Below are 57,671 nucleotides of genomic sequence, written 5' to 3'. Positions count from 1 at the left end.
GACGTTGATTATGTGCTGAAAGGATCTGCGGCACGGGCCTCAGCCGAGCTGATCCGTCACCGCAACCAGCAGTCTGTGCACATGCGCGAGGACCGCATTGTGCGGATCCTGTCAGGTTCGGCGGAAGCCGCGGCCAGTGCTCACAGCGAGAAGATCTCCGCTGAGCGCCCGGCCGCATTGATCCTGATCGGAATGCCCGATTCCGAAGCCCAAGCCGACGACGCAGCACTGAAACACGGCGAACTCGCTAACCTGGCGTCCATCCACGCGGCCGCCTACAAAGCGTCTGCCGTCGTGGGCCAGTTCAAAGGCGACACCGCCGTAATTGTCCCTGGCCTGCAATCAACCTCCGCGGAACCCGGGTTGCGGAGCCTGGCCGAGTCCATCGTCCGGGATGCCGGCAAGCACCTCGGCATCAGCCCGTTCGCAGCCGTCGGTCCAGTAGCCCCGGATCTTCTGTCCCTACACACAACCACCGGTATCACCGAAGCCCTGTTGAGGTGTGTGGGATCGTCTCCAGTCAGGGGCGTTGCCACGGTGGACGACTTCGAGGGAGAGATCCTCTTCCGCGAGGCGTTCCAGAATTTCACGTCCTCCACGTTCCGCCACCGCAGTCTTTCCGCCCTACTCCGGCAGGACGCAGAACTCGCGGAAACCCTGCACGCGTACTTCGAAGCGTCGCTCGATGCCGCCGAGTGCGCCAGCAGGATGGGGCTGCACAAGAACACCGTCTACTACCGGATCAGCAAGGCCTCCCGGGTGACCGGCCTGAACTTCGGCAACCCGCGAGACTCGCTGGTGGTCCTGCTCCACATCCAAGAATGGGCAAGCACACCTAAAGAACAACTGGGCAGGAAATGACCACAGCACTCAAAGCACCGCCGTTGGACGCAGTACTGGACGACATCGTCCGCAGCCACAGGCCACAGCGGGAAACCGGTTCTGTCCCGGCCAACATTCCCCTCCTGGCAGCGGTACCCTTCGACAGGTTCGGGATCGCCGTCGCCACCACTTCCGGTGAGATGTTCAGCTCCGGCGACGCCGACGTCCCGTTTTCAATCCAGAGCATCTCCAAGGTGTTCACGCTGGCAATGGCCCTTCAAGGCGACAGCTCCGGAACGCTGTGGTCCCGCGTGCTGCGCGAACCGTCCGGCACCTCGTTTAACTCCCTGGTTCAGCTGGAACTGGAGCACGGCATCCCGCGGAACCCCTTCATCAACGCCGGCGCCCTGGTGGTCACCGATCACCTAATGGAAGAAACGTTCGACGCCGCCACCCAGGTGTTGCGGTTCCTCACCGCCCAGGCGGCCAGCACCGGGCCCTTCATCGATGAGGCCGCCGCAGCCAGCGAGCTCGCGAGCAGCAGCCGCAACCTGGCCCTGGCGCACTTCCTGAAGGACTTCGGCAACCTGAAGCATCCCGCGGAATCAGTGGTGGAAAACTACGTCCGCCAATGCTCCATCATGATGTCCTGCGTGGAACTCGCCAAAGCCGGACTTTTCCTCGCCATGGACGGCCACGGATCGCTCGGAACCGTGGTGTCCCGCAGCGACGCGAAACGCATCGGCTCCATCATGTTGACCTGCGGGATGTACGACGCCGCCGGTGAGTTCGCCTACCGTGTGGGCCTTCCCGGAAAAAGCGGCGTGGGCGGCGGGATCCTGGTCATCGTTCCAGGTGAATGTGCCATTTGCGTCTGGAGCCCGCGGCTTGACGCCAAAGGAAACTCCCTTGCCGGCACCGCGGCTCTCGCCGACCTTTCCGACCGCACCGGCTGGTCCGTTTTCTGACCTGCCCGAGCTGCAAACCCCACAACTTCTTCCCAACCCAGCAGGATCTTCTCCGTATCGAAAGGATCAACCATGCCCATCAACCCCAATGACGAGGTTGTAGTGAACCAGGCCGATGGCGGCCACGCGCACGCCTCTGAATCGGCATTGCACGCGGAGGACAAGGGCTACCACAAGAACCTCAAACCGCGGCAGATCCAGATGATTGCCATCGGCGGCGCGATCGGCACCGGCCTGTTCCTCGGAGCCGGCGGCCGCCTCAACGCCGCCGGCCCGTCGCTGGTCATCGCCTACGCCGTCTGCGGCTTCTTCGCATTCCTCATCCTCCGGGCCCTGGGCGAACTGGTGCTGCACCGGCCCTCCTCGGGCTCGTTCGTCTCCTACGCCCGTGAATTCTTCGGCGAGAAAGCCGCGTTCGTCTCCGGCTGGTTCTACTGGATCAACTGGGCCACCACCACCATCGTGGACATCACCGCCGCCGCCCTGTACATGAACTTCTTCGGCCACTACATCCCCTGGATGGCAGCGGTCCCGCAGTGGGCCTGGGCCCTGACTGCCCTCCTCGTGGTCCTCGCCCTGAACCTCGTCTCGGTCAAGGTCTTCGGCGAACTCGAATTCTGGTTCGCCATCATCAAAGTGGCCGCGCTGGTGGTCTTCCTCGTGGTGGGCACCTACTTCGTCATCTTCGGCACCCCGGTGGACGGCCAGTCGGTGGGCCTGAGCCTGCTCTCGGACAACGGCGGCGTGTTCCCCAACGGCCTGCTCCCCATGATCATCCTGATGCAGGGCGTCCTGTTCGCCTACGCCTCCATCGAACTCGTGGGCACCGCCGCCGGCGAAACCGAAAACCCCGAAAAAATCATGCCCAAGGCCATCAACTCCGTGGTCTTCCGCATCGCCGTGTTCTACGTCGGCTCCGTCATCCTCCTCGCCCTGCTGCTGCCGTACACGTCCTACGAGAAGGGCGTGAGCCCGTTCGTGACGTTCTTCGGCTCCATCGGCATCCAGGGCGTGGACGTCATCATGAACCTCGTCGTCCTCACCGCCGCCCTCTCCTCCCTCAACGCCGGTCTCTACTCCACCGGACGCATCCTCCGCTCCATGTCAGTCAACGGCTCCGCCCCCAAATTCGCAGGCCGCATGAACAAAGCCGGCGTCCCCTACGGCGGCATCGCCATCACCGCCGGCGTCTCCCTTCTCGGCGTCCCCCTGAACTACCTCGTACCCGCCCAGGCCTTCGAAATCGTGCTCAACGTGGCATCCGTCGGCATCGTCATGACCTGGGCAACCATCGTCCTCTGCCAGATCCAGCTCCAACGCTGGGCCACCAAAGGCTGGCTCAAACGCCCCTCCTTCCGCATGTTCGGCGCCCCCTACACCGGCTACCTCTCCCTGCTCTTCCTCGCCGGCGTCCTGGTCATGGTCTTCATCGACTCACCCCTGACCATGCTCGTCACCGCCATCGCCTCCGTCCTCATGGTCTTCGGCTGGTACGCCTGCCGCCAGCGAATCCGAGAAATCGCCGAAACCCGCGAAGGCTTCACCGGAACCGCCCCCGTCGTCGCCAACCCGCCGGTGGAATCCTTCAGATAAACCCGCACCATCCGCTACGAACGCCAAACCAGTCCAAACAGCCAAAGAAAGCCCATGACAACGGAAACCGAAGCAATCCTGACCGCATCCCACACCCAGCCCGCCGCCGTCGGGAATTCCGAGCAAGACGCCCGGCAGGCAAGCCGTTCGGAGGTGCCCCATGCCGGGGCCGGCCAGGCACTAAAATCAGCCGGGCACGTGATAGTTGATTCGCTGGTGGCCCATGGTGTGGAGCGCACCTATGTGGTTCCCGGCGAGAGCTTCCTGGACGTCCTGGACGGGCTCCACAATTCAGGTATTGAAACCATCGTCTGCCGGCACGAGGGCGGCGCCGCCTACATGGCCGAGGCCGACGGCAAGATGCACCAGCGCCCGGGCATAGCGATGGTGACCCGGGGGCCCGGCGCGGCCAACGCACATGTGGGCCTGCACACCGCATGGCAGGACTCCACCCCCATGCTGCTGTTCGTCGGCCTGATCCCCTTCGCGCACCGGGACCGCGAGGCGTTCCAGGAGTTCGATATCAAGGCCTGGTTTGATACGGGGGCGAAACGGGTCATGGTCCTTGACCATGCCGAGCGGGCGTCCGAGATCGTGGCCGAGGCGATGTTTGCGGCCATGAGCGGGCGGCCAGGCCCGGTGGTGGTGGGCCTGCCGGAGGACATCATCCGGCAGCAGATTGACCCGGCGCTGCACCCCGCCATTCCGGTGGCGGCAGGCGGCTTAAGCGGCACCGACGCCGCCGCCCTGGAGGCTGCGCTGGCAGAATCCAGCAAGCCGCTCTTCGTCACCGGCGGCAACGACTGGACGCAGGCAGCAGCTGACCAGCTGACCGAATGGCTGGAACGGCACCATATCCCGGCTGCCGCTGAATGGCGGACGCAGGGAACGGTCTCCTTCGATTCCCCGTCCTACGTGGGCCCGATTGGCTACGGCCGCCCCCGCCCCACTTACGACCTGCTGGAGGAAACCGACCTGCTGGTGTTTGTGGGGACGGTGCCGGGCGACGTGATTACGGACGGATTCGTCTGCCGGCAGGATTGGAACAAAGAGAACTTCCTGGTCACAGCCGACCCCTCGCTCCGTGGCCGGTCGGGACCCGTTTCACGGCAGATCCTGGCCAAGCCCGAGGCCTTTGTCCGCGATCTTGTGGGGATCGACCTGCCGGCGAAGGAAGAGTGGAAAGTGTGGACGGACCGGATGCGGGGCGAGCAGGAGCGGTTCGCCGCACTGCCCGCCGCCGCACCGGCAGCTGGGCAGGCGAGGATGGACACGTTGATGGCAAACCTGGTGCCCAGGCTGCCGGAGGATGCACTGGTGACGTTCGGAGCGGGGGAGCACACCAACTGGGCCCACCGCTACTTCCCTACCCGCCGCTACGCCTCCATGATCAGTGCCCGCAACGGTTCCATGGGGTACTCGGTCCCTTCGGCCATCGCGGCATCGCTGGCCGAACCCCGGCGCCGCGTGGTCACCATCGCCGGGGACGGGGAGTTCCTCATGAACGGCCAGGAGCTGGCCACCGCGGCCCAGTACGGGGCCACGCCGCTGGTGATCGTTATGGACAACCAGGAATACGGCACCATCCGCACCCACCAGGAGCGGCACTACCCCGCACGCGTGTCCGGGACCCAGTTGAAGAATCCGGACTTCGGCCTGATGGCCCGGGCCTTCGGCGGTTTTGGGATCACTGTCACCGAGGACAAGGACGTTCCGGCCGCACTGGACGCCGCCCTGGCGGCCATCGACGAGGACTGCGTCTTCGCCCTGATCCATCTCATTGTGGAACAGCGCGTTAAGGCTTACTGAGCCAGGAGCTGACGGGACGCGGACGACGGCGGAACATCCCGCCGTCGTCCGCTGCTCTCTGACGCGGGCTGCCACGCCGAAATCGTAATGGTGGGGCACCTGCCCCGCTCCGGCACGGTCAGCAGCCGCAGGACCGGCGAATAAGGAGCTATGCGGGGAGAAGTTGGACCTTGCCATCTGGATGGTTGTCAGAGAGCGCTGCCTCGAACGCTGCTTCGGCACTCTGGTGATGGGCTGCCGGACAGTCGTGAGCTGAGGCCAGCTGAACTCCGATTCAGAGGTTCCGTCGAACGAGAGGACGGCAAGGGGCGGGCAGGTTTCTCTTGACAGCATTATTGACTAAACTCATAATTGAGGTTAGTCAGTAATTGCAGCACCATCAGGAGGGAGTCGGAGCCATGAGAGCGTTCGTCGTCAAAAAGTACAAAGGCCCGCTGCAGGAATGGAATGTTCCTGAGCCCACAGTGGGGGAGCAGGATGTGCTGGTGCAGGTGCAGGCCGCGGGCCTCAACATGCTCGACGAGAAGATCCGGGCCGGCCAGCTCAAGCAGATCCTGCCGTACCGACTTCCTTTGATCGCCGGAAACGATGTCGCGGGTACCGTCATCCGTGTCGGTTCCAGGGTGCGCGCGTTCAAGCCTGGCGATGAGGTTTACGCACGCCCCGGCCAGGACCGCATCGGCACGTTCGCCGAGCGAATCGCCATTGCCGAGGCCGATCTGGCGCTGAAACCGGCTTCAATCAGCATGGAGGAGGCGGCCTCGCTTCCCTTGGTCGCACTGACCGCGTGGCAGGCGCTTGTTGAGCGCGGCAACGTGGGGCCCGGCCAGAAGGTCCTCATCCACGCCGGCGCCGGGGGAGTCGGATCGATCGCCATCCAACTCGCCAAGCACCTCGGGGCGACCGTGGCGACCACAGCAAGTGCCTCCAACCTGGACTTCGTGCGCGAGCTCGGCGCAGACACCGTCATTGACTACCGCAGCCAAGACTTCGAACAGCTCCTGAGTGGCTGTGACCTGGTGCTGGACAGCCTCGGCGGCGAAAATCTAGAGAAGTCGCTGCGCGTGCTCAAGCCCGGCGGCAAAGCGATCGGCATTGCAGGGCCTCCGGACCCGGCATTTGCCCGCGAAGCCGGCCTGAATCCGGTGCTCCGCCTGGCCATCAGCGGCCTCAGCGCAGGTATACGCCGGCAGGCCCGGAAGATAGGCGTCAGTTACGAATTCCTGTTCATGCGCGCCAGTGGCGACCAGCTGCGCCAGATCACCGCACTGATCGACGACGGCGTGCTCCGCCCCGTCGTCGGCCGCGTTTTCCCTTTCGGCCGGACCATCGAGGCCCTCGAGGGCCTGGAAAAGGGCGGCATCCGTGGCAAGGCCGTCATCAGCCACCCCTGACCAGCCAACTTCACAGGAGAACCGTCATGAACGCGCACGAGTCCTTAGACGAACCCGTAGCTACGTCCTACGCCAAAGCGCCGTCCCGCCGGTTCAGCGCCGGCGGCGTCAGCTACGCCTACCGGGAGCTTGGCCCTAAGGGCGGCATCCCCGTCATCTTCTTCGTCCACCTCGCAGCCACCCTGGACAACTGGGATCCACGCATCATCGACGCCATCGCGAAGAACCACCATGTCATCACGTTCGACAACCAGGGTGTGGGCGCCGCGACCGGCCAGGTGCCCGACAGCATCGAGGCGATGGCCGACGACGCCTACGACTTCATCAAGGCGCTCGGATTCGGGAAAATCGACATCTTCTCCTTCTCCCTCGGCGGGATGGTCGCCCAGGCCCTGGTCCTTAAGCACCCAGGCCTCGTCCGCAAGCTCGTCCTCACCGGTACCGGACCCAAGGGCGGCAAGGGTATGGATAAGGTTGCCAGGACCACCTACTACGACATGCTCCGGGCCACCCTTACCAGGTCCGACCCCAAGGAATTCCTGTTCTTCAACCGCGACACCGCGGGCAAGCAAGCCGGTAAAGCATTCGTGAAGCGACTCGAGGAGCGAACCGCCGACCGCGACGCGCCGATCAGGGTCAAAGCGTTCCAGACCCAGCTGAAAGCGATCAAGAAGTGGGGGCGCGGGACGCCGGCTGACCTGTCGAAGATCACCCAGCCCACCCTGATCGCCAACGGGGACAACGATCGGATGGTGCCCTCGATCCTCTCCGAGGATCTGCACCGCCGCATCAGCGGCTCCGAACTGATCATCTACCCAGGCTCCGGCCACGGAGGTATCTTTCAGTTCCACGACAAGTTCGCCCCCATCGCGGCAGAGTTCCTCTCCCGCTGACGGAAAGAGTACCGGCAGCTCCATCTCGCCGAGACAAATCCGGGCTTCTGGCCGGCGGCCGTCGGCATCGAAACTGACATCCCCGTCGATCGGAAGATCGACGGCGTCGCGGAAGTCACCAGCACTTTCACGCCTCACTGATCCTCGGCTTCGCAGACAAGTCAGCCCGGGCGGCATTCTTCTAAAAGTGTCGAGGATACCCGCCCTCGTTTAATCGGGGATTGGTGGCGCCGCGGTCATGAGATCGTGTCATGACCACGGCGCCACGGGTGTTTTAGGCGTTCTTGGCGGTCAGCTGTGGGTATACGGCCTCGATGGGGGTGCTGAGTCCGGCCTTGAGCTGCACGGACGTGTCGTCGGCGAGGACCTCGTACTCACCGGCTTCGACCGCGTCCAATACGGTACGCACGAGATCGGCCGGGTCCGTCTTCGGCTCTGCGGTGTGTGCCGCCATCGCGGTGTCGACATAGCCGACGTGCACACCGACGACGTGGACGCCTGCGGGGGCGAGCTCGAGGCGCAGTGAGTTGGTGGCCGACCAGAGGGCGGCCTTGGTGGCGCTGTAGATACCGGCGACGGCGTACCAGCTCAGGGCGGAGTGGATGTTGATGATCGCAGACTCTTCCCTCGCTGACAGGATCGGAGCGAATGCCCGGGTGAGGAACAGTGGGCCGAGGAAGTTCGTCTCGACGTTGGTTCGGATTTCTTCAGTGGTGTGGGTGAGGATGCCGCTGCTGGCCACGGAGGCTCCGGCGTTGTTGATCAGTACCGTGACGTCCCCGGCGGCCTGGACTGCTGCCTGGATGGAGTCGGGGTCGGTGACATCGAGGGTGAGCGGGACGATGCGCTCGTCCTCCCAGGTGCGGGGGGTTCGGGCGCTGGCGTAGACCTTGCTGGCGCCGCGTGCGAGGGCGTCTTTGACGAAGTGGGTTCCGATGCCGCCGTTTGCTCCGGTGACGAGGACGACTGCTCCATTGAGTGAGGGCATTTTCATGGACTTTCTTCTGGTGAGGTTATCCGTACCGGATGGTGCGGATGGTTTGAGTGCGCCGACCTTCGGCTGGCCCGGGAGCGGCCGGGGCTGGCGTGTCTCGGGCACTACATCAGGCGTGTGCCATGGCCGGGTAGTCGGTGTAGCCGGCCGCGCCGCCGCCGTAGATGGTGGCCGGATCCAGTTCGTTCAGCGGGACGTTTGCGCGCAGCCGCTCGACGATATCGGGGTTGGCCAGCGCGAAACGGCCCAGCGGGGCAATGTCAGCAAGGCCCGCGTCGATATCCCCGGCGATCTGCTCGCGGGTTCGTCCGTAGCGGACCACGAGCACCGCCGTCGGCCATGCGTCCCTGAAAGAGCGCAGCAGCTCGTCGTCGCCGACGTGGTGCAGGTGCAGGTATGCCAGGTTCAGCGTGGCGAGCTCACCGACCAGATGCCGGTACTGGGCCCGCACGCTCTCGGTGTCGCCCTCGTTGATGCCGCCCAACGGCATGGCAGGGGAGAGGCGGATACCAACACGGTCCGCCCCGATCTCATCGGCGACGGCCCTGGCGACCTCGATCACGAACCGGGACCGATTTTCCACGGAGCCGCCGTAGGAGTCGTTGCGGTGGTTGGCGTTGGGGGAGAGGAACTGGTGCAGCAGGTATCCGTTCGCGCCGTGGATTTCGACTCCGTCGGCGCCGGCGGCGATGGCGGAAGCCGCGGCGTGCCGGAACTCGGCGATGGTGGCCCGGATGTCATTGACGCTCAGCTCGCGCGGGACCGGGGTCTTCTGCGGTCCGGTGGGGGTGAGCATGTCCTGGTCGGCGGAGATCGCCGAGGGTGCCACGGGCAGGCGGTGGTGCGGCGTGTTGTCGGGGTGGGACATCCGGCCCGCGTGCATCAGCTGGATGAACACGGCCCCACCACCGGCGTGCACCGCCTCGGTGACCTTTCGCCAGCCTTCGACGTGCTCGGGCGTGTAGATCCCCGGAGTGTTCATGTAGCCCTGTCCATCCTCCGACGGCTGCACCCCCTCCGTGATGATCAATCCAAGGGAGGCGCGCTGCGCGTAGTACTCGGCGGCGAGGTCGTTCAGCGTGCCATCCTGGTTGGCCCTCGTACGGGTCATTGGTGCCAGTGCGAGTCGGTGAGGGAGTTCCACCCGGCCGAGGGTGAACGGCTGCCAGAGAGAAGACAAGGTCATGGGAAAGGTTGTTCCTTTGATCGATCGGTCGTGGATATCACCGCTGCGCCGGCCCGAAGTGCATAGGCCGTGAGAGAATGAGCGAAGGCACTTTTGAGCCGCAAACAGTAGCGACTATGCTCATAACTGAGCGTAGTCAGATTCTATTCCCGAAGGAACACTCAATGTCAGTCGCCCCTCAGTCCGTCGGACGGCGCGAGCGGAACAAGCAGGACAAGCTCGACCGCATTACGGCCGCCGCGCGGGAGCTCTTCTCCGAGCATGGTGTCGATGACGTCACCACCCAGCAGATCGCAGATAAGGCTGACATCGGTACGGGGACTCTATTCCTGTACGCCAAAACCAAAGCCGAGTTGCTCCTGCTCGTGCAGAACTCCAGCTACAGCGACGCGCTCGTGGAGGGCAAAACGGCCGCCGAGGCAGTCCCCGATGTGTTCGAGGCAGTGATGGCGATCGTTCGCCCGGTCGTGGAGTGCAACCGCAAGCAGATTGACAACGGCCGAACCTACCTTCGAGAGATCGTGTTCGGCGACCCTGAGGAGCCCCACCACCGCGATGCCCTCGCCCTAACCGTTCAAACCGAGGAAGCGATTGCCGACGTCTTGCGGCGTGACCCGCGCATCGAGCCCAGGGACGCTGCAACGCTCGCACACATGGTCTCCGCGATCATGTTCCTCAGCATGGCGGCCACGATCAAGATCGCCAGCTCCGTTGACGAAATCCTCTCCGAGATCTCAGAGCAGGTCGCCGTTCTCTTGCAGACACGGGGAACGCTCCCAACAACGCAGTGAAGCTGCACCGATCCATGATGGCCGCTGGTGATCACCGGCCAACCCTGACATCCCTGAAATTCCGGGTGGCTTTTGGCATAGCTTGCCTGGCAGCCCGGTCCGGAACCTCCCCGGCCCCTGTTCAAACGTCGATAAAGCTAGCTGCCCGAGGCAACTCTTGGTCCAGGTTGCACAGGTCCACCTTGGGCGGCGCCGGAAGCAATGCGCCGTGCCGCGAAGCCCGTCAGGACCGCTACGGTGGCCGCCATGAGCAGCCCGGCCAGCAGGTAGACGCCGAACAGGGCCGACGCCGGGGTGGTTTCGTCAATGAACGGCGACGGGCAAGTGTCCACAGGATTCCCGCGGCCCAGGCGCCCGCGTTGACGGGAATCCAGAAGGCGGTCCGCACTCCTTGGCGCCGCAGGACCAACCATTGGAGTGCCGGGATGGAGAGCAGAAGCACAAAGCCGAGCACCACCGTTAGGACAATCACCCAGGGTGAGCCAAAGTCGATCCCGCCAGGCTGCTTGGGAGCATCCCAATGGACCAGGCTGCGGCTGCTCCTGCCGCGGTCGCGAGGATCCAGGGTGTCCTGGGTATTGCGTGCCCTAACCCGATGGACTGGCCGAATCCCAGCAAAACGCCTTCACACGCGCCGGCCAGAACCATGGCCGGATAGACCACACCAGCCGGCGCGGCAAGGAGGCTCAGGATGCCGCCCACCATCGCGGGAAGGGCAACCCTGCGGCTTCCGCCAGCGTCACCGACACAATCCAGCGGCGGAGGAACCGGTCCCTGACCACGATCAGCCCTCGCCGGCTGCCGCGGCGTCCAGCGGGAAACCTGATACCACGCTGATGTTCATGAGGGCACCTACGCCCATCCCCGGCATCGGATAGCCGCGCTAGCTGATGGCGGTGTCTGACCTGTGCAGAAGGCGGCCGATGAGCCAGCCAAGTAGGCGAACGCGCCCAGCAGGACCGGCGAATACGCTGTCGGAGAACCGGCCCATTTTCCACACCGCCCACCCGGCTCAATCCCAGCCTCCGGACGTAAACTGACCTCCGCACCATAAATCGCGGGACGGAACGTTTGGAGCCTGATGCTCTGGAAACTGCTTGTTGAATACCTGCGGCCGCACCGGCAGCTGCTGATCGCCGTCGTGATTTTCCAGCTGGCGCAGTCCATCGCGTCGCTGTACCTGCCCACGCTGAACGCGGACATCATTGACGAGGGCGTGGCCAAAGGCGACACCGGGGTCATCCTGAACCTGGGCGGTTTGATGCTGGGGATCACCCTGCTGCAGATCGTGTGCTCGGTAATTGCTGTGTACTTCGGGGCGAAGGCCGCGATGGGCGCCGGAAGGGACCTCCGCGGGGCTATTTTCCAAAGGGTCGGCGAGTTCTCGGAGCAGGAAGTCACGAAGTTCGGCGCGCCCAGCCTGATCACGCGCTCCACCAACGACGTCCAGCAGGTCCAGCAGCTGGTGCTGATGGGCGCCACCATGATGGTGGCCGCGCCCATGCTCGCCATCGGCGGCGTCATCATGGCGGTCCGGCAGGACGTGCAGCTGTCGTGGCTGATCGCCGTCGCCGTGCCCGCGCTCATGATCGGCGTGGGGCTGATCATCGTCCGCATGGTGCCGCTGTTCCGGAAGATGCAGAAGCGGATCGACACCGTGAACCGGGTGCTCCGCGAGCAGCTCACCGGCATCCGCGTGGTGCGCGCGTTCGTCCGCGAGGACATCGAGACCGCCCGCTTCGCCCAGGCCAACGAGGACGTCACGGACACCGCGCTGCGTGCCGGCCGGCTGATGGCGCTCGCGTTCCCCGTGGTGATGCTGGTGCTGAACGTCTCCAGCGTGGCCGTAATCTGGTTCGGCTCGTTCCGGATCGAGGACGGCTCCATGCAGGTGGGCACCCTCATCGCGTTCCTGAGCTACCTGATGCAGATCCTGATGTCCGTCATGATGGCCACGTTCATGGCGGTGATGATCCCGCGCGCCGCAGTCTCAGCGGACCGGATCGGTGAGGTGCTGAACACGGAATCGAGTGTGCGGCCGCCGCTGAATCCCGTCAGCTCCGCCGTGTCGCCGGACGGGCACCGGCGAGGGCAGCTGGAAATGCTCGACGTCGGATTTGCTTACCCGGGGGCCGACCAGCCCGTCCTCTCGGGGATCAGCTTCACCGCCAAGGCAGGGCAGACCACGGCGATCATCGGCAGCACCGGCGCCGGAAAGACCACCCTGGTGAACCTCATGCCGCGGCTGTTCGACGCCACCACCGGCTCGGTGATGATCGACGGCGTAGACGTGCGCGAGCTGCACCCGGATTTGCTCTGGGGGCACATCGGCCTGGTCCCGCAGAAGCCGTACCTGTTCAGCGGCACCGTGCGCAGCAACCTGCAGTACGGCAAACCGGACGCCACCGAAGACGAGCTCTGGAAAGCGCTGGAGATCGCCCAGGCCCGGGACTTCGTGGAGGAAATGGAAGGCGGGCTGGACGCGCCCATCAGCCAGGGCGGCACCAACGTTTCCGGCGGGCAGCGGCAGCGGCTGGCCATCGCCCGTGCGCTGGTGAAACGGCCCGAACTGTACATCTTCGACGACTCGTTCTCCTCCCTGGACACCGGCACCGACGCCCGGCTCCGCCAGGCGCTCAAGCGCAACACCGCCGGCGCCACGCTGGTGATCATCGCCCAGCGGGTGTCCAGCATCGTGGACGCGGACCAGATCCTGGTGCTCGACGACGGCAGGATCGTCGCGCGCGGCACGCACCGCAGGCTGCTGGAAACGTCCGAGACGTACCGCGAGATCGTCTCCTCCCAGCTCGCAGCGGAGGAGACGGTATGAGCCGCCAACCCTCTTCCGGAACCAGCGCCGGAACCGCACCCGCCCCGAAAACCGGTACTGCCGCCGTCGTACGCATTCCGCGTCCAGCGGGCGGACCGGGACGCGGCGGACCGTTCGGCGGGATGAACATCCCGGCGGAGAAGGCGATGAACTTCTGGCCGTCGGCCAGGCGGCTGCTGGGCACGCTGCGGCCGGAACGGGCGTGGCTGCTGCTGGTGCTGGTCATGGGGGTGGCCAGCGTGACGCTCTCGGTGATCGGGCCGCGGCTGCTGGGGGAGGGCACCAACCTGATTTTCGCCGGCGTGGTGTCCAGGCAACTGCCTGCCGGGGTGACCAAGGAGCAGCTGATCGCGCAGTTGCGGGCAGCGGGGGAGAACCAGAAGGCGGACATGCTCACGCCCATGGCGCTGACGCCGGGGCAGGGGATCGACTTCGCCGCGCTGGGCACTGTGCTGACGTGGGCGCTGGTGCTGTATGTGCTGGCATCGGCGTTTATGTGGGTGCAGGCGTATGTGCTGAACGGGGTGGTGCAGCGGACGGTGTTCGGGCTGCGGGAGGAGATCGAGGCGAAGATCCACCGGCTGCCGCTGCGCTATTTCGATTCGATCCAGCGCGGCGAGTTGCTGAGCCGGGTGACCAACGACGTGGACAACGTGTCCCAGAGCCTGCAGCAGTCCATCAGCCAGGCGGTCACGTCGGTGCTGACGGTGGCGGGTGTGCTGGTGATGATGGTGATCCTCTCACCCACGCTGGCGCTGATCGCGCTGGTGACCGTGCCGCTGACGCTGGGGATCACGGCGCTGATCGCCAAGCGCTCGCAGAAGCTGTTTGTGGCGCAGTGGAAGCACACGGGCGAGCTGAACGGGCAGATCGAGGAGACGTACACCGGGCATGCGCTGGTGAAGGTGTTCGGCCGGCAGCGTGAGGTGGAGGAGCAGTTCCGGCAGAAGAACGTGGAGCTGTACGACGCGAGTTTCGGCGCGCAGTTCATTTCCGGGCTGATCATGCCGGCCATGACGTTCATCGGGAACCTGGTGTACGTGGGGATCGCCGTGGTGGGCGGTCTCCAGGTGGCGTCCGGGTCCATGCAGTTGGGCGATGTGCAGGCGTTCATTCAGTACTCGCGGCAGTTCACCATGCCGCTGGCGCAGCTGGGGTCCATGGCGAATTTGCTGCAGTCCGGCGTGGCGTCCGCCGAGCGGGTGTTCTCGTTGTTGGATGAGGACGAGGAGTCTGCTGAGCCTGCTGCTTCTTCGGGTCCGGTGTTTGGGCGGGGACGGCTGGTGTTCGAGGACGTGTCGTTCTCGTATTCGCCTGACAAGCCGCTGATTTCCTCTTTGAGTCTCGTGGCGGAGCCGGGGCAGACGGTGGCGATCGTCGGGCCCACCGGGGCAGGCAAGACCACGCTGGTGAACCTGATGATGCGGTTCTACGAGCTGGATGCGGGGCGGATAACGCTCGACGGCGTGGACGTCACCTCGGTGCCGCGGCGCGAGCTGCGCTCCCGGCTGGGCATGGTGCTGCAGGACACGTGGCTGTTCGGCGGGACCATCCGGGACAACATCGCGTACGGGCGGCCCTCGGCTACCGAGGACGAGATCCTGGAGGCGGCGCGGGCGACGTACGTGGACCGGTTCGTGCGCTCGCTGCCTGAGGGGTATGACACGGTACTGGAGGATGAAGGTGGGAATGTGTCTGCGGGGGAGAAGCAGCTGCTGACGATTGCCCGGGCGTTCCTGGCCCGGCCGTCGGTGCTGATTCTGGACGAGGCGACTTCTTCAGTTGACACCCGGACCGAGGTGCTGGTGCAGAAGGCCATGCGGGCCTTGCGGTCCGACCGGACTTCTTTTGTCATCGCCCACCGGCTCTCCACCATCCGCGACGCCGACCTCATCCTGGTGATGGAGGCCGGCCAGATCGTGGAGCAGGGGACGCACGCTTCGCTGTTGGCGGCGGGCGGGGCCTATGCCCGGCTGTATGAGGCGCAGTTCGCGGCCCCTGTCGCGGAGGTTTAGGGAGCGGGCGCGGCCTCTTGAGGCCGCGCCCGCTGGAAAGTACCGCCACTGGATGGCAGATACGTCTCCTTATTTAGCCGATTCGTTGGCTGGAGAGCCTACGGCAGCCTTCACTGCAGCAACGAGAGAGTGGACGTCGGTCTCGGTGGTGTCCCACGAGCACATCCACCGGACTTCCCCGAGTGCCTGGTCCCAGTCATAGAAGCGGAAGGATTCCCGGACTTTCGCGGCTGCCCCGGTTGGAAGGACGGCAAAGACGCCATTGGACTGAGTTGGTTGCGTCAGCGAGACGCCGTTAATGGCCGAGATTCCTTTGCTGAGGCTTTGAGCCATCTCGTTGGCCTGACAGGCGGACCGCAGCCACAACCCATCAGTTAGCAGGGCTACGAGTTGCGCAGAGACGAAACGCATCTTTGAGGCCAGCTGCATGTTCATCTTGCGCAGGTAGCTCATGCCTGGGTCGGACTGTGAGCTGAGCCAGATAACGGCTTCGCCGAACAACAGCCCGTTTTTGGTGCCGCCAAAAGACAGGACGTCGACACCGACGTCGGTGGTGAATGCCCGCAAAGGAAGCCCAAGATGTGCTGCAGCGTTGGCCAGCCTTGCTCCGTCCAGGTGCAGTTTCATTCCCTTCGCATGGACGTGTTCAGCGATCCGTTGGATTTCTTCCGGCGTGTAGCAGGTGCCCAGTTCGGTGGTCTGGGTGATCGATACGACCAGCGGTTGCGCCCGATGCTCGTCTCCCCACCCCCAGGCTTCGGCGTCGATCAATTCCGGGGTGAGTTTGCCATCCGGTGTGGGGACAGGGAGGAGCTTTATTCCGCCAATCCGTTCCGGGGCGCCGTTTTCGTCGGTATTGATATGCGCTGTTGCTGCGCAGATGACAGCGCCCCAACGCGGGAGCAGGGCTTGCAGGGCAAGGACATTGGCCCCTGTTCCATTGAAGACCGGATATGCGGTAGCAGCTGCCCCGAAATGGGACTTGATGACAACTTGAAGCGCTGCTGTGTAGGCATCTTCGCCGTATGCGGTGACGTGGCCCCCGTTGGCTGCCTGAACTGCTTCGACGATTTCGGCGTGTGCCCCGGCGTAGTTATCCGAAGCGAAGCCCCGGTATGCCGGGTCGTGCAGGCGCCCCGCCAGTACCTGTGGGACGCCTGCTTTTGTATCAACGCTGACGCTCATGCCGGTGCACCCGCGAGGTGGCCGGCCTTGAGGGGCAAGCGCTGCCCGTTGATCTGTTCTGCCTCCAGATCGAAGATCCGCCGTACAGCGCCGGCGAGGACACTGACATCGGTGTAGCCCGGAAATTTCCGTTCCGGCTGGGCTGCGCGCATCCGGTCATCGACCAGAGCCTTGACGACGAAGACCAAGGCGGCTGAGTGCTGAGCGGAGTGGGGGCTTTCATTTCCTCCCTGCAGGTGCCGGAATCCGTCGGCCACGGCCAGGGTCCATGCCTCGGCAGCGGACTTGACGGCGGCATAGGCGGCGCCGCCCGCTGTCGGCGAGGATGCGGACTGTGCGGAAACGACGGCCAGGCGACCCGCAGGGGAGGCAGCCAAATCGTCGTAAAAAGCGCGGCTGGTGTTCCTCAGTGTGGTGAGGACGCTCGTGTGCAGGAAGTCCCAGTCTTCATCCGTCTGGCCTGTAATTCCGGTACCGCCCCGCCACCCTCCTACAAGATGGATAAGGCCGTCCACGGGACCCAGATCGTTCCGGACCGAGGTTGCCAAGTCCTCAACGGCTTGCAGGTCCGCGAGGTTGCAGACATAGCCCGTGACATTGTTGTACGCGACCGCGAGCTCCTGCACCCGGTCCTCAAGGATGTCCACCGCAGCCACGCGTGCCCCTGCCTGCGAAAGGGCGCGGACTACTGCGACGCCTGCGGCGCTTGTCGAACCGGCGACGACGACCGTTCGCCCCGAGAGGTCCTGGCTCATGCGCCCGCCCTGCCCTCAGTCTTGACAGGGCTCTTACCTGTGATTCCTGCAGTTGAGTCAATAACGGGGCGCATCTTCTTCTCCAGTGCCTCGTAGAACATCGACAGGGGGAATTCGTCATCAAGGATCTGGTCCGTCAGACCCCGGGGCGCGCCGTCCAGCGGAAGGGCCTCCGGTCCCTTGGCCCATACGGAGGCCGGGTGGGGGGTGAGGGTTTCCGAGACGAGCTCATAGGCAGCGAGCCAGTGTGCGGTCTTCGGCCGGTCGATCGAACGCCAGTAGAGTTCTTCGATGCGCAGGCCCAGCTCGACGACCACGTTGGCGACGTCCTTCCAGTCGATGCTCAACTTTCCATCGGTCCAGTGCAGGACCCGGTGCTGGTGCATCCAGGCGAACAGCAACTGGCCGCCCACGGCGTCGTAGTTACGGACCCGGTTCCCGGTAATCGCGAAGCGGAAAATGCGGTCGAAGATCACGGCGTACTGGACGAGCTTGGCGTGCTTGCGGGCGTCCTCGGAAGCCGTTTCGTCCCGCTCGATGAGGACGGACTCGCGGAAGGCGGTCAGATCGCAGCGGAGCTCCTCCAGGGAGTACAGGAAATACGGCATCCGCTGCTTGATCATGAACGGGTCAAAGGGCAGGTCACCGCGCATGTGGGTCCGGTCATGGATCAGATCCCACATCACGAAGGTCTTCTCCGTGAGGTGCTGGTCGTCGATGAATTCCGCGGCGTCAGCGGGCAGGTCCAGGGAAGTGATGTCGGCAGCAGCTTTTAGGACGCGGCGGAACCGGGCAGCTTCGCGGTCCGCGAAGATACCTCCCCACGTGAAGGAAGGGGTGCTCCGGACCGCTACGCTCTCGGGGAAAAGAACTGCGGAGTTCGTGTCGTAGCCGGGCGTGAAATCGATGAAGCTGATGGGGACGAACAGCTTGTTGGAGTAGTTTGTTGCCTCCAAATCAGCCACGAATGCAGGCCAAATGACCTCGATGAGGACGGCCTCGAAGTAGCGGTTCGTGCTGCCGTTCTGCGTGTACATGGGAAACAGAACCAGGTGCGGCAGCCCGTCGATGCGCCACTGCTCGGGGTGGAAGGCTACCAATGAGTCGAGGAAATCCGGTACGACGAAGCCTTCGGACGCCCACCGCTGGAAGTCCTGCACGAGCAGTTCAAGGTAGTCCGTGTCGTGGGGGAGGTGGTGGCGCAGATCGCTGATTGAGTCCGTGATGATGCCGACATTCCGGCGGGCCTGGTCATGGTCAGCGGGTTCCGGAACGGAACCGTCCTGCACTTGAACCTGCTGCAGCCCGACGACGGCCGCCTTCAGAGCCTGCCATGCGGGGAGCGCCTTGAGGTCTTCTGCCCGGATGGTTGTCACTTCAGGGTTTGCGATTACAGACATGCTCGTTCCTTCCGTTGAGGGGATTCCTGAAGAAGCTAGCAGTGCGTAAGCATCCGTGAAGGGTTCTTCCCACATGCATAAGAAATCCTTTTGCTCGCGGACTCTCTTCAGCGCAATGCCTGCGTCTGACCTTTGGGTCGGGTGTTTTTAAGACGTCCCAGAAACGGCGCATCACGATGAATAAGCAGCGGTATCGGGACGAGTCGAGGTTCAGCTCCTGCCACTTGTGCCATCAGTAGCGTGGTCTACTCGCCGCCTATCGGCGCGCCATAGCAGATCATCAGAGCTGCTTAGCCACCCGGCTACATCAAATCAGCAACTCTTGGGCTCAGATCGGATTGCCACCGCCAATGCGTAAGGACTTGACCCGTCGGACCTGCAACATTCGCCATACCAAATGTCGCTTCCTTTGCGTGTGTTAGCTTGATCACCATCCTTCCCGGCCCGAGGGCTTCGGAAGGCCCAAATTCACCGCAGCTACCTTTTCGGAGGCACCATGGGACTTGGCTCCCACACGCAAATAAGTGATCGGGCTATTGATTTCGAAGAAGAAATCAAGCCCGATGGAACACAGGGGTCCTCCCTTGCGATAGCGGCAGATCGCCCTACCGGCGAATCCACCAACGAACTCAAGCGCGGGCTGAACCACCGCCACCTGCAGATGATCGCCATCGGCGGTGCGATCGGCACCGGGCTGTTTGTGGCCTCGGGCAGCACCATTTCCCAGGCGGGTCCCGGCGGTGCGTTGGTCGGCTACGCGCTGGTCGGGCTGATGGTCTTCCTGTTGATGCAGTCACTGGGCGAGATGTCGGCCAAAATTCCGGTTGCCGGTTCGTTCCAGTCCTTTGCCACCCGTTTCGTCTCCCCGTCCTTTGGGTTCGCGATCGGCTGGAACTATTGGTTCAACTGGGCCATCACGGTGGCCGCAGAGCTGGTCGCGGCCGGAATCATCATGGACTTCTGGTTCCCGGGGGTCCCAGGATGGGTGTGGGCCGGGATCTTCCTGCTGGTGCTGACCGGGCTCAATGCCCTCTCGGCCAAGGCCTTTGGTGAGTCGGAGTTCTGGCTCTCACTGATCAAGGTCAGCGCAGTGGTGCTCTTCCTAATCGCCGGCGTGCTGATGATTTTCGGCATCCTCGGGGATAACTCTCCGGGACTGAGCAACTGGGAAAACCGCGATGAGGTGTTCCACGGGGGTTGGGTCTCGATCATCTCGGTCTTCATGGTTGCCGGGTTCTCCTTCCAGGGCACCGAGCTCGTAGGGGTCGCCGCCGGCGAAGCTAAGAACCCGCGCCGCGAGGTGCCGAAGGCTATCCGCACTGTCTTCTGGCGTATCATGCTTTTCTACATTGGCGCCATCTTTATCATCGGCTGCCTCATCCCGTTCACCGATCCGAGCCTGCTGGCCTCCGGTGAGTCCGATATTGCATCATCGCCCTTTACCCTGGTCTTCTCTCGCGCCGGAATCGCCTTCGCGGCGGCCTTGATGAACGCCGTGATCCTGACCGCAATCCTGTCCGCGGGCAACTCCGGACTATATGCCTCCACTCGGATGCTTTACGCCATGGCCCATGACGGCATGGCCCCGAAGGCCTTCGGCCGAACCAATGCGCGTGGTGTGCCGATCGCGGCGTTGCTCGCGACGGCGGCCGTGGGACTCTTCGGGTTCCTCTCCGCGATCGTCGGGCAGGGTGCAGCCTACTCCTGGCTGCTGAACATGTCGGGCCTATGCGGCTTCATCGTCTGGGCGGGAATCGCGGTCTCCCACTACCGTTTCAGGCGCGGCTTCCTGGCCCAGGGAAACAAAGTCAGCGACCTGCCGTACAAAGCATCCCTGTTCCCCATTGGCCCACTGCTGGCCTTCGCCCTGCTCATAATGGTCATCGCGGGACAGAACTACGAGGCTGTGCTTGCCGGACGGTCCGTGGAGGTGCTTTCCTCCTACATCGGGTTGCCAGTCTTCATCGTTCTATGGCTGGGTCACCGCTACATCACCAAGTCCAAAGTAGTGCCGCTGCTCGAGATGGATCTCACGGCACCCAAGGACGTCGAGGACCAACCTAGGGGGGCCACCCAGTAACTAGGCCAGAAAGAGGGAAGCCGGGTGAGAACAGCACCCGGCTTCCCTCTTCCCCAGGTCAGTAACGGTCGTTTCTGACCCACCCTGGCAATCCTCAGGCCATCGTCACCCGCGGCTTCCGGCTCCCGTCTTCGTTGAGGTGACCGTCGAAACCACCGTCACCATGCGGATGGGTTCCGAGATCGGCCCCGCAGTCACCGCCCTCGAGCCGCTCGGCGCGTATGCGCGGTTGTATGAGGCGCAGTTCGCGGCTCCAGTGGCGGAGGTTTAGCGGCTCATCGCATTTGAGGGTGTAGCCGGGGTGGGCGCGTCGGTGACCGGGTAAGGGTCGAGGTCTTCCGATGATGGAAGTTCCTACACTGCCCATCCGGAAGACCTCGCCGTGTCCCACGCTACCTTCCTGCCTCCTGACCTGACTACGTTCTGCCGGCTCGATGAGCTTGGGCTGGAAGCTGCGGGACAGCTTCTCGTCCCTGGCCGGGCGGTGGTGGAATGCCGTGCCGTTGATCCGGATGATTGGTGCCGTTCGTGTGGTGCGCAGGGCGTCGCCCGCGGCACGGTCACGCGGCCTCTCGCGCACGAACCGCTGGGCTGGCGGCCGACGACGCTGCTGGTGAGGGTCCGCCGTTACAAGTGCACCGGGTGCGGTCGCGTGTGGCGGCAGGACATCTCCAAAGCCGCGCAGCCCCGGGCGAAGATCTCCCGTCGCGGGCTGCGCTGGGCCCTGGAAGGCATCGTGTGCCAGCACCTCACCGTCGCCCGTGTCGCGGAAGGCTTGGGCGTGTCCTGGCATACCGCGAACAACGCGATCCTTGCCGAGGGCAAGCGGGTCTTGATCGAGGACCCGGGCCGGTTCAACGGCGTCGCCGTGATCGGCGTTGATGAGCATGTCTGGCGGCACGCCCGGCGCGGGGACAAGTACGTCACCGTGATCATCGACCTCACCCCGGTCCGTGACAGGACCGGCCCGGCACGGTTGCTGGACATGATCGAGGGCCGCTCGAAACAGGTTTTCAAGTCCTGGCTCGCCGGGCGCCCCAAGGTCTGGCGGGACGGGATCGAAGTCGTTGCCATGGATGGGTTCACCGGGTTCAAGACCGCAGCCGCTGAAGAGCTCCCGGACGCGGTCGAGGTCATGGACCCGTTTCACGTCGTCCGGCTTGCCGGCGATGCCCTGGACAGGTGCCGCCAGCGCGTGCAGCAGCAGACCATCGGGCACCGCGGACGGTCCGGGGACCCGCTCTACGCCGCCCGGCGGACCCTGCACACCGGCCATGATCTGCTTACCGACAAGCAGAAGGACAGGCTGGAGTCCCTGTTCGTTGCGGACGACCATGTCGAAGTCGAAGCGACCTGGGGTATCTACCAGCGCGTCATCGCCGCCTACCGCGAGCCCGACGGCACCCAGGGGAAACAGCTCATGCAAGCACTGATCGGCGCGATCAGTGCCAGCGTGCCCGCTGCGCTGACCGAGGTCATCACGCTCGGTCGGACGCTGAAACGCCGTGCCGGGGACGTGCTCGCATACTTCGACCGCCCCGGCACCAGCAACGGTCCCACGGAAGCACTCAACGGCAGACTCGAACACCTCCGCGGCTCCGCCCTCGGCTTCCGGAACCTTGCAAACTACATCGCCCGATCACTGCTCGAGGCCGGCGGATTCAGGCCCCGATTACACCCTCAAATGCGATGAGCCGGTTTAGCGGCCGCCAATTCGTTTAGTCAGGCTACCGTTGATTCTGTAGTTACTGGCGGGAGCTCTAGTTTGGACTCGGCACTAGTGGCTCTCTGGCCGATAGATTGAGCCAGTTGGATTACGAACCAATTTGAGGCGAGGACATTCTCCTGCGGTAGATTCTCGAGTGCTTGGTCCAGGACGTCACAGGCCTCATCGCTCGCGAGTAATTCAAGCGCCAGACTACGATTAATGTGGGAGTCGCTTAGTCCATAGAGTCGATCGGTCGTTGAGGACTTGAGAAACAGAGAAGTCTTCTCTGCCAAAAGAGCTTCGACGAGTGCCATATCAGTCCGGCTAAGTTCGGTGGTATTCACATGATCCTTCAGAATAGCGCCTAGAGTGACATGCGTTCCACGGCCATTGAGACCTGTCTCCTTGACGTTGCGGGAATTAGTCAGCTTGGTCCTAGCAGATGCTGCGATCCCTCCCGTGAATTGGGCGCTCCAGTAGGACATTATCCGTTGAATGTTCTCCTGCCTTCGACCGCCGATACGCAAGCACTCGTCAAATTTCTGCATGATCGCGCGTCTCACTACTGCATCAGATGTCGAAGCCGCGTCCAAGATTGGGACCATCTTCATGAAGTCAATGAGTGGGGTATCCAAGAGATTAACGCATTGGAGCAGCAACCGGCGTTTAATTCCAGGCGTTCCAGCAGCGAAGTTATCTGCAAGAAGATCGCAGGCAAGTTGGGCGCCGGGTTTAGACAAGGAGTCCGCAACGGATTCACCGTCGATCTCACTCAGTACTTCAACGAGGCGCTCGCGGAGGTGGGTGCGGTTGTCAAAGACATTGGCAGCAGCGAAAAGCCAAGTATTACGCCAGTGGCTACTCCGGGCCAAGGCTTTCAATCGTCGTAATACTAATTCGTCCTCACCTTGGGTGATAAAGCGCGACGCCATGAACTCTTGGAAACTTCGCACTTCAAATCCCCAGTTGTCAGTCGACTCTTCGACGAGCAGGACCAGCCTATCTGTTGCAAGATTTACGAGCTTAGCTGCCGTTTTCTCAGCTTCGTTCGATTCATACGTCTGAACTCGAAAAAGATAGTCTGCGGTGATCCTCTTTAGATCATTCTTATTGAGATGCACATCTGCCTGTCCTGATTTCTCAGAATCGATATGCAATCTGATGCCGGCCCCGTCATGCAGTTTATCGACTTCGGGCTTAAATTGCTCAACGATTTCACCGAGTCTACCCTCCTTGCCGCACTCCCGCCTGTACACAGTTTCATAGAACTCATCGAACAATTTATATCGTGTTCTCGGAACCCGTACTCGGTCTTCTAATAAAGAGGCCATGATGCTCACCTGAAGTGGGGTGACCATAAGTTTTGCCGTCGCATCTTCCTTTGAAGATCCCTCCAGACGCTCATAAAGTTCTTTGGCACGAGCAGGATCACCGGCGTTCCTGGAAATCACCAGTTTCTTCCCGTAGGACAGTGCTTCCTCATGATTGAGTTCTGACAACTCAAGCTCCCGAGGCGCGTGTGCGCTTAAATCTTGCTGATATCCCTGCGGGCGAGTTGTAGCTAGAACTGCAATGTCTGCGTTCTTCCCGGCCGCGTCGGTGATAAATTCATTGACTTTTTGAATGATTCGCGTGCGGGTATGGGTATCCGGTACCTCGTCTAGGCCGTCCAGAACCACCATCCACGGCCACTGCGCAAGCCACACATTTAGGTGGCTCTTGTCGATGGTTCCTCCGCCGCGACTATTTATTTGTTCGGTGATCTGAGCCTGTATTGAGGCGTCGCCGGATCCCAACATCTTCTCGCTATATGAGCTCAAGCGAATGTACACTGGCCATCTGCGCAATGTAGGAAGCTTCAGGCCTATGGATTTGAAATGAGCGCGAGTTTCCGAGAGCACGTTGCTGTCGGCCACCGATAATCTGTCCTCCTGTCCTTCGAGAAGTGACGCACGATATGCTTGGCATATCAGTTGTCCAATTGTCGATTTGCCTTGCCCGGGTCCACCTATCAGGACGGTCAGGAACTTTTCACTCCTTGGACTTAGTGGAGTATTGCAAGACTCAATCACCGATTCGGCTACCGCAATCGTAAGAGCCTTGCCTTGATCGTCATAGGGTTTGCTCCGATCGACGGCAGGAAGATCGATTCCGATAGCCGCTAAGCTTTCAAATTCCCTATCGCTTTTATTGCCCGCGCGGGTTAGCCGAACATAACGGTGGGCGTAAAGTTCCTTTGCGACAAATCCTGTGATGACCCCCGTAGCATCAGGATTTCGGCCCTCGTATGACTCCAGCACCGCGGAAAGTACATCTCCAACGGTCACGTGGGCAAGGTAAGTCTTTCGAATGTCGCGGTGGTTATCTAAAAGCCGTGATATGTGTTCGGCAGGCCACACCGCCCAGCCATCTAGCTTCATGGATGCTGAATGTTTCTGCATAGCATCCTTTACGCGGTCAATTCCGCCCACCTTAGGAACGGAAGAAAGATCCACGTTAGTAATGACAAGGAAGTTTTTCGGCTTCTTGGTTCGCCCTTCCTTGGGATCGGTCCACTTTTTCACCTCCCGTTGGATCGTTGTCAGGAGCCAGTCGACATCCTTTGTCCCGCCCTCCATTTTGCTCTTATGTTTAGCCTGTGCGACCGTGTAGTCTTCCCACTGTTCTCCCTCATGCAAATCGGCGAAGACGCCGTTCTTTGGCATCGGCAGTAGCGCTTCATAAGTCCACTCGCGTCCTCCATCCCTCCCAACACCGAAAGATGTCCCGCCTGCGCCAAACTCGGCACTACATAAAGCCACTGCCATATCTTCAAATTCAGTGCTACCCATGCGCACGAGATCGTATTCCATGGACTCAGAGTACGTTGGGTTGCTCGCATTAGGGGTGAACGACGAATACTAAGCCGAACACCGCTGACTGCGCGATTCCCGGGCGCTACCGCCGCAGCCGTCCGGTAGGTAAGAATTCTTGATCCTTCGGAATTCGACAGGACTGAGAGTTCTCAGGCCAGCTGCTATGGACGCCCCTCGTGTCGGCGCATCGCATAGCCGGGCGCCGAATCCTCGGGCTACCAGGAGTACTCCATGTTCCTGAAGGTGCTCTCCGTCGTCGACGCCGTCCCTGCCTCCACCCTCCTGGCCTCCCACGCTTCCTAGTAGGGGCAATAAAATCGCGCCAGTGGGTCTGCCTCGCCCTGCCTGATGCACGGAGCAACGACTCTATGATCGCCCGCTGTTCGACGCACTGGAGCCCGGCTTCACAAGCGTCGAAGCGCTCGTGTGTCTGGTAGACAGGGGCGAATTGCGGGTACCCACGATCCGAGACGACGTCTAGCCATCAAAGTCGAACACTGGACCGCCTACTTTTGCCATGACTTCCGGCTCTAATCCACGCGGATGAGCCACAGGAAAAACCCACCCCCGTCGTAGTACACGGACACACAGCGCAACGTTCCAGCCCCCGCCCGTAACCTGTTTAGATGCCTCGTTTTGCGCTTGATATTGAGTCCGTCCCCCGTCCCGTCCGCGCCCAGGAGCTGCTGGATGCTGTGAACCACCGGGTCGTCATTGCCGATGGAGCCATGGGCACCATGCTGCAGGGCCGGGAGCTGTCGCTCGAGGAGGACTTCCTGGGGCTGGAAGGCTGCAACGAGATCCTCAATGCCACGCGGCCGGATGTCCTCGCGGACATTCATGACGCGTACTTCGAGGTGGGAATCGATGCGGTCGAAACCAACACCTTCGGCGCCAACTGGTCCAACCTCTCCGATTACGGCATCGACGACCGGATCGAAGAGCTCGCCCGGAAGGGCGCCGAGATCGCACGCGAGCGCGCCGAGGCGGCAGAAAAAACTGACGGACGGATGCGCTGGGTCCTGGGCTCCATGGGGCCGGGCACCAAGCTCCCCAGCCTCGGCCATACCACTTACGACTACCTCAAGCAGACCTTCGCCCTGCAGGCTGAGGGCCTCATCGACGGCGGAGCGGACGCCTTCCTCATCGAAACCAGCCAGGACCTCCTGCAGACCAAAGCCGCCGTCAACGGCTGCAAGCAGGCCATCGTCACCCGCGGCATCCGGCTTCCCATCTTCGTCGAGGTGACCGTCGAAACCACCGGAACCATGCTGATGGGCTCCGAGATCGGCGCCGCGCTCACGGCCCTCGAGCCGCTCGGCGTCGACGCCATCGGCCTGAACTGCGCCACCGGGCCGGACGAGATGAGCGAGCACCTGCGCCACCTCTCGAAGCAGTCCTCCGTCGCCATCGCCTGCATGCCCAACGCCGGCCTGCCCGTCCTTGGTCCCAACGGCGCGCACTATCCGCTCTCGCCCACCGAACTCGCCACCGCGCACGAGCAGTTCGTGCGCGAATTCGGCCTGGGCCTCGTGGGCGGCTGCTGCGGTACGACGCCGGAGCACATGGCCGCCGTCGTCGAGCGGCTTGCGCCGTTGCGCACCGTCGCCGCGGTCACCAGCGGCGGGAGGGGCGCCGACGGCAGCCGCCTTCCCTCCGAGCGTGAGGCCGGCATCGCGTCCCTCTACCACCACGTGAATTTCGACCAGGAGTCCGCGTACCTCGCCATCGGTGAGCGCACCAACGCGAACGGTTCGAAGGCGTTCCGCCAGGCGATGCTGGAGGAGCGGTGGGACGACTGCGTCGACATCGCCCGCGAGCAGGTCCGCGTCGGCGCGCACCTGCTCGACGTCTGCATCGACTATGTGGGGCGCGACGGCGTGGCCGACATCAAGGAGGTCGTCTCACGTTTCGCGTCGGCCTCCACCCTCCCGCTCGTCATCGACTCCACCGAACCGCCGGTGCTGCGGGCGGGGCTCGAACTCATCGGCGGCCGCCCGGTGGTCAACTCCGTCAACTACGAGGACGGCGACGGCCCGGACAGCCGCTTCGCGCGCATCATGCCGCTCGTGAAGGAACACGGCACTGCCGTGATCGCCCTGACCATCGACGAGCAGGGCCAGGCACGCACCACCGAGGGCAAGGTGGCCATCGCCTCCCGCCTCGTCGACGCCCTGGTGGGCGAGTGGGGGATGCGCGTCGAGGACATCATTGTCGACTGCCTGACCTTCCCCATCGCCACCGGCCAGGAGGAAACCCGCCGGGACGGCATCGAAACCATCGAGGCCATCCGCCAGATCACCGCGAAGTACCCCGGCATCAACACCACGCTCGGCGTCTCCAACGTGTCCTTCGGCCTGAACCCGGCAGCGCGCATGGCACTGAACTCGGTGTTCCTGCACGAGGCCGTGCAGGCGGGCCTGACCAGCGGCATCATCGACGCCGCCAAGATCGTGCCGCTCGCTTCACTGCCGGAGGAGCAGCGCAAGGTGGCGCTGGACCTCATCTGGGACCGCCGCGAATATGACGCCGACGGCAACGTCACGTACGACCCCCTGAACAGCATGCTGGACCTCTTCGCCGGCGTCGACACCGCAGCGCTCAAGGACCAGCGCGCTGCGGAACTCGCGGCGCTGCCCACCGGCGAACGCCTGCAGCGGCGCATCATCGACGGCGAAGGCAAAGGCCTCGAAGAGGACCTCGACCTGGCACGCAGCGAGGGCATGACCCCGCTCGGCATCATCAACGACCAGCTGCTCGAGGGCATGAAGGTGGTGGGTGAGCGCTTCGGCGCCGGCGAGATGCAGCTGCCCTTCGTGCTGCAGTCCGCCGAGGTCATGAAGAACGCGGTGGCCCTGCTCGAGCCGCACATGGAGAAGTCGGATTCTTCGGGCAAGGGCACCATGGTGATCGCCACCGTGCGCGGCGATGTGCACGACATCGGCAAGAACCTGGTGGACATCATCCTCACCAACAACGGCTACAAAGTCATCAACATCGGCATCAAACAGGGGATCGCCGAGATCATGGCTGCAGCTGAGGAGCACAACGCCGACGTGATCGGCATGTCGGGGCTGCTCGTGAAGTCCACCGTGGTGATGAAGGAAAACCTCGCCGAGCTCCAGTCCCGGGGCCTCGCGAAGAAGTGGCCCATCATCCTCGGCGGCGCAGCCCTGACCCGCGCCTACGTGGAGCAGGACCTGGCCGAGCAGTTCGAAGGAACCGTCCGGTACGCCAAGGACGCCTTTGAAGGCCTCGCGCTCATGGAACCGCTGGTGCAGGTGGCCCGCGGCGCTGACCCGGCCGCCGTCGGCCTTCCGCCGCTGAAGAAGCGGATCCATAAAGGCGGCCCGAAGTTCACGGTGACCGAGCCGGAGGCCATGCCCGGCCGGTCCGACGTCGCCGCCGACAACCACGTGCCGTCGCCGCCGTTCTGGGGCACGCGCATTGTGCGCGGCGTCTCGCTCCACGACTACTCCACCTTCCTCGACGAACGCGCCACCTTCATGGGGCAGTGGGGGCTCAAGCCCGGCCGCGGCGAGGACGGCGCCTCCTACGAGGAACTGGTGGAACGCGAGGGCCGGCCGCGCCTGCGGTACTGGCTGGACCGCATCCTCGGCGAGGGAATGCTCGACGCATCCGTCGCGTACGGCTACTTCCCGGTGGTCGCCGAGGGCGAACAGGTGGTGGTGCTGCACCATGGGGAAGACCGCGACGGCGTCCTCGGCACCGCGGGGCTGCTCGCCCCCGACGGCGGTTCAGGCGGCCCGATCGGCACCGACCGGCTGCGTTTCGACTTCCCGCGCCAGCGCCGCGACCGCCACCTGTGCCTCGCCGACTTCGTCCGCTCGCGCGAATCGGGACAGATCGACGTGCTGCCGGTACAGCTGGTCACCGCCGGCTCAAAGATCGAGGAGGTGACATCCAGGCTGTTCGCCGCCAACCAGTACCGCGACTACTACGAGCTCAACGGCCTGGTCATGCAGCTCACCGAGGCGCTGGCCGAGTTCTGGCACGCACGCATCCGCTCCGAGCTGGGCTTCGCTGCCGAGGAGCCCAAGGACAAGGCCGGCCTGTTCAAGCTCGACTACCGCGGTGCGCGGTTCTCGCTCGGCTACCCTGCGTGCCCGGACATGGAGGACCGCCGCAAGGTGACCGAGCTCCTGAAGCCCGAGCGGATGGGCGTGGTCCTGAGCGATGAGCTGATGCTGCACCCCGAACAGTCCACCGACGCGTTTGTGTTCCACCACCCGGAGGCCAAGTACTTCAAGGTGTGAGTTGGCGCCGGTCCGTGGCCTGGGCGCAGCCCACCTCTCAGCGCGGCGCAAGGAAAAGCGAAGGGACTGAGGCCGGTTACGGCACCCAGTCCCTTCAGCTCCAACTCTCCTGGGGAGCGGGTCGGATATAGCTTGTTACTTCTCTTGGGGGAGGAACATTGCCTTTTCCAGCGGTGTCACGGTAAGTGATTTAAGCTGGGCGGTCCCGCCTTCGGCGAAGAGGGCCATCTTGTCGGCTCCCGGGTTGGGGAACACCTGGTCGGTGATGGTCGTCAGGCCGTTCTGGGCGAACACCTCCACGGAAGAGCGGTCGAGGTAGATCCGCATGGTGACGTTGCCGTTCTTGTCCAGGGCGACGGGGGCATCCTCGATGGAGGCGAAGGCCGGGTGGAAGGTTGTGTTGCCGGACCTCGTGCGGTCGACGAACATCTTCCCGGTCGTGGCATCGTAGCCGATGACGGTGGCTGAGTTTCCGTCGCCGAGTACGGTGATGCCGGACTTCGTTGCGGTACCGGGGGCGAAGGTGATGTCCACCTGCTGCACCTGGCCTGCCGACTGTGCAGGCAGCGGGTGCGTCCCTGCGGAAATGGGGCCGCCCTTCTTGTCGTTATAGGTGACTTTCCCTCCCAGTTTTTCCACTTGCTTTACGGCGCTTTGGGTGAGGCGGGGGCCGTCAGGGGTTTGCGTGAGTTTCACTTCGCGGGGAAGAGCCATGGCGCTGCGCCAGGGGTTGGTGGGGATGTTGTTGGCGTAGTCCCAGTTGTTCATCCAGCCCAGCATGACCCGCTTGTCGTCGGGCATATTGGCGAAGGATACGGTGGCGTAGTAGTCCCGTCCGTAATCCAGCCAGTCATAGGACTCCAGCCGGGATGTCGCTGCTGTGGAGCTTGCTGTAAATTCGTCCGCAAGTATGTGCCCCCAGCCGAATCTGTTGTTATCGACAACCTTGATTTGTGCCTGCTGGCCAACGAATTCCTTGACATTCCATGATGCCCAGTCCAAATTCTCACTGTCATTGCCGGTGGCCGTACGAACCACCTGTCCGTTGACTACCAAGTTCACTGTTTCTTCATCGGACCTGGGAACAGCGGTAGTGTCGGTGAGCATGACGTGGTCAAGGGTCACGTGTCCCCACCCGCCGGTAGCTTGATCAACGACCCTCAACTGTGCATTCTGGCCCGCGAATTCCGAAACGTCCCAGCCTTTCCAGTTCAGCACCCCGGCGTTGTCGCCGGCCAGGGAGCGGACCACGTTGCCATTGATGAGCAGCTGGACAGCCAGGGTCTGTCCGGAGTCCGCCGAGCGGTTGCCGCCTCCAACTAACATGCTCATGAAATTCTTCGTGATGGGGAATTCGGGTGATGTCAGGGTGCCCTGCCGGTCGTCACCGGGTACGGTGCCGGTATCGAACGTGTTGATCCGTTTGGCGCCAAGGTAAAAGTCTCCACCGCTAGTAGCCGGCTGGAAATTGGGGGTCAGGTCTCCTGTGCCGGTCCAGCCGGCATCGGCCAGCGTGGTCCCGTCGGCCACCTCGAAGCCCCCAAACTTGAGCTCGCCCTCGGGCGGGTTATTGTCCAGCTTGTCGGAGACGCGAGGGTGCTTGCCGCCACCCACGAGGAAGTTCAAGTAGTCGTCGGTTACGGTGAAGGTTGGTGACTGCATGGAACCCAAGGGCCAGTCGCCGTCGCTGAATGAGTTGACAAGGCCTGTGCCGCCGAATCCGGCCACTGGGCTCTGCCCGGGCAGGGAACCGGTCGCTGGAGTGTCACCGAACGGGCCATTCTTCCAGTTGCCCGGTTCGTTGTTCACCGTCCAGCCGTTGTAGGTTCCGTCGTTGAAGCCGGCCAAGACTGTGCCGGCCGGTACCGCAGTGGCGGGTTCCGTGGTTTCGGAGGTGAACGTGGTGCCGTCGAAGTTGCCCACGAAGTACTGACCGGCGGAGCCGCCAGCCACGCCGCCCGGGTTGATGTTGACGACCATGACCCATTTGATGTTCTTGGTATCGCCGTCCACGGCCAACGGGAACAGGTCAGGGCATTCCCACTGTCCGCCGGTGGCATTGGCGGGCCCGAACTCGCTCAGGGCGGTCCAGTCCTTGAGGTCAGGGGACTTGTAGAGGACCACCTTGTGCTCCTGGGCTTCAACTGCGGTCATGACCCAGTAGCCTCCACCGGCCGGGTTGTTGTACCAGAAGACCTTGGGGTCACGGAAGTTGGCCGAATTCCGGTTCAAGACAGGGTTGCCGGAGTACTTCGTCCAGGTTTGGCCATCGTCCAGGCTGTAGGCCAGGGACTGCGCCTGCAGGCCGCGGTGCGGGGATCCTTCCTTGTAGGCGCTGGTGTATATGGCGATCATCGCCGGGTTCTCTTTCGTGCCCAGGCCGGAGGTGTTGTCCTTGTCCACGACGATGCTGCCGGAGAACACATCTTCCTGTGCGTCCGTGGAGATTGCCAGTGGCTGCTCCTCCCAATGGACGAGGTCTTTGGACGTGGCGTGGCCCCAGGACATGTTCCCCCAGGTATTACCGGAGGGGTTGTGCTGGTAGTACATGTGATAGACGCCCTTGTGGAAGACGAGCCCGTTGGGGTCGTTCATCCAGTTCTTTTCCGGCGAGTAGTGGATAGCAGGCCGATATTGCTCATCCCCGAGTTCGGCCGCGGAGGCTGGCATGGAACCGGCCAGTGCTGCGGCCAGTGTCAGTCCCGCGAGGGTCAGTCCAGAAACGGCATGCATCCTGCGGGTGGTCGTTTTCTTCATCTGCTTGTTTTGCCCTTCATCGCGCTTATCTCAGATAGACAACGTTGTCAGTGCGTTGGACTCTAAGTGATGTCCGTCGGACAAGTCAACGGTTTTGGCGGTCACGACCATGAGCACTTCCGGCGCTTGGATAAGGTGGGCGAACGGCCTGGCAGGCACGAGAAAATTCCCCGCCAACGAAGGCTGGAGGGGTTCTTTCTTTCCGGGCACAGGTCCGTTCAGCCCCCACGGGGCCGAAAAGCACCCCCGCGATCGGCGGGTGGGCGCACCCTGGTCTAGCGCTATTCCATCGGCAGGAGCCAGGTCAGTTCCGAGCCGTCGCCTTCGATGTGGAGTGCCAGTTCCTCGTTGAATCTTGCACCATAGTCGGCGCGGATGTGTTCCTGGAATGCAGCTTCATCGCGGTAGACCTCGAAGACAAAGTACTCCCGGGGATTCTCTTCGCGGGTGTAGGGGAGGAACAGCTCGTTTCCCGGTTCCTGGCGGACGTGCTGGGTCAGTTCGAGCATCATCTCGGCCACGCGGGCTTCGCTGCCTGGCTTGACGGTGAACTCGGCGTACAGGGTTTTGGTCATGACGATTCCTCAGGTCTACGGGTTCGGCAGGGTGTGCAGCAATTTCTTCAAAAAATCAGGCCGGGGGGAGGATCTCCCCGGAGCCCCTATGTATCAGCTCCGAGGGGACAACATAGGTATGCGCAGGCTGTTCGTCGCCGTCAATCCTGGCCAGCAACCTCTCCGCTGCCAGTTTGCCGATCCGCTCGGGATGCTGGGCGATGACGGTTACGCCCGGATCCATCATGTCGGCAAGGGTGAAGTCATCGAAACCTATTAAGGCCACGCTGTGGCTCAGCCCTAGCTCCCGCAAGGCGCGCATGGCCCCGAAAGTGACGAGGTTTTGACTGGAGAAGATCGCAGTCGGCGGGTCCTCAGCCGTAAGGAGCTCCAACGCGGCAAGCCTCGCCGATTCTTCATTGTGAAGGTTTTCGCGGGTTGGAATCTTTGACGTGGGAATTCCGTGCCGGCCAATTTCCTCCACAAATCCCCGCCGGCGTTCCCGGGCAGTCTGAATATCTGTACGGTCACCCAGGTAAGCGAGCTTGGTATGGCCGCGGCTTATCAAATGGGCCGCCGCCCTGGCCGAGCCCGCTGCGTTGTCAGTCAGCACCGTGTCTGCTTCTATCCCTGCCGGCTCGCGGTCTATAAAGACCAATGGCAGGTCACGGGAGTGCTCTGGGATCACATATGCCTGACTCTTGGCAATCGGGGTAAGGATGAGCCCGTCAACGCGTCGGCCAAGAAACGCTGAGACTATGGCATGCTCCCGCGCAGGGTCATCGTCGAGGCTTGCCGCAAAAACCGCTATTCCTCTGGCGCCCATCGCGTCCTCCATTGCCCGGTTAATTTCACCGCTGAACGGGTTGGAGACGCTGGGCAGTAAAAGTCCGATGGACAGTGTCCTCCTGCCCGCACGCCGCAAACTGCCGGCCGTCAAGTCCAATTGGTAATTGAGTTGCCGGGAAGCGCTGAGCACCTTGTTCCGGGTGGCTTCGGACACGCCCGCTTCGTCATTGATGACCCGGGAGACGGTCTTGATTCCAACACCGGCCAGTGTTGCCACATGGCGCATGGTTGGGCGGCCGGCGGCCAGCGTCTGGTTACGATTGGACATCGTTGTCAAAAAAGATCGCTCCTTAAGAATTTATGTATTGACTCTCGCCTGTGATGCTGCTTACATCGTACCTGACATCGTTGTCGAGGCCAGCTAGGGCCTCAAACACCAGGAGATTCAATGTTGAGTTCCAAAGCACCCCGTTCAGCGGCCACCCGCCTTTTCGCTGCTGGAGCAGTCCTGACCCTGGGCGCGCTCAGTCTTTCTGCCTGTGGCGGCAGTTCCAACGGCCCGGCAGCCAGCGGCGGCGCCACTGATGAAAAAGTCGGCGTCTCCCTGATCGTCAAAACCACCACCAACCCGTTCTTCGTCTCCATGCAGGACGGTGCAAAGAAGGCAGCCGAGAAAGAAGGCGTAGACCTGAAGCTCGCGGCCGGCAAGGCCGACGGCGACGAGGACACCCAGATCCAGGCCATCGAGAACGCGATCTCCAAGGGCGACAAGGGAATCCTGATCACCCCGAACGGACCGTCCGTCGTGGATGCCCTGAAGAAGGCCAAGGACGCTGGCCTCTTTGTGATCGCCCTGGACACACCTCCGGACCCGGCCGACGCCGCTGACATCACTTTCGCCACCGACAACTTCGCCGCCGGCGAGCTGATCGGCAAATGGACGGCAGCTCAGCTGGGCGGGAAAAAAGCCACCATTGCCCTCGTCGATCTCTTCGACGACAAGATTGTCTCCGTGGACTACAACCGGGACCAGGGCTTCCTGACCGGGCTGGGTATCGCCACTGCGGATAAGAAGAAGAACGGCGATGAAGCCAAATCCGGTAAATACACCGGTGGCAAGGGCGGCGACTACGAAATTGTCGGCAACCAAGCCTCCCAGGGCAATGAGGACGGCGGCCGGACAGCAATGGAAACGCTCCTGTCCAAGAACCCCAACATCAACGTCATCTACACCATCAACGAACCAGCCGCAGCAGGCGCCTTCGAGGCACTGAAGTCAGCCGGCAAGGACAAGGACGTGCTGGTCGTTTCGATCGATGGCGGCTGCACCGGCGTCAACAACGTCAAGTCCGGCGTCATAGGCGCCACGGCACAGCAGTACCCGGTCAAGATGGCCGAACTGGGCGTGAAAGCCATTGTTGACCTCGCCAAGACCGGCAAGAAGCCCGCCAACTCCGAAGGCCTGGACTTCTTCAACACCGGTGTCGAGCTCGTCACCGACAAGCCGGCCGACGGCATCAAGAGCATCACCACCACCGCTGCTTCCGACATCTGCTGGGGAAAATAACCACCCAGCTTCACTGCGGCGCGGGGAGGCCGAAGCCCGCTATCGGTCTCCCCGCATTCCACCTCCGAGCTAGCTCCGCTCTAGCTACCATCACTGAAGATCAGGACCCATCGTGACCCAGCAACAGACCGCCGGCCCGCCCAGCGCCGGGCATGCCGACCTGGCGGAGGAATTCCTTGACCGCCAAACACCGCTCAGCCGGATACGCAACATCCTCCACCGCTACCCCGCCGTCAGCCCCGCCCTCGTCCTCCTCATCGCGGTGGTCGTGTTCGGCCTCCTCAATGACAGGTTCCTGCGGGTGGAAAACCTCTCGCTGATTACCCAGCAGGTCTCCGTCGTTGGCACCCTGGCCATCGCCCAGACACTCATCATCCTCACAGCCGGCATCGACCTGTCCGTCGGGGCCGTGATGATCCTGTCCTCCATGGTCGTCGCCCAGCTCGCCGTCAACAACGGACTCCCCGCGCCCGTTGCCTTGCTCGCAGGCCTGATCGTCGGACTCGCCGCCGGAGCCCTCAACGGCTTCCTGGTCACCAGGTTCCGGCTCCCCCCGTTCATCGTCACCTTGGGCACCCTGAATATCTTCATCGCCCTGACGCTGCTCTACTCCAACGGAGCCACAGTACGCGGCTCCGCAATGCCGGACCTGCTCACCTGGACAGGCAGCACCTTCCCGGTGGGCCCGGTCAGGATCTCCACAGGCGTCGTCGTAATGCTCCTGCTCTACATCGCCATCGCATTCATCCTGGGCAAAACCGCCTGGGGCCGGCACGTCTACGCCGTGGGCGATGACAAGGAAGCCGCGCGCCTGGCCGGCATCGCCGTGAACAAAGTCCTCATGAGCGTCTACCTCGCCGCCGGTGCCGTCCTCGCCATCGGCGCCTGGATCCAGATCGGCCGCACCAACGCCGCCAGCCCCAACGCCGGTGTGGACCTGAACCTGGACTCCATCACCGCCGTCGTGATCGGCGGGACCAGCCTCTTCGGCGGCCGCGGCTCAGTCTGGGGAACCCTGCTGGGCGCCCTGATCGTAGGCGTCTTCCGCAATGGGCTCTCCCTCGCAGGCCTGGACGTGCTCTACCAGACCCTCGCAGTGGGCGTCCTCATCATCCTCGCTGTCTCCATCGACCAGTGGATCCGAAAGGTGAAATCATGACTGCCATGCATCTGGAGTCCGCGGGGACGGAAGTCCGCGAGCCCATCCTGACGGCCAGGAATCTCGTCAAGACCTTCGGCCGCGTCGTAGGCTTGGACGGCGTTAGCCTCGACCTCTACCCGGGCGAAGTCCTGGCCATCATCGGCGACAACGGCGCCGGAAAATCGACCCTGATCAAATGCCTCACCGGAGCAGAAGTCCCGGACTCCGGCGAGCTCTTTGTCTCGGGACAGCCGGTACATTTCAAACGTCCCCAGGACGCCAGGGTTCACGGCATCGAAACGGTCTACCAAAACCTGGCGGTATCACCGGCCCTGGACGTCGCCTCCAACCTGTTCCTTGGCCGGGAGGAAAGGCGTGCGGGAATCCTCGGGAGCGTGTTCCGGATGCTCGACACCAAAGGCATGCGCCTGAAGGCCAAGCAGGAGCTGACCCGGCTGGGCATCTCCACCCTCCAGGACGTGACAGTGCCGGTGGAGAACCTCTCAGGCGGCCAGCGCCAAGCCGTTGCCGTGGCCCGTGCCGCAGCGTTCGGTTCAAAAGTTGTCGTGCTCGATGAGCCGACAGCGGCACTCGGCGTCCGGGAATCCAACCAGGTCCTGCAGCTTGTCCGCGATCTCCGGGACCGCGGCCTGCCAGTGATCCTGATCAGCCACAACATGCCCCACGTGTTTGACGTGGCGGACCGCATCCACATCCAGCGCCTCGGCAAGTGCGCAGCCACCATCACCCCGCAATCACACAACATGACTGACGCCGTCGCGATCATGACCGGTGCAGCCACCGCCTGAACGACTGCTATCCCCACGTGAGTCCGCGGAACCGGTTAGGGTCCGCGGACTGACGTGCTTGAACAGCCCCCACAACATCAGATCCCCACGAGAGACAGACGATGGATTACCTCACAACAGCCCGGCATGACCCTCATCAGACCCTTGACGTCATGGTCGTAGGCGAAGCGCTGATCGACGTGGTCACAACCTCGCACGGACGGGTGGAACACCCCGGCGGTTCGCCCGCCAACGTCGCCTATGGACTCGGCCGCCTCGGCGTAACGACAGGTCTGCTCACAGCCATCGCCCCGGACGCCCGGGGGATCGCCATCGAAAACCACCTCCACAGCGCAGGGGTCGTGCTTTTGCCCGGTTCAAAGTCCCTCACCCGGACGGCATCAGCAACAGCAACCCTTGCATCGGACGGCTCTGCCAAATACGACTTCGATATCTCCTGGGACCTGGCTCCTACAGCCCCCGCCTACTTCCCCAAAATATTGCACACGGGATCCATCGCCACTTTCCTCAGCCCAGGCGCCAGCGCCGTCAAAGCACTGCTCGAACAGGCCCACCGGCACTGCATGATCACCTATGACCCCAACATCCGACCGGCCCTGCTCGGCAGCCACACGGAAGCTAAAGCCATTTTCGAGGAGCTCGTGGCCCTCACGGACGTGGTCAAACTCAGCGATGAGGATGCCCAGTGGCTGTACCCCCGGAAAAGCCTGGACGAAACCGCGGCACACCTCCTCGGACTGGGCGCCCGGTTGTCCGTCATAACCAAGGGCGCTGAAGGTTCACAATTCACCTCCGCCGCGGCCAACATCAGGATCCCAGCCGTGAAAACCACAGTTGCAGACACCATCGGCGCGGGCGACTCCTACATGTCCGCCCTGATCCTGGGCTTCCTCACCCGAGGAACCGAAGGCTTCGCCCCGGCCGTCCTGGAGCAGCTTGGACACCTCGCAGCTGCAGCCGCGGCCATTACTGTACAACGTCCGGGAGCAAACCCACCCACCCTTGAAGAACTAAACGCCGCAGCCGAAGCCAATACCCCCGCCGTATACGCGGGTACCTGAAGCACCTCACCAATGAGGGCCCATCCGGAGAGCTGCCAAGTCGCATGGGAACGGGCTGATCCTGCCACTACTTTTCGGAACTAAATGCGTGATTCTCTCGTCCGTTGAGTGTCCTACTGAAGCGCCGATAAGGGGCCTTTCGTAAAGGTATCCCGCAGTCGTGTGCGATACCCGTACAGAATCGTGATTCGCCGTACTGTGAGGGAGGAATGGTGTGCGGCCTGGCGGCCTCAGACCCTGAGTTAAAGCCGCTCCCTGGTCTGGGTGGAGTGCGCCTGGGCGGCTGGCCCGCGGCCGTTGCCGCCCACGCTGGAGACCGGCTTCACCCGCCGGAGGGCGGCGAGGATCGCCCGCCCCACCACGGCGATTCCGACGATGGTGGTAACGGCACGCAGGGTGTCCCAGCCCGCCGTCGACGTCACCAGTGAGTAGAGCAGGAAGCTGCTCAGGTTGGTGCCCAGCGGCGCGCCGGGCACGTAGGAGATGCCGGTGCCGGCGCCCACCGCGAAGGGCCAGAACCACAGGTTGGTGAGCAGGCCGAACAGGTAGGACGCCACGATGCCGTAGCCGCACAGCATCCACAGTTCGGCCTTGCGCCGCACCCGCCGGGGGAGCAGGCCGGTCCCCGCGCCACCGCCGGCTCGAAGATTGAGGAGGTGACGTCCAAGCTGTTCGCCGCCAACCAGTACCGCGACTACTACGAGCTCAACGGCCTGGTCATGCAGCTCACCGAGGCGCTGGCGGAGTTCTGGCATGCGCGCATCCGCTCCGAGCTGGGCTTCGCTGCCGAGGAGCCGAAGGACAATGCCGGCCTGTTCAAGCTGGACTACCGCGGTGCGCGGTTCTCGCTCGGTTACCCCGCGTGCCCTGACATGGAGGACCGCCGCAAGGTCACGGAGCTCCTGAAGCCCGAACGGATGGGCGTAATCCTCAGCGATGAGCTGATGCTGCACCCCGAAGAGTCCACCGACGCGTTTGTATTCCACCACCCGGAGGCGAAGTACTTCAAGGTGTGACGGGGGGGGCTGAAACCGGCGCCGGGATCGGTCACTTCACGGCCTTTTCCGCGTCGACGATGCCCTCGCCGTACAGGCCGTTGTCCTCGGTCGTCCCTTCGCAGGTCGCGTTCCAGTCCGTCGTGCGCCCTTCGTCGATGTAGTCCTCCACACCGCCGACCGGGCAGGCATGGTCATCCGCCGTCCGCAACATCACGCGGGCCACGGCTTCTGGATCGAGTGCGTAACCGTCGTCACCGGTGGACTGGCCGCGCTCCTGGATGATCAGCGCCGCGACGCCGACGACGTGCGGCGACGCCATCGAGGTGCCCTGAAGGTACGTGTAGAAGCCGCACCTGCCGTCGTCAGCGCAGTACTTGATCGAGAATCCGTCGACCGGGTTGCCCGCAGGATCGGCCAACCCCTGCTCAATCGCCGCCTGGAGCGGATACGACGAGAGGATGAGGTTCCCGGGAGTCTGGGACTGCGGCGTCCCGAAGTAGTCCTTGAACCAGCCACCCGGGGCGGCGATCTCCACGTCACCGAACCCGTAGTTGGAGTAGTCAGCCTTGGTCCCCGACGGGCCGACCGAGGACACGCTGATTACCTCCGGAGCCTCGCTGGGCAGGTTGAGGCATGTGTTCTTCACGACCCGCGGTTGGGCGGTGTTCGGCGGGTAGTCCGGGCTGGTCGCGTCGCTGCGGGTCGGTGCGGCCAAGTCGGTGTGCTCGTTTCCGGCGGCCGCGACCAGGGTCACCCCGCGGTCGGAGGCATACTTCACCGCACCCAGCACCAGTTCGCTGATGAGCCGCTGCTCGGTCACTTGCGCGTCGCTCACGGCGCCGCTGACGTAGTGGTCGCGCGATGTGCAGTTGTAGAGCCACGGGTCGGTGTAAAAGCTCATGTTCACGACGTCGAGGTGGATGTCCCCCGCGTACACGAGGGCCTTGACCGTCTCGTACAGGAAGAAGTAGCCGGAGTCCTGTCCTGCGCGCACGTTCACGAGGGTCGCGTCGGGAGCCACCCCGCCGATGCCGAAGTCGTTGTCGGCCGCGGCTACGATGCCGGCCACGTGCGTTCCGTGCCCGTTGTTGTCTACGTCCGCGGGGTCCTTGCAGTCCTTGTACTCGCAGGGCCCGTCGATGTCTGGGATGTCGGTGGTGAAGTTCCGCGACCGCTTCGCGTCGAAGTTGGGCGCGATGTCGGGGTGCCGGGCGTCGATCCCCGTGTCAATGATGCCGACGTCGACACCCTTGCCGGTCGCCTCCTCCCAGGCGCCGCCGGGCGTCGCACCGATCATCTTCATGTCCCATTGAAGACCGGACAGGGGCTCGGCGGGGGACTCGGGCGTGGACGGGCTCCCGGCCTTTACGGAGCGGCTGGCCTGCGCCCGCTCGGTCGCGTCGAGCCGCTCACCGGCGTAGTGGTGCGGCATCCCCTGCCGGCTCACACCGACGGAGTGGTTCCGGGCGGCACCGCGGATGCCGCTACCGGTCCGAACCTTGTCCATGAATGCGCCGTCGGGGGCGTTGACCAGGGCGAGGCCGATCTGGGAGGTAACGTCTTCCACTGCTCCGCCGGCGGCCTCGATCGCGGCGGTGGCGGCTTCGGCAGTGCCACTGAAGGAGACGACGAACTTACCCCCGGCCTCCATCCGTCCACTCTGCCTCGCGGCTTCGTCCGCGGAATGGGTTGCTGCTGTCGCGGATGCGACCACCGTGAAGGCGACGGCGGGCCCGGCCGAGAGGACCATCGCCACGGCAGCGAGACAGGCGACGAGCGGGAATCTTTTCTTCATCTGGGTACTCCGGTTGGCGCCCTTGACGGGCCGGATAAGGGGGCTCCCGAGGGGCAATAAAATCGGAATCGTCCGGCCCAGACTATGCCTGCAGAGCACCGGTGTCGCCGTGATCCGCCCCCTATTTCGCCCCCTATTTTTGTCCCCCAACGCGAACCCCTTTGGCCAGGATCGAGTTATCACCAGGCGGAGCACGGCGACGGTGTGCGGTGCTGAGGTTGGGGGTCCTCAGACTTCGAGTTGATGCCGCTCCCTGGCCTGATCCGGTTGGGCCTGCGCGGCTCGCCCACCCGGTCCAGGAACCTGGCTGGAGACCGGCTTCACCCGCCGGAGGGCTGCGAGGATGGCCCGCCCCACCACCGCGATTCCGATAATGGTGGTGACGGCACGCAGGGTGTCCCAGCCCGCCGTCGACGTCACCAGCGAGTAAAGCAGGAAGCTGCTGAGGTTAGTGCCCAGCGGCGCGCCGGGCACGTAGGAGATGCCGGTGCCGGCGCCCACCGCGAACGGCCAGAACCACAGGTTGGTCAGCAGGCCGAACAGATAGGACGCCACGATGCCATAGCCGCACAGCATCCACAGTTCGGCTTTGCCACACACCCGCCGGGGGAGCAGCCAGCCCAGGGTGCCTGATGAAAGAAGGCATCAAAGGCGAGCGGGGAGGGGCCAACGGCGCATGTCACGAGCGGGTGTCGAGGTATTGCCGAATCGCGAGGGCCGTTTCCTCCGGAGCGCTGACGTGGGGGCAGTGCCCGGTGGCCTGAAGCTGCACCAGGGTGCTGTGGTCCAGATTCTTGTGCAGGTAGGCGCCCACTTCCGGCGGAGCAAGCCGATCGTCAGAGCACTGCAGAATAAGGCAGTTGGTGCGCAACTTTTTCAGTTCAGGGCGGGTATCGGAGAAAAAAGTTACCCCGGCGAAGTGCCGTGCGATGGTCGGATTTGTCCGGCAGAAGCTGATACGCAGGTCCTCCGCTAATTCCGGCTCCTGCGGGTTGCCCATAACCATGGGTGCCACGGCCGCGGCCCAGGCGAAATAGTCTCTGTCCAGAGATGCCAGCAGGCCCTCGATGTCTTCCCGCGAAAACCCGCCCACGTAGCCGTCGTAGGGGTCATCCGTATGACGGGGTGAAGGAGCAAGCAGGACCAGGTGGGAGAAACGGTTGGGGTCCTGCACGGCGGCGATCACGGCGATCATTGTGCTGACACTGTGGCCCACCAGGATGACGTCCTCAAGTTCAAGGGCGGCGCAAATCTCCAGCAGGTCCGACGCGTACCCATTCAGGGACCCGTACTTCTCCCAGTCATAGGCGCTGATGTCGGAGTGTCCTGCACCAACATGATCAAAAAGCACCAGCCGGTAATCATCAACGAAATGGGGCAGCAGCTTCTGCCACATCGCCTGATCGCAGCCAAAACCGTGGGCAAACATCATCACGGGCCCATCATCGCGCCCGGATATGGTGACGTTGTTCCGGCCGATTACCGCAGCAACTGCTTCGATCACGTTCTCACTGACCCTCCATTGGGTGGCGTCCTGTCCCAGACTATCCACGGGAAATTGCGAATCCTAGGGATCCCCCCACTATGACCTTCAGGGCGACCTCGATCCAGCCCATTACATGCGCACGGCTTACGGGACTCCTCCCACATGGACCATGATGTCGGGTGTCCTCAGACCCCGATTTGTAGCTGGTCCCTGGCCGGATCCGGTTGGACCTGCGCCGGGTGCCCCGCCGCGCTGGAGACCGGCTTCACCCGCCGGAGGGCGGCGAGAATGGCGCGCCCCACCACGGCGATCCCGACGATCGTGGTGATGGCACGCAGGGTGTCCCAGCCCGCCGTCGACGTCACCAGCGAGTACAGCAGGAAGCTGCTGAGGTTGGTGCCCAGCGGCGCGCCGGGCAGGTAGGAGATGCCGGTGCCGGCGCCCACCGCGAAGGGCCAGAACCACAGGTTGGTGAGCAGGCCGAACAGGTAGGACGCCACGATGCCGTAGCCGCACAGCATCCACAGTTCGGCTTTGCCCCGCACCCGGCGTGGGAGCAGGCCGGCCCCCGCGCCCACCCACGCGCAGGCGAAAATCTGGAACGGCGTCCACGGCCCGATGCCACCCCACAAGGCACTTGAGAGGGCGATGGTGGCGGCGCCGAGGAGCATGCCGAAACGGGCACCGAAGGCCCGGCCGGCCAGGATCAGCAGGATAAAGACCGCCTCCACGCCCCCGACGCCGGTGCTCGCCACCCGCACCGCGGAACCGACCGCGGCAAGGACGCCGAGCAACGCCACCGTATGTGCGGAGCTGACCGAACCGTCGAGGGAGACAACAATGGCGACGACGGCGAGCGGCGCGATGGCCAGCGCCGCGTAAGGGAGTGCCGCGGCAGCATCCTCCGGGAAGGCTGCCGCGAGCAGCGGCCAGCAGAACGCTGCGAGGGCCAGGACGTTCGCGGCGGCGAGGACTACGAGTTCTGCGGCGCGCGGCATCCGGATGCGGTGCTGCCTGGCCGCGCTCCGGGCATCTGGTTCGATGACCCTGGGTTTTGGTCCGGCGTCCGCTGGCCGGGGCGCCGTGAGGGCTGATTCGGGCGATTCGGTCACTGGAGTTGAAGGCGCGACGCCGTCACTCATCGGGAGTATCCGGGCCCCGAGGCTATGCGCAAAATTGAGGTCGTGGGTGGCGATAAGGACCGCCGCGCCGTCGTCCGCGGCCGCCCGCAGTGCCGCCCCGACTGCGGTGCGGGCCGTCAGGTCGAGTCCGCGGGTGGGCTCATCGATGAGGAGAACTTGAGGGTTGTCCATGGTCTGCAGCGCGATGGCCAGGATTCTGCGCTCACCTGCCGAGAGGTCCCGGGGATGCTCGTGTCCGATGGGAATCCGGACGTCTCCGCGCAAACGGGCCAGGCGGGACGCTGCGGATCCGGGCGCAGACTGTCCGCCGTTTTTTCGGCGAGCCAGGCGACGCTCGGCCGCACGCAGCTCTCCTGCCACGGTATCCAGGGTGAAGAGGTCGTCCGAGGCGTCCGGGACGAGGGCGACGCGGCCGCCGTCGACCGTTCCTTCACTCACCGTTCCTTCACCGAGGGCGAGGGCCACCAGGAGGGATGACTTTCCGGCCCCGTTCGGTCCCACGAGGGCTACCACTTCGCCTCGGTGCAGGGTCAGGGACGCTTTGCGCACCAGTGGCGAGCCCTTGCGGTGCACCGCGAGGTTTGTCGCCGTCAGCACGGGAGGATTCCCGGCCTCTGGAACGGGGGTTGGCCGCGCAACAGCCGGGACCAAAGCGGTTGGCGGGGCACCCGGTATCAGGGCGCCGTCGTCGATGGTCCACCAGGAGTCGGCAACCGGGACGAGCGCTTCCGCCCGGTGCTCCGCCACGATGACGCACACGCCGGCGTCGCTCGCGAGGGCGTTGAGCACGGCGATGACGCGTGCGCGGGCGGCGGTATCAAGGTCGGCCAGGGGCTCATCCACCAGGAGCAGGGCCGGATGGTCCACCACCGCTGAGGCGATGGCCACGAGCGTTGCCTCGCCGGCCGAGAGGGTGCTGACATTCCGGTCCAGCAGATCCGTCACGCCGATACGCTGCGCGACCTCGAGCACCCGGGCCTTGGCGGCAGCGGATGCCATGCCACGCAGCTCAAGGGCGAGGGAGATTTCGTCCCGAACCCGGGTGGAGGCGAAAGCGGCGCGGGGATTCTGCAGGACGACGCCGATGTGGCGGGCGGTATCGCGCGGCGGGGTGGTGGCCCGGTCCGCTCCGGCGGCGCACACCGTGCCGGAGATTTCCCCGCCGTCGACGTGGGAGAGAAGGCCGGCGATGCCCCGCAGGATGGTGGACTTCCCGGATCCAGTCGGCCCGGTCATGACCGTGATGGACCCGCTTGAGGGCTCGAATCCTGAAACGCGCACCGCCGCGTCGCCGATGCGGAACTGTGCGTCGCGCAACAGAAGCGGGCCGCCGTCGTCGTTCCCGGCGCAGTGTGCAGCACTGCTCCCGAAGCCGCGCAGCTCCAGGGCTGCGGCAACCCGGCTCGCGTGTTCAAGGGTGCGCTCGAGCACGGGCACCAGGGCACGTGGGCCAAACCGTTCGCCCCGCAACCGAAACGCCAGGCGGACGGAGGTCACGGCGTCGGCAAGTGCCGGAAGCGCCGCCCACGCGACCACAAGCGTCCGGGCCAAACCTTGCATGGGGCCGCGGCGGGCCAGGTGCACGAAGCCACGGGCCACGTCCACCCAGGCGTTGAGCAGGCCGAATGCGAGGAACATCCCGGCAATCGGCAGGGCGGACACGACTGCCGCCCACAGGCCTTGCCCCGAGATCGGGCCGAGGAGGACCACATGCGCGTACGGGGCAGGCAGCCTGACCGACGGCAGGTCGAGCAACAGCGGTTCGCCGAGGCCCGCCCCGTTGAAAAGGATGCGGTAGATGACCCGCGCCGCGATGAAGACGACGGCGAGAGCCGCCGCTGCGCGTAACGGCGCGGGTCGAAAGGTCATGCCTTGGGGGCGGCCGGTTCGCCGTCGACGGTGTAGAGCAGCTCGAGGCTCTCTCCCGGGTTGACCTGCAGGGTGGCGAGGCCTTCCTGCGCGTAGGCCCAGTCGCCGGTGGCCGGCTTAACCCAGAGGGACCAGTAGGCGAAGGCTGCGGGCATTCCCGCGCACTCTTCCTTGTACGTGCCGCCCTTGTGGGTGATCTCAAGATCCGCGGCGGGCACACCGTTCACGCGGCATACGAGTTCGGTGGGGTACTGCGTGGTGCCCACGGTCTTCACCTTGGCGTCGTCGAGCACCTTGGCAGCGGGAGTCGCTGCGTCCACGGGCACGCACACGGAGGTGTCGGCGGCGGCCTGCTTCAGGGCGCCGGAATCGACGATGAGCTTCACGCCGGCGCAGGGACCTGAGGTGCCGGCGGCGGCGCTGGATGACGCCGTTGCGCTGGACGCGGGGGCGGAGGTGGTGGGCTGGTTGGCGGCCGGCGTGGAACAGGCGGCGAGGGCAAGCAGGAGGCCGGCGGCGGCGAGGGAGCTCGCGGCGGCGGTGCGGATCTTAGTCAAAGTCACGCTTCAAGGGTAGGGCGTGGCGTGTCGGGATCCGGAGGCCGTCACGTTGTGTGACGTCAGGTCACGAGTCCGCGCGCAGTCCCCGCTCCAAAGCCAAGCTGACGACGGCGGGAAGTCCCGCCGTCGTCAGCCAAAATGTCACACCCCCCTGCCATGCTTTGGTTATGGAAACCGGTGTGGTTGTGGAAGCGGGAGTCAGGGCCGGGGTTGCCTCTGCCGTGGCATCCGTGGCCGTACTGGTTGATGAGCTTGCCGGTGTTGTTGCCGGCCTGCCGGCTGCCCCGGAGGAACCCACGCGTTTTCCGGAAGCTGGTGCTGATCTGCTGCAGGATGTGTCCAAAGTGTGCCTGGACGGCTTGGGGGTGCTGGCGCGGATTGAGGCCGCAACGGCGGCGGCGAAGGTCCGGCTGGTGGCCGCCTACGCGGAAGCCGCAGACGCGATTGAGGGCCCGCCGGCCAGCGCGTATGAGGCATCTGCACAGGATGTGAGCAAGGTGGCCCAGATCGCATGCGCGCTCACCATCGGCGAACGCGCCGCATCCGCCCTCCTTGGAGAAACCCGCGCGCTGACAACTTCCCTCCCGGCCGCACTCGATGCGCTGCAGTCCGGCACCATCGGCTGGCAGCACGCACGCATCGTGGTTGATGAAACAACAGGCCTCGCTCCCTCAGCGGCCTCTGCTCTGGAAGCCCAGTTCTTTGGCCCCGACGCAGCGAACCAGGCCCGCGGGGCCGCGGCCGGAGAGCTGGTGCCCGCCCGGTTCCGCCGGAAGGTCCGGACCTGGCGGGAACGCCACCACCCCGAGTCGATTGAGGAACGCCACGCGAAGAGCGTTGAGGACCGGCGGCTGGAGTTCAGCCCGGACCGGGACGGCATGGCCTGGCTATCGCTCTATCTTCCGGGGGACACAGCCTTGGCCAGCTGGAACAAGTCGACGGCCCTTGCCCGCGGCCTTCAAAGCCCGCACGAACCACGCAACCTCAGTCAGTTGCGCGCCGACATAGCGGCAAGGCGGCTGCTGGGCAGCGCGAACCAGCACGCCGGAGGCGTGCCTTCCCCTAAGGCTGATGTACTGGTTACCGTTCCCGTCTTCTCGCTCCTCGGCCTTACCGACGAACCCGCCGAGATCGATGGGCTTGGCCCGGTCCCGCCATCCATGGCACGCAGGCTGGTTGCTGACGGTGCCAGCTCGCTGTACCGCGTCCTGGTGGACCCAAGGGATGGTGCGCCGCTGGAAATTGGTCGCACCAGCTATCGACTCCCGGAGTCGCTTAAGCGCTGGCTCAGGATGCGGGACGGCAGATGTACTTTTCCTGGCTGCAGCAACCACAGCCTGGACAATGAGGCGGATCATCTCACCGCGTGGCAGCGCGGCGGGACTACCGGGATCAGCAATCTTGGGCAGGCATGCCCAAAACACCATCGGCTCAAACACCGGCGGGCATGGAGACCCACGCCGGCGACGAAGAATGAGCCGCCAGGCTGGATTTCACCGGCCGGCCGGTACTATCCGGCCGAGCACCCGGACCGGGAACCCCCGCTCATCCCACTCGACTGCCTGCCAGTTACTGCCAGCCCCCTGGAACAGGCCATTTTGACGCGCCTCGCCGCCTGATGCATTGAGGCGGTCTTAACAGCCTTCGCCAGTAGGCACCGAAGAAAAGCGGACGACGGCGGCGCTCAGGTGAGTGCCGCCGTCGACCTTTTCAGTTGGCTGTTACTTCGCTTCCGACGCGGATACCAGCGCATCCTGCGGGGCTTCGTGCTGCGCTGCTTCGTCCCGTGCGACCCCCGACGACGGATGCGCTGCGACTGCCGCCGCGTGCTCGGCCAGCACCCCGGTCTGGTGGCGGATCTTCACGCGGTAGAGCAGGGCCCCGCCAATGACCACGGCGGCCACAAAGATCACGCCACCCCACTGCAGGTACCACTCGAACGGCGGCACCGAGTTATAGATTTCAGGCCGGGGCCACACCAGGTTCAAGGTCATGAGACCGCCCCACAGGACCGCGAGGATGTTCACGGGAACACCCCACTTGCCCAAGCTAAATCCGGGCTCGGTGCCGTCTGCGGCGAGCGGCCACTTCTTCAGGAGCCGGTTGCGCAGCAACGGAACTGTGACCAGAAGGTAGGACAGGTAGATCAGGACGATGCTGATGCTGGACAGGATGGTGAAGATGGCCGGCTGCATGACGTTGACCAGCAGCGGGATGACGGCCATGACACCGATCACGATCGCCGCGATCTTGGGGGTCCTGCGGACCGGATCCACCTTGCTGAGCTGCCGGCTGAACGGCAGGTTGTTGTCCCGGGCCATGGCGAACATCATGCGGATGGCGGCGGCGTGGACAGCCAGGGTGCAGACCACCACAGCCACCACGATGCAGGCCAGGAAGGCCTTGCCGAACGGCCCGCCCAGGACGGAGAGCACAATGTACTGCAGGCCGCCGTCGGCAGCTCCCACCTTGGGATCGTCCAGGTCCGGTGCGGCCAGGATGCCAAACAGCAGGATCAGCCCGCCCAGCAGGAACGAGGCCGTGACGGCGCGCAGGATGGCCTTGGGGGCCGTGCGCTTGGGGTCCTTCGTTTCCTCCCCGAGGGAGCTGGCGGTGTCGAAGCCGTACATAACGTAGCCGGACGCCATGGCGCCGATGAGGAAGACGCCGAAGAAGCCAAGGTCGTGCCCTTCGCCGAAGCCGGCGGTTTCGAAGAAGACCTCGGGCCCCCGCACCACGTGCCAGCCCAGCGCGAGGATCAGCAGCACGGCCGCGGTCAGCTCCACGAAGACGCCGATGCTGTTGATCCTGGTCATCAGCTTCACACCGAAGGCGTTGATGAGGGTGGAGATGGTGATCATGATGGTGGCCAGCACCACGCCGTTCATGGCGAAGTCGTAGGGGCCGGTGCCGTCACCGACGAACTGGAAACCGGACCAGAGCTGTGGCAGGGTGAGCTGCAGGGCCAGTGCCACGGATCCGAGCGCCATGACGGAGGAGAGCAGCAGCAGCCAGCCCGCCAGCCAGGACGAGGTCCCCGACGCGAGCCGCTTGGCCCAGTTGTAGACCGATCCCGCCACGGGGTAGCGGCCGGCCAGCTCGGCAAAGCACAGGGCCACCATCAGTTGGCCGACGAACACGATGGGCCAGGACCAGGCGTACGCCGGGCCGGCCATGGAAAAACCGAAGTAGAACAGTTGGAAGACGCCGGTGAGGATGGAGATGTAGCTGACGCCTGCGGCGAAGCTGGCAAACTTGCCGATGCTCCGGTCCAGGGTCTGGGTGTAGCCAAATTCATCCATGCCGCTTGAATCAATACTCTTGCTGGGTTCCAAAATGTGAACTCCTATGTCAGAAAAGTACGACTGTCAGAAAAGTACGCTCGATGCAACCCGCGGCCCCCGTGGGACGCAGGCGAATTCAATAGCCTCCGGAACTTGCCTCTCAGGCGAAGGACGGGCTGAGCTCCACCTCTTTCCTTACAGCGCCACCGGGGTGGCCGGCGCGGATGAGCTCGGCCCGGATCAAATCAGCGCAGCGCTCGCCGATCATCATGACGGTGATGTTGGGGTTGACCGTGATGTGTTCAGGCATCACGGAGGCATCCGCGACGCGCAGGCCGGTGACGCCCTTGACCCGCAGCTCGGGATCCAGCGGTGACATGTCGTCGTCGGCCGGGCCCAGACGCACCGTGCCCACCGGGTGGTACACCGTGTTGTGGGTCTTGCGGATGTAGTCCCGCAGCTCCTCATCCGTCTGCGCCTCGACGCCGGGCGAGAGTTCGCGGCCAGTCCAGGCCGCCATGGCTGGCTGGGCGGCAATTTCGCGGGCCTTACGGATGCCGGCCACCATGACGCGCATGTCGTGGCCGTCCGGATCCGTGAAGTAGCGGGGGTCCACCATGGGCTTGTCGCGGAAGTCGCGGCTGCGCAGCCTCACGGTGCCCCGGGAGCGGGCGTGCGTGACGTTCGGGGTGAGGCTGAAGCCGTTCTCCGTGGTGGGGTAGCCGTGCCGCAGGGTGTTCATGTCGAACGGGACGGAACCGTAGTGCATCATCAGGTCCGGGCGGTCCAGGCCGTCCTCGGTGGGGGTGAAGATGCCGATCTCCCACCACTGGGTGGAGGTCTGCACCATGGGCTGCCTCGCCTCGAACTGGACCACGCCTTCGGGGTGGTCCTGCAGGTTTTCGCCCACACCGGGGGAGTCCACCAGGACCTCGATGCCGTGTGCGGCGAGGTGGGCTGCCGGGCCGATCCCGGAAAGCATCAGCAGCTTGGGGGAGTCGATGGCCCCGGTGGACAGGATGACCTCGCGGTGCGCGGAGAGCCGGTGGGTCCGGCCGAACGCGGAGTCCACCACGTCCACGCCGGTGCAGCGCTTATCCGCGTCGAACACCAGTTGGCGGGCGCGGAGGCCGGTGAGCAGGGTGAAGTTTCCGCGGTTAACGATGGGGTGGATGTAGGAGACCGAACTGGAGGCCCGGGTGCCGTCCGCGCGGCGGTTGATCTGGAAAAAGTTGGCGCCGTTGATCACGGTGGTGCCCGTGTTGAACTTCGCACGCGGAATGCCCGCCTGTTCGCAGGCGTCCAGGAGCGCGACGCCGGCAGGATCCACCGGGGGAACGTTCATCAGGTGCACGGGGCCTGAGTCGCCGTGGTGCGGCGCTTCCGGACCGGCGTCCTCATTTGTTTCCAGCCGCTTGTACAGCGGCCAGGCGGCGCCGGCGTTCCAGCCGGTGGCGCCGTATTTGGACTCCCACTCATCCAGGTCCTCGCGGGGCGCCCAGAACGCGATGCAGGAGTTGTGGCTGGAGCAGCCGCCCATCACCTTGGCGCGGGCGTGGCGCATGAAGGAGTTGCCGTTTTCCTGCGGTTCCACCGGGTAGTCCCAGTCGTAGCCGGATTCGAGCAGCTCCATCCAGCGGTCCAGCTGCAGGATCTCGGGCAGGTTCCGGTCATCCGGGCCTGCCTCGATCAGTGCCACGGTCACGTCCGGGTCCTCGGTCAGGCGTGCGGCTACTGCGGCTCCAGCGGATCCGCCGCCGATGACGATGTAGTCGAACCCGCGCTCGCTGAGGTCCGCAATGTTGTCGAAGTGCATCTAGTTCTCCTTGCCGTGGTCAGCAAACCAGCCGGTGACCTGCGGGCTGGTGTTCTGGTAGATGTGCTTGGCTTCCTGGTATTCGGCCAGGCCCGTGGGGCCCAGTTCGCGGCCGACGCCGGACTGGCCGAAGCCGCCCCACTCGGCCTGCGGGAGATAGGGGTGGTAGTCGTTGATCCAGATGGTGCCGTGCCGCAGCCGGTATGCCACGCGTTGCGCCTTGCCGGCATCCTGGGTCCAGACCGCGCCGGCCAGGCCGTAAATGGTGTCGTTGGCGGTGGCCACCGCTTCGTCCTCGGTGCGGAACGTTTCCACGGTGACTACCGGGCCGAACGCCTCGTCGGTGACCACGGACATCCCCCTGGTCACACGGTCCAGTACGGTGGGCTGGTAGTAGAACCCGCCGTCGTACTTTTCTCCCTGCGGCGCCGCACCGCCGGTCCGCAGCCGCGCACCCTCCTGGATGCCGCGCTGGACATAGGCGTTGACTTTGTCGCGGTGGGCCGCGGAGATCAGTGGCCCGGTTTCGGCGGCGTCATCAAAGGGGCCGCCCAGCCGAATGGTCTGCGCCCGGCGGACCAGCTCTTCCACGAAGCGTTCGGCGATCGATTCCTCCACCACCAGCCGCGCCCCTGCGGAGCAGACCTGCCCGGAGTGAACGAACGCGCCGTTCAGGGCATTGTCGACGGCGGCGTCGAAGTCCGCGTCCGCGAACACCACGTTGGGGTTCTTCCCGCCAAGCTCCAGGGCCACCTTCTTGACGGTGCCGGCGGCCGCGGCCGCGATTCGCTTGCCGGTCTCCAGTCCGCCGGTGAAGGAGACGAGGTCGACGGCGGGGTGTTCGGAGAGCGGTGCGCCCGCCTCCGCGCCGGCTCCGGTCACGAGGTTGGCGACGCCGTCCGGCAGGCCGAGGTCCTGGAGCAGCTGCATGGCCAGGATGGCTGTGGACGGGGTCAGCTCGGAGGGCTTGAGGACGAAGGTGCAGCCGGCGGCCAGTGCGGGCGCGATCTTCCACGCCGCCTGGAGCAGGGGGTAGTTCCACGGCGTGATCAGGCCGCAGACGCCCACGGGTTCGTAGACGATCTTGCTGACGACGGCGGCGTTCCCGGCGTCGACGATGCGGCCCGCCTGCTGCCCGGCGAGCCTGCCGAAGTACTCGAAGCAGGCGGCAATGTCGTCCATGTCGATGCGGCTCTCGACCATGCGCTTGCCGGTGTCCAGTGACTCGGCGCGGGCGAACTTTTCGCGGCGTTCGCGCAGTCCGGCGGCGACTTTCAGGAGGAAGGTGCCGCGCTCCGGGGCCGGGACATCCGACCAGATTCCGGAGTCGAATGCACTGCGGGCTGCAGCGATGGCACGCTCGGCGTCTTCCCGGCCGGCCTCCGACACCGTGGCCACCAATTCGCCGTCGGCGGGGTTGCGGATCTCGCGGACAGCGCCCGAGGCCGCCGGCTCCCACGCACCGTTGATGAACAGGGTGGATGCGGTCTCGGTTGCACTGCTTTCGGAGGTTTCCATAGCTGGTGTGGCGTAAGTCATACGAGGGACAGTAGTGCACATTGAACGAGTGTTCAATACTTTCTTGAACACTCGTTCAATGCTACGTGGGAACTTACTCCTGAAGCGGCGCGAAGGCGATCTGCTCAGTGCGGGCGATGCTTCGCTGGATGGCGGCCTCATCAACCCCGAGAAGGGCCGTCAGCCACATACCGTTTTGGATGACCACAATGTCAGCCGCCCGCTCCCTGCATGCCGCCCAGGTGAGATCGGGTTGGGCGTTGCAAACCAGTGCAGCGAGACCGTCGAGATAGCGGTCGAAGGCCTCGGCGTTGATCTGTGCATAGCCCTCGTCCGCTTGGGCGAGGGCCCAAAGGTGCAGGCGCAAGGACAGGTAGCGGGTGGTCAGGAGATCTGCGGCAGCCACTCGCCGCAGGGCCTGGCGCAACTGTTCCTCCGGGGCCGACGACGGGTCGGGCGCCACCAGCAGAAGGTCGTGCTCGTCGACCCGGCGCAGTGCCGCCCGTATCAGGCTCGTCTTGTCGTCGTAGTAGTAGTTCACCAGACCGAGCGCAACACCGGCTTCGCGGGCCACGGCCCGCATGCTCACGCCCGAAATCCCGTGGCGGGACAGCAAATCCAGCGCCGCCTCGAGAATGCGTGACTGCCTGTCCATCTGTTCGCCCGAGTTCACGGCATTGGTCCCCATCTGGCCAGACTATTGCCTAACCCGTGACGAGTGCACTTTGAAGGACCGCCGACGTCGTCAGGTTGCCGACCGGGTGTCGAACCCCGCCGCCAATTCCCGGCGCCCTCGCCCGGGGGTCTCCTGACGCTGAGGTGAGCGAGCGACGACGGGAGGCCCCGCCGTCGTGACCCTAGCAGGACACTCTGCAGGCAGCGGCCCGACCTTGGGATCGTCCTTTGGGCCGGGCGGGGAACGTCGGTCGTCACGGTCTGCGTAGGACGGCGATACAGCAGCGGTTCAAGGCCGCCCTTCGGCCCTACCGGGATGACATTGGAAGGCCTATCTTTGATCTCACACAGCCTGAGAGAAAGGAACAATGATGTTCACCTTGCAGATCAGCTATCCAGTCCGGGACTACGAGGCTTTCAAGAAAGTATTCGACACGGATCCTGCAGGCCGCGCCGCCTCGGGCGCCAAGTCTGTCCGCCTGTTCCGGGATACGGACGACCAGAACAGCGTGGCCGTGCTCCTTGACTTCGACACCAAGGATGCTGCGAACGTCTTTCTGGAACGGCTCCGCAGCGACGTGTGGGACAAGCCCGAGGTGATAGGGCAGCTGATGACGGGAGCGCCCACAGCCAGGCTCTTGGAGGAGACGGCCCGCGAGGGTCAGGGCGCGGGCTGAACGTTCGGTGCTGATTCCTAGAGCCGGAGTTCCATGAACACGCTGTTGGGATCCAAGACGTAGTCGCCAAAGGGATGGCACTCGCTGAACCCGTTGCGGACATACAGGCGCCGCGCGGGAACGAAATAGTCCTCGGTTCCGGTCTCAAGATAGATGCTCTCGAAGTTTCGGGTGCGGGCTTCGTCCAATATGTGCCGGAGCATGAGCGTCGCTACGCCCCGCCCGCGCGCACCCGCTGCGGTGCGCATGGACTTGATCTCGCCACGCTTCGCCGGGCTGTCCGGGAAGTCGAGGAGCTTGAGTGCGCCGCAGCCAAGGAGTTCACCTTCCTCGCGGGCCGTCCAAAACGTGATCGACGGTGCGGACAGCGCAGAGTGGTCAAGCGCGTGCACACTCTCGGCGGGCGATGTGGCGAACATGTCTGCCAGGTGCTCGCTCAGCGGGGCATGGACATCCGCTCGTGCAGGGTCGTCCTTCGCAATGTGGATCATCGCCTCCAATTTACCGGCTGAGGACCTGCACTATATTCGGACAAGGCAACGGCCGGATTGCATTGCAGAACAAAGTTAGGCGGGGCTCGGAATGGCGGAAATGCCACCAGCCACGGTGGAAGTAAATGACGCCGTCGTCCAGCGCCTGCTCCGGGACCAGCGGCCCGACCTTGCGGACCGTCGTTTGGTGCGGGTGGCCAATGGCTGGGACAACGCGACCTTCCGGCTCGGCGACGAACTGGCCGTCCGGCTGCCGCGGAGGACTGAGGCGGTTCCGCTGATACTGCATGAGCAGGCCTACCTTCCCGGCATTGCCCGCCGCTCCCCGGTGGCGGTTCCTGTCCCCGTCCATGCCGGACGGTCGACGCCGGACTTTCCCTGGCCGTGGAGCATCGTGCGGTGGGTCCCAGGAACCACTGCGGCCGACGGGGACCCTGCCGTCGATCTTGCAGTGGGGTGGCTGATGTTCGACGCCGGCACCCGCCACCGCTTCATAGGTGCCTTTGGTCCCGCGTTAGATGAGGACACCTGGTTGAGGGCCTGGGGCTGGGCCCTCAACCTGTCCACCGCCATGCTGAGCAACTCCGACGACAACCAGCGGATGTTCGCCGTGGGAGAGTTCGGGCTCAGGCAGGTCCTGGAGGGCTGACTTGGCACGCCGTTCGTCCAGCCATTGCCTCGTTCCAGCTCGCGGTTCACTATGGAGGGAAACGCGCCGACCGGCGCAGACGGCTGCATTCACGGACTGACGGCTCGAGGGGATTACATGGACCACAGCACCGGCTCTGTTTCCGCGAACCGACGTACGCTGCTGAAGGTGGCAGGGATTGGGGCGGCCGGTGTTGCCGCGGCGCCTCTCCTCTCCTCCTGCACCGGCGTGTCGGCACAGCCCGCGTCATCGACGTCGGCAGCATTGCTGCCCGCCCCGCCGGGACAGGTCGAACCGCTGCTGGACCGGCCGAAAGTTACCAATGCGCTGGCCCAGCTCGACGGCTTGGTTCAGGAAGCGATGGAGAGCACCGGGCTGCCGGGGATGGCCGTGGCCGTGGTTTACCGGGACGAGGTGGTGTACTCCAAGGGCTTTGGGGCCCGGGAGGTCGGCAAGCCGGAAGGGATCGGCCCCGACACGGTGTTCCAGGTGGCTTCCGTATCCAAGCCCCTCGCGTCCACGGTGGTGGCAGGCATGGTGGGACAGAACATCTTCAAATGGAACGATCCCGTCATTGAACACAACAAGGATTTCGCGCTCAAGGATGACTACGTCACCAGGAATGCGACATTCGCTGACCTGATGTCACACCAGAGCGGGCTGAGGACGGGCTCGGGTGACCTGCTGGAGGACCTCGGGTTTGACCGGGAGTACATCCTCGGCCACCTCAACCAGGAGCCTCTTGATACGTTCCGGTCCAGCTACAACTACAGCAATTTTGGCTTCACGGAAGCCGGCCAGGCAGCAGCCGATGCGATGAAGATGTCCTGGGAGGACCTGGCCGACGAGGTCCTGTTCCGGAAGTTGGGAATGTCCGCCAGCAGCTACCGCCACTCGGACTATGAGAAGGCTGCAGACAAGGCCACCCTTCATGTGCCGCTCGGCAACAAGAAATGGGTGGCGAAATACCGCCGTGACGCAGATTCTGAGGCTCCGGCCGGGGGAGCGAGTTCGTCGGTGCGGGACCTGGCCCAGTGGCTCCGGCTGCAGCTCGGAAACGGCAGTTACGAGGGCAAGCCGGTTATTGATCCGGCAGCCCTGCAAACAACACGCGTTCCGCATGCTGTCTCCGGGGCGGCGGCGGCTCCGGCTGCCCGCTCCCGTTTTTACGGGCTGGGCTGGAACGTCTCCTACGACGACCAGGCCCGCGTCCAACTGGGACACTCCGGAGCATTCAATCTCGGCGCAGCCACCGCCGTCTCGATGCTCCCCGGCGAACAACTGGCCATAGTGGCGCTGACCAACGGGCGCCCACTGGGGATTCCCGAAGCAATCTGCGCCGGCTTCCTGGACGCAGCGCAGCACGGATCTCCTACAGTCGATTGGCTGACCTTCACCGCCGGCGTCTTCAAACAAATCGATGAGTCCGAGAAACCTGAGATCGACTACACCAAGGTTCCGTCCAGCCCCTCTCCTGCCAAACCAAACAGTGCCTACACGGGCACCTATGACAACCCCTACTACGGCCCGCTGGTGGTCTTCGAAGTGGGCGGCAAACTGGCGATGAAGTTGGGGCCGGCCGGCAGTCCCACCACGTTCCCGCTCACCCACTTTGACGGCGACACGTTCAGCTTCGAATCCATCGGCGAGAACGCCAACGGCCTGGCCGGTGCACTGTTCGCGGCAGCCAGCGGCGGCTCCTCACCAAGCGTGACCCTTGACTTCTACGACAGAACCGGGCTGGGGACATTCAGCCGGGCGTAAGCACCCCGCCGGAACTGAATCGGACGACGGCGGGAGGTCCCGCCGTCGTGTGCCCACTCAGTAAAAACGTCGTCGCGACCGGCTGCCTTCTCGATCGGGCTGCCCGCCTAAGGCTCGACGAGTGTCAGGATTGTGTCCGGACGGACGCCGTCGAATTTCATCGCTTCGGCTGCCGCTTCAGACTCCATAATTCGCTGGAATGTTTCCATGTCGGGGACCTCGGCGATCAGACCTACCCGCTGGCTCTTTGCCGGGTCAATGAACGTTTGAACCGTGATGCCCAGGGGCCCGAATATTTCTTGTCGCTTTGTTGAGCTGAGCCAGTGTTCAACGTCATCTACCTCGTGGAAAATCAACAGAGTTGGCATCGTTGCCTTCGCTTTCCAGGGTTGCGCCAGGAGCCGGGCTCGACGGGGCCGTATGGGACATCCTGATCAGGTTGAAAGTACCACGGCGCTGCATGCAGCGGTAGCGGGCCGAGGTGGCGGTTCCACCTCGATGGGCTCGCCGCCGTAATGCCGGCCGATCAGGGGGAACCAAAACTCAAGCGGACGACGGCGGGAAGTCCCCGCCGTCGCTATTTCCCACTCAGAGGGCGGCCTTGAAACGGCGGATAACGACCTGGATTAGTGCGTTCGCCGTGTTGGGCGCGTGGCTCTTCGGAGCAATACCAATGATCCAGGTGGCCCGCCCTCCGCTACCCGGCAACTTCAC

41 protein-coding genes and 3 pseudogenes (1 of these 44 running past the window's edge) are annotated in these 57,671 nt (G+C 64.1%); 22 read left to right on the top strand and 22 right to left on the bottom strand.

What is annotated here, in order from left to right; translation table 11 throughout:
* The 6 genes from AC1MCD_RS17645 to AC1MCD_RS17620 form a co-directional block, all read left to right on the top strand.
* Nucleotides 1–861: the 3' portion of a PucR family transcriptional regulator gene (locus AC1MCD_RS17645; protein ID WP_498673777.1), read on the top strand. The gene continues 738 nt to the left of window position 1, outside the view; the window shows 861 of its 1,599 coding nt (coding positions 739–1,599); the start codon falls outside the window, past its left edge; it ends in the stop codon at nucleotides 859–861.
* Nucleotides 858–1,790 (top strand): glutaminase, encoded by a 933-nt coding sequence (locus AC1MCD_RS17640; RefSeq protein WP_498673774.1) that lies wholly within the window; start codon nucleotides 858–860, stop codon nucleotides 1,788–1,790. The genes AC1MCD_RS17645 and AC1MCD_RS17640 overlap by 4 nt, the downstream gene beginning before the upstream one ends.
* A 72-nt stretch (nucleotides 1,791–1,862) precedes the next feature.
* Nucleotides 1,863–3,383, top strand: coding sequence for an amino acid permease (locus tag AC1MCD_RS17635; protein ID WP_498673770.1), 1,521 nt, complete (start codon nucleotides 1,863–1,865; stop codon nucleotides 3,381–3,383).
* Nucleotides 3,384–3,437: 54 nt separating this feature from the next.
* Nucleotides 3,438–5,192 carry a thiamine pyrophosphate-dependent enzyme gene (locus AC1MCD_RS17630; protein ID WP_498673768.1) on the top strand — a complete coding sequence of 585 codons (1,755 nt, stop codon included), beginning with the start codon at nucleotides 3,438–3,440 and terminating at the stop codon, nucleotides 5,190–5,192.
* Between the two features lie 398 nt (nucleotides 5,193–5,590).
* A complete protein-coding gene (locus AC1MCD_RS17625) occupies nucleotides 5,591–6,586 on the top strand; it encodes an NADP-dependent oxidoreductase (protein ID WP_498673767.1) in 996 nt (331 codons plus the stop codon).
* A 26-nt stretch (nucleotides 6,587–6,612) separates the two neighbouring features.
* Nucleotides 6,613–7,479, top strand: a complete 867-nt coding sequence (locus AC1MCD_RS17620; protein WP_498673764.1) for an alpha/beta fold hydrolase — start codon at nucleotides 6,613–6,615, stop codon at nucleotides 7,477–7,479.
* Between the two features lie 274 nt (nucleotides 7,480–7,753).
* On the opposite strand, the gene AC1MCD_RS17615 is transcribed toward AC1MCD_RS17620, so the two are convergent.
* Both AC1MCD_RS17615 and AC1MCD_RS17610 read right to left on the bottom strand, forming a co-directional pair.
* Nucleotides 7,754–8,467 carry an SDR family oxidoreductase gene (locus AC1MCD_RS17615; protein WP_498678402.1) on the bottom strand — a complete coding sequence of 238 codons (714 nt, stop codon included), beginning with the start codon at nucleotides 8,465–8,467 and terminating at the stop codon, nucleotides 7,754–7,756.
* 115 nt (nucleotides 8,468–8,582) lie between these two features.
* Nucleotides 8,583–9,659, bottom strand: a complete 1,077-nt coding sequence (locus AC1MCD_RS17610) for an alkene reductase (RefSeq protein WP_498673762.1) — start codon at nucleotides 9,657–9,659, stop codon at nucleotides 8,583–8,585.
* 164 nt (nucleotides 9,660–9,823) lie between these two features.
* Between AC1MCD_RS17610 and AC1MCD_RS17605 the strand changes: the two genes are divergently transcribed.
* Nucleotides 9,824–10,450 (top strand): TetR/AcrR family transcriptional regulator, encoded by a 627-nt coding sequence (locus AC1MCD_RS17605; protein ID WP_498673760.1) that lies wholly within the window; start codon nucleotides 9,824–9,826, stop codon nucleotides 10,448–10,450.
* Between the two features lie 137 nt (nucleotides 10,451–10,587).
* Here the strand turns inward: AC1MCD_RS17605 and AC1MCD_RS17600 are convergent, their stop codons facing one another.
* Nucleotides 10,588–10,782, bottom strand: coding sequence for a hypothetical protein (locus AC1MCD_RS17600; RefSeq protein WP_498673759.1), 195 nt, complete (start codon nucleotides 10,780–10,782; stop codon nucleotides 10,588–10,590).
* A gap of 749 nt (nucleotides 10,783–11,531) precedes the next feature.
* Here AC1MCD_RS17600 and AC1MCD_RS17595 point away from each other — a divergent pair.
* Entirely contained in the window at nucleotides 11,532–13,280 is a 1,749-nt protein-coding gene (locus AC1MCD_RS17595; RefSeq protein ID WP_498673757.1) for an ABC transporter ATP-binding protein, read from the top strand.
* Complete coding sequence (locus tag AC1MCD_RS17590; protein ID WP_498673755.1) at nucleotides 13,277–15,295, top strand: ABC transporter ATP-binding protein; 2,019 nt, start codon at nucleotides 13,277–13,279, stop codon at nucleotides 15,293–15,295. Before AC1MCD_RS17595 ends, AC1MCD_RS17590 begins: the two co-directional genes overlap by 4 nt.
* A 69-nt stretch (nucleotides 15,296–15,364) precedes the next feature.
* On the opposite strand, the gene AC1MCD_RS17585 is transcribed toward AC1MCD_RS17590, so the two are convergent.
* From AC1MCD_RS17585 to AC1MCD_RS17575, 3 genes are read right to left on the bottom strand one after another with little or no spacing between them, the layout of a single operon-like run.
* Complete coding sequence (locus tag AC1MCD_RS17585) at nucleotides 15,365–16,480, bottom strand: threonine aldolase family protein (RefSeq protein WP_498673753.1); 1,116 nt, start codon at nucleotides 16,478–16,480, stop codon at nucleotides 15,365–15,367.
* Nucleotides 16,477–17,235, bottom strand: a complete 759-nt coding sequence (locus AC1MCD_RS17580; protein WP_498673752.1) for an SDR family NAD(P)-dependent oxidoreductase — start codon at nucleotides 17,233–17,235, stop codon at nucleotides 16,477–16,479. Before AC1MCD_RS17580 ends, AC1MCD_RS17585 begins: the two co-directional genes overlap by 4 nt.
* The gene (locus tag AC1MCD_RS17575) at nucleotides 17,232–18,635 is read right to left on the bottom strand and encodes a DUF6421 family protein (protein ID WP_498673750.1); all 1,404 of its coding nucleotides are present in this window, start codon (nucleotides 18,633–18,635) and stop codon (nucleotides 17,232–17,234) included. The genes AC1MCD_RS17580 and AC1MCD_RS17575 overlap by 4 nt, the downstream gene beginning before the upstream one ends.
* 496 nt (nucleotides 18,636–19,131) lie before the next feature.
* Between AC1MCD_RS17575 and AC1MCD_RS17570 the strand changes: the two genes are divergently transcribed.
* The 3 genes from AC1MCD_RS17570 to AC1MCD_RS17560 all read left to right on the top strand — a co-directional run bounded on the left by AC1MCD_RS17570 (nucleotide 19,132) and on the right by AC1MCD_RS17560 (nucleotide 22,408).
* Nucleotides 19,132–20,715 carry an amino acid permease gene (locus AC1MCD_RS17570; protein WP_498673749.1) on the top strand — a complete coding sequence of 528 codons (1,584 nt, stop codon included), beginning with the start codon at nucleotides 19,132–19,134 and terminating at the stop codon, nucleotides 20,713–20,715.
* Nucleotides 20,716–20,854: 139 nt separating this feature from the next.
* Nucleotides 20,855–20,986, top strand: a complete 132-nt coding sequence (locus AC1MCD_RS17565) for a hypothetical protein (protein WP_498673748.1) — start codon at nucleotides 20,855–20,857, stop codon at nucleotides 20,984–20,986.
* A gap of 111 nt (nucleotides 20,987–21,097) precedes the next feature.
* Entirely contained in the window at nucleotides 21,098–22,408 is a 1,311-nt protein-coding gene (locus AC1MCD_RS17560; RefSeq protein ID WP_498673117.1) for an ISL3 family transposase, read from the top strand.
* 29 nt (nucleotides 22,409–22,437) lie between these two features.
* Here AC1MCD_RS17560 and AC1MCD_RS17555 read toward each other — a convergent pair whose 3' ends face one another.
* A complete protein-coding gene (locus AC1MCD_RS17555; protein ID WP_498673746.1) occupies nucleotides 22,438–25,275 on the bottom strand; it encodes an NACHT domain-containing protein in 2,838 nt (945 codons plus the stop codon).
* 629 nt (nucleotides 25,276–25,904) lie between these two features.
* Here AC1MCD_RS17555 and metH point away from each other — a divergent pair.
* Nucleotides 25,905–29,555: a methionine synthase gene (metH, locus tag AC1MCD_RS17550; RefSeq protein WP_498673744.1), complete on the top strand. Its 3,651-nt coding sequence runs from the start codon at nucleotides 25,905–25,907 to the stop codon at nucleotides 29,553–29,555.
* 135 nt (nucleotides 29,556–29,690) lie between these two features.
* Here metH and AC1MCD_RS17545 read toward each other — a convergent pair whose 3' ends face one another.
* From AC1MCD_RS17545 to AC1MCD_RS17535, 3 genes are all read right to left on the bottom strand, one after another.
* Entirely contained in the window at nucleotides 29,691–32,312 is a 2,622-nt protein-coding gene (locus AC1MCD_RS17545) for a GH32 C-terminal domain-containing protein (protein ID WP_498673743.1), read from the bottom strand.
* Nucleotides 32,313–32,593: 281 nt separating this feature from the next.
* Nucleotides 32,594–32,887 (bottom strand): putative quinol monooxygenase, encoded by a 294-nt coding sequence (locus AC1MCD_RS17540; RefSeq protein ID WP_498673740.1) that lies wholly within the window; start codon nucleotides 32,885–32,887, stop codon nucleotides 32,594–32,596.
* Between the two features lie 55 nt (nucleotides 32,888–32,942).
* Entirely contained in the window at nucleotides 32,943–33,941 is a 999-nt protein-coding gene (locus AC1MCD_RS17535; RefSeq protein WP_498678400.1) for a LacI family DNA-binding transcriptional regulator, read from the bottom strand.
* Nucleotides 33,942–34,103: 162 nt separating this feature from the next.
* Between AC1MCD_RS17535 and AC1MCD_RS17530 the strand changes: the two genes are divergently transcribed.
* The 4 genes from AC1MCD_RS17530 (at nucleotide 34,104) to AC1MCD_RS17515 (ending at nucleotide 38,233) form a co-directional block, all read left to right on the top strand.
* On the top strand, nucleotides 34,104–35,222 hold the full coding sequence (locus AC1MCD_RS17530; RefSeq protein ID WP_498673739.1) for a substrate-binding domain-containing protein: 1,119 nt from the start codon (nucleotides 34,104–34,106) through the stop codon (nucleotides 35,220–35,222).
* 112 nt (nucleotides 35,223–35,334) lie between these two features.
* Nucleotides 35,335–36,381 (top strand): ABC transporter permease, encoded by a 1,047-nt coding sequence (locus tag AC1MCD_RS17525; protein WP_498673737.1) that lies wholly within the window; start codon nucleotides 35,335–35,337, stop codon nucleotides 36,379–36,381.
* On the top strand, nucleotides 36,378–37,172 hold the full coding sequence (locus AC1MCD_RS17520) for an ATP-binding cassette domain-containing protein (RefSeq protein ID WP_498673735.1): 795 nt from the start codon (nucleotides 36,378–36,380) through the stop codon (nucleotides 37,170–37,172). The genes AC1MCD_RS17525 and AC1MCD_RS17520 overlap by 4 nt, the downstream gene beginning before the upstream one ends.
* A gap of 101 nt (nucleotides 37,173–37,273) precedes the next feature.
* Nucleotides 37,274–38,233 (top strand): carbohydrate kinase family protein, encoded by a 960-nt coding sequence (locus AC1MCD_RS17515; RefSeq protein ID WP_498673733.1) that lies wholly within the window; start codon nucleotides 37,274–37,276, stop codon nucleotides 38,231–38,233.
* 242 nt (nucleotides 38,234–38,475) lie between these two features.
* Here the strand turns inward: AC1MCD_RS17515 and AC1MCD_RS17510 are convergent.
* Nucleotides 38,476–38,865, bottom strand: a pseudogene (locus AC1MCD_RS17510) (ECF transporter S component); the annotation flags it as partial.
* On the opposite strand from AC1MCD_RS17510, the pseudogene AC1MCD_RS17505 reads away from it, so the two are divergent.
* Nucleotides 38,866–39,249, top strand: a pseudogene (locus tag AC1MCD_RS17505) (vitamin B12 dependent-methionine synthase activation domain-containing protein); the annotation flags it as partial.
* Between the two features lie 31 nt (nucleotides 39,250–39,280).
* Here AC1MCD_RS17505 and AC1MCD_RS17500 read toward each other — a convergent pair.
* From AC1MCD_RS17500 to AC1MCD_RS17480, 5 genes and pseudogenes are all read right to left on the bottom strand, one after another.
* The gene (locus AC1MCD_RS17500; RefSeq protein ID WP_498673731.1) at nucleotides 39,281–41,026 is read right to left on the bottom strand and encodes a S8 family peptidase; all 1,746 of its coding nucleotides are present in this window, start codon (nucleotides 41,024–41,026) and stop codon (nucleotides 39,281–39,283) included.
* Between the two features lie 228 nt (nucleotides 41,027–41,254).
* Nucleotides 41,255–41,641 (bottom strand): annotated as a pseudogene (locus tag AC1MCD_RS17495) (ECF transporter S component); the annotation flags it as partial.
* Nucleotides 41,642–41,705: 64 nt separating this feature from the next.
* Complete coding sequence (locus AC1MCD_RS17490) at nucleotides 41,706–42,530, bottom strand: alpha/beta fold hydrolase (protein WP_498678398.1); 825 nt, start codon at nucleotides 42,528–42,530, stop codon at nucleotides 41,706–41,708.
* A gap of 167 nt (nucleotides 42,531–42,697) precedes the next feature.
* Nucleotides 42,698–45,523 (bottom strand): ATP-binding cassette domain-containing protein, encoded by a 2,826-nt coding sequence (locus tag AC1MCD_RS17485; protein WP_498673729.1) that lies wholly within the window; start codon nucleotides 45,521–45,523, stop codon nucleotides 42,698–42,700.
* Nucleotides 45,520–46,086 (bottom strand): hypothetical protein, encoded by a 567-nt coding sequence (locus AC1MCD_RS17480; RefSeq protein ID WP_498673727.1) that lies wholly within the window; start codon nucleotides 46,084–46,086, stop codon nucleotides 45,520–45,522. Before AC1MCD_RS17480 ends, AC1MCD_RS17485 begins: the two co-directional genes overlap by 4 nt.
* Nucleotides 46,087–46,250: 164 nt before the next feature.
* Between AC1MCD_RS17480 and AC1MCD_RS17475 the strand changes: the two genes are divergently transcribed.
* Entirely contained in the window at nucleotides 46,251–47,702 is a 1,452-nt protein-coding gene (locus AC1MCD_RS17475; RefSeq protein WP_498673724.1) for an HNH endonuclease signature motif containing protein, read from the top strand.
* 102 nt (nucleotides 47,703–47,804) lie between these two features.
* On the opposite strand, the gene AC1MCD_RS17470 is transcribed toward AC1MCD_RS17475, so the two are convergent.
* From AC1MCD_RS17470 to AC1MCD_RS17455, 4 genes are all read right to left on the bottom strand, one after another.
* Nucleotides 47,805–49,385 (bottom strand): APC family permease, encoded by a 1,581-nt coding sequence (locus tag AC1MCD_RS17470; RefSeq protein WP_498673722.1) that lies wholly within the window; start codon nucleotides 49,383–49,385, stop codon nucleotides 47,805–47,807.
* A gap of 142 nt (nucleotides 49,386–49,527) precedes the next feature.
* Complete coding sequence (locus tag AC1MCD_RS17465; protein ID WP_498673720.1) at nucleotides 49,528–51,183, bottom strand: GMC family oxidoreductase; 1,656 nt, start codon at nucleotides 51,181–51,183, stop codon at nucleotides 49,528–49,530.
* The gene (locus AC1MCD_RS17460) at nucleotides 51,184–52,722 is read right to left on the bottom strand and encodes an aldehyde dehydrogenase family protein (RefSeq protein WP_498673718.1); all 1,539 of its coding nucleotides are present in this window, start codon (nucleotides 52,720–52,722) and stop codon (nucleotides 51,184–51,186) included. It lies immediately after the preceding gene.
* A 73-nt stretch (nucleotides 52,723–52,795) separates the two neighbouring features.
* Nucleotides 52,796–53,389, bottom strand: coding sequence for a TetR/AcrR family transcriptional regulator (locus tag AC1MCD_RS17455; RefSeq protein WP_498673717.1), 594 nt, complete (start codon nucleotides 53,387–53,389; stop codon nucleotides 52,796–52,798).
* A 355-nt stretch (nucleotides 53,390–53,744) separates the two neighbouring features.
* Here AC1MCD_RS17455 and AC1MCD_RS17450 point away from each other — a divergent pair, with 355 nt between their 5' ends.
* Nucleotides 53,745–54,053: a hypothetical protein gene (locus tag AC1MCD_RS17450; RefSeq protein WP_498673716.1), complete on the top strand. Its 309-nt coding sequence runs from the start codon at nucleotides 53,745–53,747 to the stop codon at nucleotides 54,051–54,053.
* Nucleotides 54,054–54,070: 17 nt separating this feature from the next.
* Here the strand turns inward: AC1MCD_RS17450 and AC1MCD_RS17445 are convergent, their stop codons facing one another.
* On the bottom strand, nucleotides 54,071–54,544 hold the full coding sequence (locus AC1MCD_RS17445; protein WP_498673714.1) for a GNAT family N-acetyltransferase: 474 nt from the start codon (nucleotides 54,542–54,544) through the stop codon (nucleotides 54,071–54,073).
* 91 nt (nucleotides 54,545–54,635) lie between these two features.
* Between AC1MCD_RS17445 and AC1MCD_RS17440 the strand changes: the two genes are divergently transcribed.
* Both AC1MCD_RS17440 and AC1MCD_RS17435 read left to right on the top strand, forming a co-directional pair.
* Nucleotides 54,636–55,193: a phosphotransferase gene (locus tag AC1MCD_RS17440; RefSeq protein WP_498673712.1), complete on the top strand. Its 558-nt coding sequence runs from the start codon at nucleotides 54,636–54,638 to the stop codon at nucleotides 55,191–55,193.
* Between the two features lie 117 nt (nucleotides 55,194–55,310).
* Nucleotides 55,311–56,957, top strand: coding sequence for a serine hydrolase (locus AC1MCD_RS17435; protein ID WP_498673709.1), 1,647 nt, complete (start codon nucleotides 55,311–55,313; stop codon nucleotides 56,955–56,957).
* 107 nt (nucleotides 56,958–57,064) lie between these two features.
* Here the strand turns inward: AC1MCD_RS17435 and AC1MCD_RS17430 are convergent, their stop codons facing one another.
* A complete protein-coding gene (locus AC1MCD_RS17430; protein WP_498673708.1) occupies nucleotides 57,065–57,325 on the bottom strand; it encodes a hypothetical protein in 261 nt (86 codons plus the stop codon).
* Nucleotides 57,326–57,671 lie beyond the last annotated feature (346 nt).

It is taken from the genome of Arthrobacter sp. BF1 (genome assembly GCF_056680215.1).
This window is presented reverse-complemented; position numbering and strand designations above follow the sequence as displayed.

What these genes read in the sequence shown, in the direction of transcription:
- AC1MCD_RS17430 (WP_498673708.1), bottom strand. Translation starts at nt 57,325, where the DNA reads ATGCCAACTCTGTTGATTTTCCACGAGGTAGATGACGTTGAACACTGG.
- AC1MCD_RS17570 (WP_498673749.1), top strand. Translation starts at nt 19,132, where the DNA reads ATGGGACTTGGCTCCCACACGCAAATAAGTGATCGGGCTATTGATTTC.
- AC1MCD_RS17470 (WP_498673722.1), bottom strand. Translation starts at nt 49,385, where the DNA reads ATGGATGAATTTGGCTACACCCAGACCCTGGACCGGAGCATCGGCAAG.
- AC1MCD_RS17475 (WP_498673724.1), top strand. Translation starts at nt 46,251, where the DNA reads ATGGAAACCGGTGTGGTTGTGGAAGCGGGAGTCAGGGCCGGGGTTGCC.
- AC1MCD_RS17535 (WP_498678400.1), bottom strand. Translation starts at nt 33,941, where the DNA reads ATGCGCCATGTGGCAACACTGGCCGGTGTTGGAATCAAGACCGTCTCC.
- AC1MCD_RS17520 (WP_498673735.1), top strand. Translation starts at nt 36,378, where the DNA reads ATGACTGCCATGCATCTGGAGTCCGCGGGGACGGAAGTCCGCGAGCCC.
- AC1MCD_RS17610 (WP_498673762.1), bottom strand. Translation starts at nt 9,659, where the DNA reads ATGACCTTGTCTTCTCTCTGGCAGCCGTTCACCCTCGGCCGGGTGGAA.
- AC1MCD_RS17555 (WP_498673746.1), bottom strand. Translation starts at nt 25,275, where the DNA reads ATGGAATACGATCTCGTGCGCATGGGTAGCACTGAATTTGAAGATATG.
- AC1MCD_RS17440 (WP_498673712.1), top strand. Translation starts at nt 54,636, where the DNA reads ATGGCGGAAATGCCACCAGCCACGGTGGAAGTAAATGACGCCGTCGTC.
- AC1MCD_RS17455 (WP_498673717.1), bottom strand. Translation starts at nt 53,389, where the DNA reads ATGGGGACCAATGCCGTGAACTCGGGCGAACAGATGGACAGGCAGTCA.
- AC1MCD_RS17640 (WP_498673774.1), top strand. Translation starts at nt 858, where the DNA reads ATGACCACAGCACTCAAAGCACCGCCGTTGGACGCAGTACTGGACGAC.
- AC1MCD_RS17595 (WP_498673757.1), top strand. Translation starts at nt 11,532, where the DNA reads ATGCTCTGGAAACTGCTTGTTGAATACCTGCGGCCGCACCGGCAGCTG.
- AC1MCD_RS17590 (WP_498673755.1), top strand. Translation starts at nt 13,277, where the DNA reads ATGAGCCGCCAACCCTCTTCCGGAACCAGCGCCGGAACCGCACCCGCC.
- AC1MCD_RS17500 (WP_498673731.1), bottom strand. Translation starts at nt 41,026, where the DNA reads ATGAAGAAAAGATTCCCGCTCGTCGCCTGTCTCGCTGCCGTGGCGATG.
- AC1MCD_RS17485 (WP_498673729.1), bottom strand. Translation starts at nt 45,523, where the DNA reads ATGACCTTTCGACCCGCGCCGTTACGCGCAGCGGCGGCTCTCGCCGTC.
- metH (WP_498673744.1), top strand. Translation starts at nt 25,905, where the DNA reads ATGCCTCGTTTTGCGCTTGATATTGAGTCCGTCCCCCGTCCCGTCCGC.
- AC1MCD_RS17435 (WP_498673709.1), top strand. Translation starts at nt 55,311, where the DNA reads ATGGACCACAGCACCGGCTCTGTTTCCGCGAACCGACGTACGCTGCTG.
- AC1MCD_RS17585 (WP_498673753.1), bottom strand. Translation starts at nt 16,480, where the DNA reads ATGAGCGTCAGCGTTGATACAAAAGCAGGCGTCCCACAGGTACTGGCG.
- AC1MCD_RS17530 (WP_498673739.1), top strand. Translation starts at nt 34,104, where the DNA reads ATGTTGAGTTCCAAAGCACCCCGTTCAGCGGCCACCCGCCTTTTCGCT.
- AC1MCD_RS17620 (WP_498673764.1), top strand. Translation starts at nt 6,613, where the DNA reads ATGAACGCGCACGAGTCCTTAGACGAACCCGTAGCTACGTCCTACGCC.
- AC1MCD_RS17545 (WP_498673743.1), bottom strand. Translation starts at nt 32,312, where the DNA reads ATGAAGAAAACGACCACCCGCAGGATGCATGCCGTTTCTGGACTGACC.
- AC1MCD_RS17635 (WP_498673770.1), top strand. Translation starts at nt 1,863, where the DNA reads ATGCCCATCAACCCCAATGACGAGGTTGTAGTGAACCAGGCCGATGGC.
- AC1MCD_RS17450 (WP_498673716.1), top strand. Translation starts at nt 53,745, where the DNA reads ATGATGTTCACCTTGCAGATCAGCTATCCAGTCCGGGACTACGAGGCT.
- AC1MCD_RS17540 (WP_498673740.1), bottom strand. Translation starts at nt 32,887, where the DNA reads ATGACCAAAACCCTGTACGCCGAGTTCACCGTCAAGCCAGGCAGCGAA.
- AC1MCD_RS17625 (WP_498673767.1), top strand. Translation starts at nt 5,591, where the DNA reads ATGAGAGCGTTCGTCGTCAAAAAGTACAAAGGCCCGCTGCAGGAATGG.
- AC1MCD_RS17605 (WP_498673760.1), top strand. Translation starts at nt 9,824, where the DNA reads ATGTCAGTCGCCCCTCAGTCCGTCGGACGGCGCGAGCGGAACAAGCAG.
- AC1MCD_RS17630 (WP_498673768.1), top strand. Translation starts at nt 3,438, where the DNA reads ATGACAACGGAAACCGAAGCAATCCTGACCGCATCCCACACCCAGCCC.
- AC1MCD_RS17515 (WP_498673733.1), top strand. Translation starts at nt 37,274, where the DNA reads ATGGATTACCTCACAACAGCCCGGCATGACCCTCATCAGACCCTTGAC.
- AC1MCD_RS17460 (WP_498673718.1), bottom strand. Translation starts at nt 52,722, where the DNA reads ATGACTTACGCCACACCAGCTATGGAAACCTCCGAAAGCAGTGCAACC.
- AC1MCD_RS17465 (WP_498673720.1), bottom strand. Translation starts at nt 51,183, where the DNA reads ATGCACTTCGACAACATTGCGGACCTCAGCGAGCGCGGGTTCGACTAC.
- AC1MCD_RS17575 (WP_498673750.1), bottom strand. Translation starts at nt 18,635, where the DNA reads ATGTCTGTAATCGCAAACCCTGAAGTGACAACCATCCGGGCAGAAGAC.
- AC1MCD_RS17445 (WP_498673714.1), bottom strand. Translation starts at nt 54,544, where the DNA reads ATGATCCACATTGCGAAGGACGACCCTGCACGAGCGGATGTCCATGCC.
- AC1MCD_RS17580 (WP_498673752.1), bottom strand. Translation starts at nt 17,235, where the DNA reads ATGAGCCAGGACCTCTCGGGGCGAACGGTCGTCGTCGCCGGTTCGACA.
- AC1MCD_RS17615 (WP_498678402.1), bottom strand. Translation starts at nt 8,467, where the DNA reads ATGCCCTCACTCAATGGAGCAGTCGTCCTCGTCACCGGAGCAAACGGC.